This window comes from Streptomyces albipurpureus, from assembly GCF_023701525.1.
GTDB classification, from domain to species: domain Bacteria; phylum Actinomycetota; class Actinomycetes; order Streptomycetales; family Streptomycetaceae; genus Streptomyces; species Streptomyces albipurpureus.
The window spans coordinates 366,102-421,164 of the sequence record NZ_JAMQAW010000036.1 but is presented as its reverse complement, the minus strand read 5'-3'; the positions used below and the strand labels follow the sequence as shown (position 1 = coordinate 421,164).

The 55,063-nt window shown below is 68.5% G+C and carries 57 protein-coding genes, 1 tRNA gene, 1 pseudogene and 1 riboswitch (1 of these 60 running past the window's edge); of the genes and pseudogenes, 40 read left to right on the top strand and 19 right to left on the bottom strand.

The genetic code is table 11. The features are described 5' to 3' along the window. A protein-coding gene (locus tag NBG84_RS28910) for an ArsR/SmtB family transcription factor (protein ID WP_250922561.1) crosses the window boundary here: on the bottom strand, positions 1-422 show its 5' portion. Its footprint begins 262 nt before the window's first position; 422 of the gene's 684 nt are visible here — the first part of the coding sequence; it begins with the start codon at positions 420-422; its stop codon lies off the left edge, out of view. Positions 423-844: 422 nt separating this feature from the next. Continuing rightward, positions 845-1,336: an Lrp/AsnC family transcriptional regulator gene (locus NBG84_RS28905; protein WP_250922560.1), complete on the bottom strand. Its 492-nt coding sequence runs from the start codon at positions 1,334-1,336 to the stop codon at positions 845-847. Positions 1,337-1,469: 133 nt separating this feature from the next. Here NBG84_RS28905 and hppD point away from each other — a divergent pair, with 133 nt between their 5' ends. The 5 genes from hppD (at position 1,470) to NBG84_RS28880 (ending at position 6,783) form a co-directional block, all read left to right on the top strand. Further along, positions 1,470-2,615 (top strand): 4-hydroxyphenylpyruvate dioxygenase, encoded by a 1,146-nt coding sequence (gene hppD, locus NBG84_RS28900; protein ID WP_250922559.1) that lies wholly within the window; start codon positions 1,470-1,472, stop codon positions 2,613-2,615. 202 nt (positions 2,616-2,817) lie between these two features. Then, entirely contained in the window at positions 2,818-3,564 is a 747-nt protein-coding gene (locus tag NBG84_RS28895; RefSeq protein WP_250922653.1) for a response regulator transcription factor, read from the top strand. Next, entirely contained in the window at positions 3,551-5,551 is a 2,001-nt protein-coding gene (locus NBG84_RS28890; protein WP_250922558.1) for a sensor histidine kinase, read from the top strand. The genes NBG84_RS28895 and NBG84_RS28890 overlap by 14 nt, the downstream gene beginning before the upstream one ends. Before the next feature lie 139 nt (positions 5,552-5,690). Continuing rightward, the gene (locus tag NBG84_RS28885; protein WP_250922557.1) at positions 5,691-6,083 is read left to right on the top strand and encodes a hypothetical protein; all 393 of its coding nucleotides are present in this window, start codon (positions 5,691-5,693) and stop codon (positions 6,081-6,083) included. A 79-nt stretch (positions 6,084-6,162) separates the two neighbouring features. Then, positions 6,163-6,783 carry a class F sortase gene (locus NBG84_RS28880; protein WP_250922556.1) on the top strand — a complete coding sequence of 207 codons (621 nt, stop codon included), beginning with the start codon at positions 6,163-6,165 and terminating at the stop codon, positions 6,781-6,783. Positions 6,784-6,846: 63 nt separating this feature from the next. Here NBG84_RS28880 and NBG84_RS28875 read toward each other — a convergent pair whose 3' ends face one another. Beyond that, positions 6,847-8,376 (bottom strand): tetratricopeptide repeat protein, encoded by a 1,530-nt coding sequence (locus NBG84_RS28875; protein ID WP_250922555.1) that lies wholly within the window; start codon positions 8,374-8,376, stop codon positions 6,847-6,849. Positions 8,377-8,484: 108 nt separating this feature from the next. On the opposite strand from NBG84_RS28875, the gene NBG84_RS28870 reads away from it, so the two are divergent. Together NBG84_RS28870 and NBG84_RS28865 are read left to right on the top strand one after the other, a co-directional pair. Next, positions 8,485-9,852 (top strand): FAD-binding oxidoreductase, encoded by a 1,368-nt coding sequence (locus NBG84_RS28870; protein WP_250922554.1) that lies wholly within the window; start codon positions 8,485-8,487, stop codon positions 9,850-9,852. A gap of 180 nt (positions 9,853-10,032) precedes the next feature. Next, positions 10,033-10,410 carry a VOC family protein gene (locus tag NBG84_RS28865; RefSeq protein ID WP_250922553.1) on the top strand — a complete coding sequence of 126 codons (378 nt, stop codon included), beginning with the start codon at positions 10,033-10,035 and terminating at the stop codon, positions 10,408-10,410. 14 nt (positions 10,411-10,424) lie between these two features. Here the strand turns inward: NBG84_RS28865 and NBG84_RS28860 are convergent, their stop codons facing one another. The 3 genes from NBG84_RS28860 to NBG84_RS28850 form a co-directional block, all read right to left on the bottom strand. Next, positions 10,425-10,928: an SsgA family sporulation/cell division regulator gene (locus NBG84_RS28860; protein WP_250922552.1), complete on the bottom strand. Its 504-nt coding sequence runs from the start codon at positions 10,926-10,928 to the stop codon at positions 10,425-10,427. A gap of 177 nt (positions 10,929-11,105) precedes the next feature. Beyond that, positions 11,106-11,471, bottom strand: a complete 366-nt coding sequence (locus NBG84_RS41640) for a YunG family protein (RefSeq protein WP_425608722.1) — start codon at positions 11,469-11,471, stop codon at positions 11,106-11,108. A 66-nt stretch (positions 11,472-11,537) separates the two neighbouring features. After that, positions 11,538-12,719, bottom strand: coding sequence for a helix-turn-helix domain-containing protein (locus NBG84_RS28850; protein WP_250922551.1), 1,182 nt, complete (start codon positions 12,717-12,719; stop codon positions 11,538-11,540). A gap of 283 nt (positions 12,720-13,002) precedes the next feature. Here NBG84_RS28850 and NBG84_RS28845 point away from each other — a divergent pair, with 283 nt between their 5' ends. From NBG84_RS28845 to NBG84_RS28830, 5 genes and pseudogenes are all read left to right on the top strand, one after another. Next, positions 13,003-13,413: an ATP-binding protein gene (locus NBG84_RS28845; RefSeq protein ID WP_250922550.1), complete on the top strand. Its 411-nt coding sequence runs from the start codon at positions 13,003-13,005 to the stop codon at positions 13,411-13,413. A 65-nt stretch (positions 13,414-13,478) separates the two neighbouring features. Then, positions 13,479-13,931, top strand: coding sequence for an NUDIX hydrolase (locus NBG84_RS28840; protein ID WP_250922549.1), 453 nt, complete (start codon positions 13,479-13,481; stop codon positions 13,929-13,931). 250 nt (positions 13,932-14,181) lie between these two features. Continuing rightward, positions 14,182-14,307, top strand: a pseudogene (locus NBG84_RS41225) (DUF2510 domain-containing protein); the annotation flags it as partial. 726 nt (positions 14,308-15,033) lie between these two features. Further along, positions 15,034-15,717: an RDD family protein gene (locus NBG84_RS41220; RefSeq protein ID WP_308312126.1), complete on the top strand. Its 684-nt coding sequence runs from the start codon at positions 15,034-15,036 to the stop codon at positions 15,715-15,717. A 96-nt stretch (positions 15,718-15,813) separates the two neighbouring features. Further along, on the top strand, positions 15,814-16,626 hold the full coding sequence (locus NBG84_RS28830) for an RDD family protein (protein ID WP_250922547.1): 813 nt from the start codon (positions 15,814-15,816) through the stop codon (positions 16,624-16,626). Positions 16,627-16,660: 34 nt separating this feature from the next. On the opposite strand, the gene NBG84_RS28825 is transcribed toward NBG84_RS28830, so the two are convergent. Next, complete coding sequence (locus NBG84_RS28825; protein WP_250922546.1) at positions 16,661-16,978, bottom strand: hypothetical protein; 318 nt, start codon at positions 16,976-16,978, stop codon at positions 16,661-16,663. Positions 16,979-17,383: 405 nt separating this feature from the next. On the opposite strand from NBG84_RS28825, the gene NBG84_RS28820 reads away from it, so the two are divergent. Further along, positions 17,384-19,810 (top strand): immune inhibitor A domain-containing protein, encoded by a 2,427-nt coding sequence (locus NBG84_RS28820; protein ID WP_250922545.1) that lies wholly within the window; start codon positions 17,384-17,386, stop codon positions 19,808-19,810. A 123-nt stretch (positions 19,811-19,933) separates the two neighbouring features. Then, positions 19,934-20,296, top strand: coding sequence for a hypothetical protein (locus tag NBG84_RS28815; RefSeq protein ID WP_250922544.1), 363 nt, complete (start codon positions 19,934-19,936; stop codon positions 20,294-20,296). Between the two features lie 138 nt (positions 20,297-20,434). Here NBG84_RS28815 and NBG84_RS28810 read toward each other — a convergent pair whose 3' ends face one another. Together NBG84_RS28810 and NBG84_RS28805 are read right to left on the bottom strand one after the other, a co-directional pair. Further along, entirely contained in the window at positions 20,435-21,022 is a 588-nt protein-coding gene (locus NBG84_RS28810) for an isochorismatase family protein (RefSeq protein WP_250922543.1), read from the bottom strand. A gap of 100 nt (positions 21,023-21,122) precedes the next feature. Next, positions 21,123-22,451 carry a nicotinate phosphoribosyltransferase gene (locus NBG84_RS28805; RefSeq protein WP_250922542.1) on the bottom strand — a complete coding sequence of 443 codons (1,329 nt, stop codon included), beginning with the start codon at positions 22,449-22,451 and terminating at the stop codon, positions 21,123-21,125. Positions 22,452-22,690: 239 nt separating this feature from the next. On the opposite strand from NBG84_RS28805, the gene clpS reads away from it, so the two are divergent. The 8 genes from clpS (at position 22,691) to NBG84_RS28770 (ending at position 29,150) form a co-directional block, all read left to right on the top strand. Further along, positions 22,691-23,005 carry an ATP-dependent Clp protease adapter ClpS gene (clpS, locus tag NBG84_RS28800; RefSeq protein ID WP_250922541.1) on the top strand — a complete coding sequence of 105 codons (315 nt, stop codon included), beginning with the start codon at positions 22,691-22,693 and terminating at the stop codon, positions 23,003-23,005. Beyond that, positions 23,005-23,604, top strand: coding sequence for a DUF2017 domain-containing protein (locus NBG84_RS28795; RefSeq protein WP_250922540.1), 600 nt, complete (start codon positions 23,005-23,007; stop codon positions 23,602-23,604). Before clpS ends, NBG84_RS28795 begins: the two co-directional genes overlap by 1 nt. Positions 23,605-24,162: 558 nt before the next feature. Then, on the top strand, positions 24,163-25,641 hold the full coding sequence (locus tag NBG84_RS28790) for an amino acid permease (RefSeq protein WP_250922539.1): 1,479 nt from the start codon (positions 24,163-24,165) through the stop codon (positions 25,639-25,641). Positions 25,642-25,906: 265 nt separating this feature from the next. Then, positions 25,907-26,329 carry a M67 family metallopeptidase gene (locus NBG84_RS28785; protein WP_250922538.1) on the top strand — a complete coding sequence of 141 codons (423 nt, stop codon included), beginning with the start codon at positions 25,907-25,909 and terminating at the stop codon, positions 26,327-26,329. Positions 26,330-26,464: 135 nt separating this feature from the next. Continuing rightward, positions 26,465-26,581, top strand: a complete 117-nt coding sequence (locus NBG84_RS41385) for a putative leader peptide (protein WP_345780619.1) — start codon at positions 26,465-26,467, stop codon at positions 26,579-26,581. Positions 26,582-26,693: 112 nt separating this feature from the next. Further along, on the top strand, positions 26,694-27,014 hold the full coding sequence (locus NBG84_RS28780; protein ID WP_250922537.1) for a MoaD/ThiS family protein: 321 nt from the start codon (positions 26,694-26,696) through the stop codon (positions 27,012-27,014). Further along, the gene (locus NBG84_RS28775; protein ID WP_250922536.1) at positions 27,014-27,964 is read left to right on the top strand and encodes a PLP-dependent cysteine synthase family protein; all 951 of its coding nucleotides are present in this window, start codon (positions 27,014-27,016) and stop codon (positions 27,962-27,964) included. Before NBG84_RS28780 ends, NBG84_RS28775 begins: the two co-directional genes overlap by 1 nt. A 433-nt stretch (positions 27,965-28,397) precedes the next feature. Next, entirely contained in the window at positions 28,398-29,150 is a 753-nt protein-coding gene (locus NBG84_RS28770; RefSeq protein WP_250922535.1) for an MBL fold metallo-hydrolase, read from the top strand. Between the two features lie 208 nt (positions 29,151-29,358). Here the strand turns inward: NBG84_RS28770 and NBG84_RS28765 are convergent, their stop codons facing one another. Together NBG84_RS28765 and NBG84_RS28760 are read right to left on the bottom strand one after the other, a co-directional pair. Continuing rightward, on the bottom strand, positions 29,359-30,624 hold the full coding sequence (locus tag NBG84_RS28765; RefSeq protein WP_250922534.1) for a PTS transporter subunit EIIC: 1,266 nt from the start codon (positions 30,622-30,624) through the stop codon (positions 29,359-29,361). Between the two features lie 629 nt (positions 30,625-31,253). Continuing rightward, complete coding sequence (locus tag NBG84_RS28760; RefSeq protein ID WP_250922533.1) at positions 31,254-32,552, bottom strand: PTS transporter subunit EIIC; 1,299 nt, start codon at positions 32,550-32,552, stop codon at positions 31,254-31,256. Positions 32,553-32,837: 285 nt separating this feature from the next. Between NBG84_RS28760 and NBG84_RS28755 the strand changes: the two genes are divergently transcribed. The 4 genes from NBG84_RS28755 (at position 32,838) to rdgB (ending at position 35,126) form a co-directional block, all read left to right on the top strand. Then, positions 32,838-33,071: a PTS sugar transporter subunit IIB gene (locus NBG84_RS28755; RefSeq protein WP_250922532.1), complete on the top strand. Its 234-nt coding sequence runs from the start codon at positions 32,838-32,840 to the stop codon at positions 33,069-33,071. A 98-nt stretch (positions 33,072-33,169) separates the two neighbouring features. Next, positions 33,170-33,910 carry a ribonuclease PH gene (gene rph / locus NBG84_RS28750; RefSeq protein WP_250922531.1) on the top strand — a complete coding sequence of 247 codons (741 nt, stop codon included), beginning with the start codon at positions 33,170-33,172 and terminating at the stop codon, positions 33,908-33,910. 186 nt (positions 33,911-34,096) lie between these two features. Further along, positions 34,097-34,480, top strand: a complete 384-nt coding sequence (locus NBG84_RS28745; protein ID WP_250922530.1) for a hypothetical protein — start codon at positions 34,097-34,099, stop codon at positions 34,478-34,480. Between the two features lie 43 nt (positions 34,481-34,523). Then, on the top strand, positions 34,524-35,126 hold the full coding sequence (rdgB, locus tag NBG84_RS28740; RefSeq protein WP_250922529.1) for an RdgB/HAM1 family non-canonical purine NTP pyrophosphatase: 603 nt from the start codon (positions 34,524-34,526) through the stop codon (positions 35,124-35,126). A gap of 45 nt (positions 35,127-35,171) precedes the next feature. Here the strand turns inward: rdgB and NBG84_RS28735 are convergent. From NBG84_RS28735 to bcp, 4 genes are all read right to left on the bottom strand, one after another. Continuing rightward, positions 35,172-35,255: transfer RNA gene (locus tag NBG84_RS28735), tRNA-Leu, on the bottom strand. Between the two features lie 55 nt (positions 35,256-35,310). Continuing rightward, entirely contained in the window at positions 35,311-35,970 is a 660-nt protein-coding gene (locus NBG84_RS28730) for an HNH endonuclease signature motif containing protein (RefSeq protein ID WP_250922528.1), read from the bottom strand. Beyond that, positions 35,967-36,635 carry an HNH endonuclease signature motif containing protein gene (locus NBG84_RS28725; RefSeq protein WP_250922527.1) on the bottom strand — a complete coding sequence of 223 codons (669 nt, stop codon included), beginning with the start codon at positions 36,633-36,635 and terminating at the stop codon, positions 35,967-35,969. Before NBG84_RS28725 ends, NBG84_RS28730 begins: the two co-directional genes overlap by 4 nt. 312 nt (positions 36,636-36,947) lie before the next feature. Further along, the gene (gene bcp / locus NBG84_RS28720) at positions 36,948-37,415 is read right to left on the bottom strand and encodes a thioredoxin-dependent thiol peroxidase (RefSeq protein WP_250922526.1); all 468 of its coding nucleotides are present in this window, start codon (positions 37,413-37,415) and stop codon (positions 36,948-36,950) included. Between the two features lie 126 nt (positions 37,416-37,541). On the opposite strand from bcp, the gene NBG84_RS28715 reads away from it, so the two are divergent. From NBG84_RS28715 to NBG84_RS28705, 3 genes are all read left to right on the top strand, one after another. Further along, positions 37,542-37,865 carry a DUF3618 domain-containing protein gene (locus tag NBG84_RS28715; RefSeq protein ID WP_250922525.1) on the top strand — a complete coding sequence of 108 codons (324 nt, stop codon included), beginning with the start codon at positions 37,542-37,544 and terminating at the stop codon, positions 37,863-37,865. Positions 37,866-37,908: 43 nt separating this feature from the next. Then, a complete protein-coding gene (locus tag NBG84_RS28710) occupies positions 37,909-38,265 on the top strand; it encodes a GroES family chaperonin (protein WP_250922524.1) in 357 nt (118 codons plus the stop codon). A gap of 97 nt (positions 38,266-38,362) precedes the next feature. Beyond that, positions 38,363-38,421: riboswitch (guanidine-III (ykkC-III) riboswitch) on the top strand. 32 nt (positions 38,422-38,453) lie between these two features. After that, positions 38,454-38,774, top strand: coding sequence for a DMT family transporter (locus NBG84_RS28705; RefSeq protein WP_250922523.1), 321 nt, complete (start codon positions 38,454-38,456; stop codon positions 38,772-38,774). A 166-nt stretch (positions 38,775-38,940) separates the two neighbouring features. On the opposite strand, the gene NBG84_RS28700 is transcribed toward NBG84_RS28705, so the two are convergent. Continuing rightward, positions 38,941-41,340 (bottom strand): transglycosylase domain-containing protein, encoded by a 2,400-nt coding sequence (locus tag NBG84_RS28700; protein WP_250922522.1) that lies wholly within the window; start codon positions 41,338-41,340, stop codon positions 38,941-38,943. 135 nt (positions 41,341-41,475) lie between these two features. Here NBG84_RS28700 and NBG84_RS28695 point away from each other — a divergent pair, with 135 nt between their 5' ends. The 5 genes from NBG84_RS28695 (at position 41,476) to NBG84_RS28675 (ending at position 46,579) form a co-directional block, all read left to right on the top strand. Beyond that, positions 41,476-42,276, top strand: coding sequence for an ABC transporter permease (locus tag NBG84_RS28695; protein WP_250922521.1), 801 nt, complete (start codon positions 41,476-41,478; stop codon positions 42,274-42,276). Further along, positions 42,269-43,219: an ABC transporter permease gene (locus tag NBG84_RS28690; RefSeq protein ID WP_425608716.1), complete on the top strand. Its 951-nt coding sequence runs from the start codon at positions 42,269-42,271 to the stop codon at positions 43,217-43,219. Before NBG84_RS28695 ends, NBG84_RS28690 begins: the two co-directional genes overlap by 8 nt. An 8-nt stretch (positions 43,220-43,227) precedes the next feature. Continuing rightward, a complete protein-coding gene (locus NBG84_RS28685; RefSeq protein ID WP_250922520.1) occupies positions 43,228-44,190 on the top strand; it encodes an ABC transporter ATP-binding protein in 963 nt (320 codons plus the stop codon). A 96-nt stretch (positions 44,191-44,286) separates the two neighbouring features. Continuing rightward, positions 44,287-44,976, top strand: coding sequence for a DUF1707 SHOCT-like domain-containing protein (locus tag NBG84_RS28680; protein WP_250922519.1), 690 nt, complete (start codon positions 44,287-44,289; stop codon positions 44,974-44,976). Between the two features lie 130 nt (positions 44,977-45,106). Then, positions 45,107-46,579 (top strand): DUF445 domain-containing protein, encoded by a 1,473-nt coding sequence (locus tag NBG84_RS28675; RefSeq protein ID WP_425608715.1) that lies wholly within the window; start codon positions 45,107-45,109, stop codon positions 46,577-46,579. A 151-nt stretch (positions 46,580-46,730) separates the two neighbouring features. Here the strand turns inward: NBG84_RS28675 and NBG84_RS28670 are convergent, their stop codons facing one another. Further along, a complete protein-coding gene (locus NBG84_RS28670; protein WP_250922517.1) occupies positions 46,731-46,916 on the bottom strand; it encodes an excalibur calcium-binding domain-containing protein in 186 nt (61 codons plus the stop codon). A 133-nt stretch (positions 46,917-47,049) separates the two neighbouring features. After that, positions 47,050-48,084, bottom strand: a complete 1,035-nt coding sequence (locus NBG84_RS28665) for an SEC-C metal-binding domain-containing protein (protein ID WP_250922516.1) — start codon at positions 48,082-48,084, stop codon at positions 47,050-47,052. 599 nt (positions 48,085-48,683) lie between these two features. Here NBG84_RS28665 and NBG84_RS28660 point away from each other — a divergent pair. Continuing rightward, positions 48,684-49,010 carry a DUF6412 domain-containing protein gene (locus NBG84_RS28660; protein ID WP_250922515.1) on the top strand — a complete coding sequence of 109 codons (327 nt, stop codon included), beginning with the start codon at positions 48,684-48,686 and terminating at the stop codon, positions 49,008-49,010. A 77-nt stretch (positions 49,011-49,087) separates the two neighbouring features. After that, entirely contained in the window at positions 49,088-49,825 is a 738-nt protein-coding gene (locus NBG84_RS28655) for a YidC/Oxa1 family membrane protein insertase (RefSeq protein WP_250922514.1), read from the top strand. Between the two features lie 105 nt (positions 49,826-49,930). Here the strand turns inward: NBG84_RS28655 and NBG84_RS28650 are convergent, their stop codons facing one another. Further along, positions 49,931-51,016: a Gfo/Idh/MocA family oxidoreductase gene (locus tag NBG84_RS28650; protein ID WP_250922513.1), complete on the bottom strand. Its 1,086-nt coding sequence runs from the start codon at positions 51,014-51,016 to the stop codon at positions 49,931-49,933. Between the two features lie 487 nt (positions 51,017-51,503). Here NBG84_RS28650 and NBG84_RS28645 point away from each other — a divergent pair, with 487 nt between their 5' ends. From NBG84_RS28645 to NBG84_RS28630, 4 genes are all read left to right on the top strand, one after another. Further along, entirely contained in the window at positions 51,504-52,250 is a 747-nt protein-coding gene (locus NBG84_RS28645; protein ID WP_250922512.1) for a hypothetical protein, read from the top strand. 285 nt (positions 52,251-52,535) lie between these two features. Next, positions 52,536-53,315, top strand: a complete 780-nt coding sequence (locus tag NBG84_RS28640; protein WP_250922511.1) for an HAD-IIA family hydrolase — start codon at positions 52,536-52,538, stop codon at positions 53,313-53,315. A gap of 158 nt (positions 53,316-53,473) precedes the next feature. Then, positions 53,474-54,250, top strand: a complete 777-nt coding sequence (locus tag NBG84_RS28635) for a hypothetical protein (protein WP_250922510.1) — start codon at positions 53,474-53,476, stop codon at positions 54,248-54,250. Between the two features lies 1 nt (position 54,251). Continuing rightward, complete coding sequence (locus tag NBG84_RS28630) at positions 54,252-54,944, top strand: class F sortase (protein ID WP_250922509.1); 693 nt, start codon at positions 54,252-54,254, stop codon at positions 54,942-54,944. The last annotated feature ends 119 nt before the right edge of the window (positions 54,945-55,063 follow it).

The following is a 55,063-nucleotide window of genomic DNA, read 5'->3' as shown; positions in this document are numbered from 1 at the left end:
TCCGAGCTCTGCCGCCACCGCGTGGGCCACTGGTGCTCGGTGCTCAGCCAGGTGGAGACCTCTTCCGCGTGCTGGGCCGCGACCTCCTGGATAAAGAGGCTCGCTGCCCCTCGTACGGCCACATCGGGGCTGTTCAGCAGGGAGTGATCGATGCTGGTGCCCTCCGTCGACGCCTTCCACCACCGCTCGCGGCCTGTGCCTCGGCCGGGGTCGTCCTGGACGAAGCCATGGGCCGCCAGTTGACGCAGGTGGTAGCTGGTGGCACCGCTTGACTCGCCCAACCGCTCGGCCAGTTGGGACGCGGTCGCGGGTCCGTCGTGGCGCAGCACCGTCAGGAGCCGCATCCGCAGGGGATGGGCGATGCCCCGCAGGGAGCGGGGGTCCAGCGGGCGGTAACGGGGCTCGGGCGATGGCTCTGACATAATACAAAGGTATCTTTGCATAGAGAGCTTTGCAATGATCTCTTTGTGTCAGTTACGGGTCGGCACGGGTTGATTCGACCAGCTGCGGACCCGTGCGGGTTGACTCGATGCGGGCGCGCGAGGACGCGGCCACCCGTTGGATGGGCGCCCGCTCCCGCCGCCCTGACGGACGGTGGAGGTGGCGGGTGGCAGATGCCGGGTGGCGGACCGCGACGGGCCTTATGGCGACGCGCCAACCCGCCAACCCGCGCCGATGCGCCGATGCGCCACTGCGCGCCCACGCCGAGCGGGCCGTACCCCTGGCGCGCGGTGCGGGCGACATCAGCCCGGCAGGCCCTGGCCCAGCCCGGCCAGCCAGCCGGCCCCGGCCCAGGCGCGGAATGCGGCCCGCCCGCCCGCGCCACTTCGGTCCGTTGGGCGGCTCAGCCCACCGGGCCCGGGCGGTGGCCCTCCCGTGCCGCCTGCTCCACCAGGGGGATGATCCGCAAGGGCACCGGGTTCTCCATCACGATGGCCGTGGAGGCGCGCACGATGCCGTCAAAGCCGACCACCCGATCGATCACCCGCTGGAGGTCGGCGTTGGAGCGCGCCACCAGCCGGCACAGCATGTCCCCGTGCCCGGTGGTGGTGTGCAGTTCAAGTACCTCGGGGACGGTGGTGAGGTGCGCCCGTACATCCGCGCCCTGACCCTGCTTGATCTCCAGGGTGGCGAAGGCGGTGACGGGGTAGCCGAGCGCTGCCGGATCGACGTCGGGGCCGAAACCGCGCAGAGCGCCGGTGGACCGGAGCCGGTCGAGCCGGGCCTGCACCGTGCCGCGCGCCACGCCCAGTCGGCGGGACGCCTCCAGCACTCCGATCCTCGGCTCACGCGCCAGCAACACGATGAGTCGGCCATCCAGTTGATCGATCGCCATGTCGCGCTCCCCTGGGGCCTTCGAGTGGTCATCCTGTACAGAAAGCGGAACCATCGTGGACCCTGGTAGTACAGATTGCCTAGCGTTGTGACGAACTATTGCGCACCTTGTTGACCGAGAGGAGTCTGTGGCTATGACTGAGACCATCGATCACCACCCGGAAACCGCGCGCGAGGTCGACCCCTTCCCGGTGAAGGGCATGGACGCGGTCGTCTTCGCCGTCGGCAATGCCAAGCAGGCCGCGCACTACTACTCCACGGCCTTCGGCATGAAGCTCGTGGCTTACTCCGGACCGGAGAACGGCAGCCGTGAGACCGCCAGTTATGTGCTGGAGAACGGCGCGGCCCGGTTCGTGCTGACCTCCGTCATCAAGGAGGCGAGTGAGTGGGGCGGCTTCCTCACCCGCCATGTCGCCGAGCACGGCGACGGTGTCATCGACCTCGCCATCGAGGTGCCGGACGCCCGGGCCGCCTTTGCGTACGCCACCGAGCACGGCGCCCGTGGGATCACCGAGCCGCACGAGGTGAAGGACGAGCACGGCACGGTGGTGCTCGCCACCATCGCCACCTACGGCGAGACCCGGCACACCCTGGTCGAACGCTACGGCTACGACGGTCCCTACCTGCCCGGTTTCGTCGCCACCGCACCGATCGTCGAGCCCCCCGCCAGGCGTACCTTCCAGGCCATCGACCACTGCGTCGGCAATGTCGAACTCGGCCGGATGAACGAGTGGGTCGGCTTCTACAACAAGGTCATGGGCTTCACCAACATGAAGGAGTTCGTGGGCGATGACATCGCCACCGAGTACTCCGCGCTGATGTCGAAGGTCGTCGCCGACGGCACGCTGAAGGTGAAGTTCCCGATCAACGAACCCGCGATCGCGAAGAAGAAGTCGCAGATCGACGAGTATCTGGAGTTCTACGGCGGCGCCGGCGTCCAGCACATCGCGCTCGCCACCAATGACATCGTCGCGACCGTACGCGCCATGCGTGCGGCCGGAGTCGCGTTCCTGGACACCCCCGACTCGTACTACGACACCCTGGGCGAGTGGGCCGGTGAGACCCGGGTGCCGGTCGAGACCCTGCGCGAGTTGAAGATCCTCGTCGACCGCGACGAGGACGGCTATCTGCTCCAGATCTTCACCAAGCCGGTGCAGGACCGGCCGACGGTCTTCTTCGAGATGATCGAACGCCATGGCTCCATGGGCTTCGGCAAGGGCAACTTCAAGGCCCTCTTCCAAGCCATCGAGCGGGAGCAGGAGAAGCGCGGCAACCTCTGACGCCTGGGTTTCCCGCCCGCCGCGCACCTGGTTCCACCACCGCGGTACGGCTGCTCCTCCTCATGGCCGTACCGCCCGTCCGCCACCTCTCCATGACCGGTGGCACAGGCCGGGCAGGACCCTGGCGGTGTCCTGCCCGGCCTCACCGTGAGCCCCACCGTTTGCGGGGCTGCTTACGATCGGTGGTGTGTGCGCACATGTGATGATCGCCGAGGATGACGAAAAGCAGGCCGAACTGGTCCGCCGCTATCTCGAACGAGAGGGGCATACCGCCACCGTCGTATGGGACGGGCGCGCGGCCATCGAAGCGGTCCGCCAGCGACCACCCCAGCTGCTCATCCTCGATGTGATGATGCCCAAGTGCGACGGTCTCGATGTGCTGCGCATCCTCCGGGCCGAAGGCCTTGAGCTGCCGGTGTTGATGCTCACCGCCCGTTCCACCGAGGACGATCTGCTGCTCGGCCTCGACCTCGGGGCCGATGACTACATGACCAAGCCGTACAGCCCACGGGAACTGATGGCCCGGGTCCGTACGCTGCTGCGCCGCACCCGGGGGGCGAGTGCCCCCGAGCCTGCGGCCGAACCCGTACTCGCCGTGGGCAGCCTCGTCATCGACCCCCAGCGGCATGAGGTCACCGTCGACGGCGCGCCGGTGGAGTGCACTCCTGGGGAGTTCCGCATCCTGGTGGCGATGGCCGCCGAGCCCGGCCGGGTCTTCAGCCGACAGCAGCTGCTGGAGGAACTGCATGGCTTCGCCCGCTACATAGGCGACCGGACGGTGGACGTCCACATCATGAACCTGCGGAAGAAGATCGAGCCGGTACCCCGCCGGCCCCAACGGCTGGTGACCGTCTTCGGGGTCGGCTACAAACTCTCCGCCGCGGAGCCGACGGGCCCTACCCCCCAAGCCGCGCACCACCCCCGGGGCCCCCGCGATGTTCGGCCGTAGCCCCCGAGAGCGGGCCCCCCGCGCCCGCCCGGTCCGCCGAAGGCTCCCCCTGCACAAGAGCCTCCTCGGACGGCTGCTCGCCGTCGCCACCCTGGTCGCCGCCTGCTCGGTGGCGGCCACCGCCTGGCTCGCCGTGCAGACCACCTCCGGTGCCATCAAGGAGCAGCAGGGCCAGAGCCTCACCGACGACGCCGAGATCTACGACGCCCTGCTCGGACATGCCGCGGCCAACCCGAAGTGGAGCGGCGTACAGCGGACCGTGCAGGTCCTCGCGAAGAAGTACCAACGCCGCATCGCGCTGACCACCGCCGACCGCCGACTGATCGCGGACTCGGCCGAGCACTTGGCCGAGCCCCTCGAACTGCCCTCCCGAGCCGCTGCCATCGTCGATCCGCTCGCCATCAGCAAAACCCTCGCCCCCCTCCACCAGCGCACGGTGGGGGACACGACCGACAGCATCGATCCCCGCGCGGTCGGAGCCTTCCAGCTGACGGCGGCCGAAAGCACCCGACTGGCGAAGACCGCTCAGCAGGTCGTCAACTGCCTGAGCGACAACGGGGTCGCGGCGAACGTGGTCAACGCCCCCAGCGGACGGCCGAAGATCCAGGTGGTGGGGCAGGAAAGCGATCGTGTCGAACAAATCCGCTGTGCCATCGGCCTGCTCGACTCACTGGACACCCCCACCACGACCGAGCGGGCGGCCCTGGCCGCACTCAACAAGCTGTCCGACGACTGCCTGGCCCGCAAGGGCCATGACCCGGTACGGCTGAGCCTGGACCTGTCCTGGCAGCGCGACCCGCGAGCCGGGGTGGTCAGCACGCCACCGCGCCAGACCAAACCCACCGTGGTGACGCTGACACCGGCACCGGCACCGGCACCCAGGGAACCTGGTCCCGAAGAGAGCGCGGCCGCCCGCGATACCGCGTCCTGTGTGGACACCGCCCGCAGGGAGCAGCTCAGCGCCCATGTCTCGCTGCCCGCGTTCCTCTTCATCGGAGACCCCGGTAGCGCCGAGGTGCCCGGGTTCGAGCTCTCACCGGCGAACACCGCCCGGATCGCCGGTGTCGCGGCCCTGGTACTCGCCCTGACGGTCGGCGCTTCGGTGCTGGCCGCCACCCGTCTGGTCCGTCCGCTTCTCGCGCTCACCGGGGCCGCCCAGCGGATGAAGGACGGGGAGCGGACCAGGCCGGTCCCCGTCACCACCGACAACGAGATCGGACGGCTGGCCGTCGCCTTCAACGAGATGGCGGCCCACCGCGCCCTCCTCGAAACCCAGCGCCGGGCGATGGTCAGCGATGTGGCCCATGAACTGCGCACCCCGCTGAGCAATATCCGCGGCTGGTTGGAGGGGGCTCAGGACGGTGTCGCCGACCTCGACCCGGCCTTTGTCTCCTCACTCCTCGAAGAGGCCGTTCAGCTCCAACACATCATCGACGACCTCCAGGACCTGGCGGAGGCCGACGCCGGAGCCCTGCGCCTGCACCGTGAACCTCTTCGGATGGCGGACCTGCTCGGCCAGGTCGCCTCAGCCCACCAGGCTCGGGCGGAGTCCGAAGGCGTCAGCCTGGACGTCATCGTCCCCGGACACGTTCCGTTGGTGCTGGCCGACCCGGTCCGGCTGCGCCAGGCCATCGGCAATCTGGTCTCCAACGCCATCCGGCACTCCCCTCGGGGCGGCACGGTCACGCTCCAGGCCTACTGCGGCGGCGACCGGCTGGATGTGTCGGTGACCGATACCGGGCCCGGTATCCCGGCCGAGAACCTCCCCTATCTCTTCGACCGCTTCTGGCGGGCCGAGAAGTCACGCAACCGCCGCACCGGAGGCAGCGGGCTGGGGCTGGCGATCGTACGCAAGTTGGCCGAGGCCCACGGCGGCTCGGTGGACGTGGAGAGCCGACTGGGCGCGGGGGCGACCTTCACCCTGCGGCTCCCGACCGCCGCCGCCCAGCCGGCGAGCAGCCCTGATCATCAGACCACAGCGATCTGACAGGTTCTTCATATCTCCAGTCCAACCTTGCGGACATACCGACGCCGTCGCACGGCGGAACCACCTAGGTCACGTCGCGAGGTGCTGCCCTGCGGCCGGCCCTCGGTACCCCGCACTGAACTGGAACGGAGCCACCCGTATGTCTTCCCACCGTCTCTCCCTGCGTGCTCTCGCCGTCACCGTCGTGGCGGCCGGCGCGCTGTTGGTCCCTGCCACCGCCGCCGTCGCCGACTCCTCGCCCGGTGTGAAGTCTCCCGCGCCCGCCCCGACCAGGACGGTCGACCTCGCCGATGGCGACACGAAGCGCGACGGAGCCACCGTCGAGAGGCCCGGCACCCGCGACGGCAAGCCCTCCGCCGTCACCCCCGAGGTCCGCACCGTCCCCAAGGGCGGTGTGGCCGCCGGTGAGCAGCCCGCCAGCAGCGACAGCGCTGTGAGTACGCCCCTGCTGGCCGCCTCCGCCGTGGTGCTCTTCGCCGGTGCGGGCGCGCTGGTGATCCGCCGCCGCAACACCGCGGGCGCCCAGGACTAACCCCGCCGGTCACCCTCCTCCCGCAGTGGCACCGGCCGGCCGGTGCCACTGCGGACCCACGTCCTGTACGGGAGCCACCATGATCGCCGCCCCACTTCGCCGCCCCGCCGCGACCCCGGCACTCACCGCCCTGATCTGCCTCACCCTGGCCGCCGTCACCGGCTGCTCGGAGCAGTCCGCTCCCGCCCCCAAGGCCGCCTCAACCGCGCTCTCCCCCAACCCCGCTCAGCCCACCGCGCCGCCAACCGAGCGCAAGGCCGCGGAGCCGGTGCATATGAAGATCGCCTCGATCGGCGTTGACAGCACCCTGATGGGACTGGGCCTCAACCAGGACGGCACGGTGGAAGTCCCGCCCTCGGACCAGGGGATGACAGCGGGTTGGTACAAGGGTGCGTCCATCCCGGGGGAGCCCGGGGCATCCGTGATCATCGGCCATAACGAGACCAAGTCCGGCAAGGGGGTCTTCTACGACCTCAAGAAGCTGCGCAAGGGAGCGGAGATATCCGTGCGCAACGCCACCGGAACCACGGCCACCTTCACCGTCACCCGGATGGAAGCGGTGAAGAAGAAGGCGTTCCCGACCCAGAAGGTCTACGGCCCCACCAACAGCCGGGAGCTGCGCCTGGTCACCTGCGACGGCGCCTATGACGCGGCCGGCCACACGGTGGACAACCTCATCGTCTACGCGACCCTGAGCTGATCCCTACCGCCCCGGCGGTTCCAGGCGGGAGCTGGTACGCCCCGCCCCGCCGCGGCGGAGCGACTACCCCGCCGGCGGCCGTACCGGCTGTGCCTGCCCCGCCCCTGACGGGGCCCCGCTCCCACTTCCGTTCAGGGCTGGCTTCGCCTGGCCCTGCTTCGGCTTGACGATCATCCCCTCCCGCCCCGTCACCTTCCGTGGCCCACCCGGCGGCGGCTGCCCCAGCGCGGCCAGCGCATCCCGCGCCACCGGAGCCAGCAGGGGCGAGAAGTGCGGATTGATCCTCAGCGCCTGACCGATGTACAGACGAGCCGCTCCATACCGGTTCAGCGCCCGCTCGATCTCCCCCCGGTGATACGAGAACAACGGGCTGCGCAGCCCCTCGGTCGCCTTCCTCGCGTACGGCAGCGCGTCCTTCGCCCGCCCCGCCCGAAACAGCGCCCACCCCAGCGCGTCCGCCAGTTGGACACTGCGTCGCCCGTCGGCCCACTCGGACCGCAACAGCTGCACGGCCTCCTCCGGGTCCCCGTGGTCGGACTCGTAGCGACCGAGGACCAGCTCCTCGTTCCTGCCGTTCGCCGCGGCCTTCCGGGCCAACTCCCGTACCCGCTCGTACTGGCTGTCCGCGTCCCCGTCGAGACCCAGCGCCTGGTTCAACTCGCCCGCCTCCAGCGCGTACTCGGCCAGCGGCCGCCTGGCCAACGCCAACTGGTAGTCGCGCAACGCCTGCTCCCTACGGCCCAGAGCCGCCGACGCCCGCGCCCGGGCCGCCAGCGTCGCATGGTGGTCAGGAGCGAGCCGTAGCGCCAGGTCGTACTGGCGGACCGCCTCCTGCGGCTCTCCCCGCTCCCAGGCCAACTCCCCGAGCGCATGGAGCGCGGCCGCCTTCTCCGTCGGACCGTCCGCGCTGCCCACGGTGTCATCGGCGGTGGCCGTCGCGTCCTCACGCCAGCCGCGATCCCGATAGACCCGCGCGGTGACCGCCCGCACCCGGCTCCCCGAGGACAGCTTCTGGAGCGAATCCAGCGCCTTGCCGACGGCCTTGTACTCTCCCAACCCGCTGTACGCCTCGATCAGTACCGGATACACCGTCCACCGGCGTGGCTTCTGTCGCTGGGCCTGCCGCGCCCAGTCCCGCGCCGTCGGATAGTCCTGCCGGGCATTGGCCAGGATCGCCAGCCCCAGCAGCGCATCCGTATTGCCCGCGTCCGCCGCGAAGATCTCAAGCGAGCGCTTCAGCGCGCCTTCCGCCCTGGGCAAGGCGCCCCAGTCCCCGAGCCTGGCACCCCGCTCCGCATAGGCGGTCCCCAGCACCGCCCAGGACTCGTCGTCCTCCGGGTGGTCGCGCAACCACTGCTCCCGGTCGGCGATCAACGCGTCCAGATCCGACAGCGCCGCCGGTGCACCCACGGCCGACGCGGCCCCCGCCCGGGCGGCCGGCCCCGGGGCCGGCGGTGGGCTTTCGCGATACCCGACGGTGACCACCAGGGTCCCGGTGACCAGGGTCGCAGCGACAAGCCCGGCAACCAGCGCGTTCTTGGTGCGCTCGCCGCCAGAGCTTCCCCTACCGCTCGTACCAGTCATACCGCTCATGGCGCTCACTGTGCGCCATTAGTCAGTCCATACGAAGAAAGCGCCCGGCGGTGTGGGCCCAAACGCCTACGGGTTCACACCGATGGCCCCGAGTGCGACGCTGGGATCATGGACGATCTCCTTGAACGGCTGCGCGCCGGCCTCCCCGCCGAGGCCCTGATCAGCGACCCGGACGTGATGGTCTCCTACGGACGGGACATGGCGAGCTTCTGCGACGCGGGCCTACCGGCCGTCGTCGCCCTGCCCCGAACCGTCGAACAGGTCCAGCATGTGATGCGAACGGCCACCGCACTGCGCGTCCCCGTCGTCCCCCAGGGCGCGCGCACCGGTCTGTCCGGGGCCGCCAACGCCTCCGAAGGCTGCATCGTCCTCTCGCTCATCAAGATGGACCGGATTCTGGAGATCAGCCAGGTCGACCGGATCGCCGTCGTCGAACCCGGAGTGATCAACGCCGTGCTCTCCCGCGCGGTCCATGAACACGGCCTCCACTACCCCCCGGACCCCTCCAGCTGGGAGACCTGCACCATCGGCGGGAACATCGGCACCGCGTCCGGTGGGCTGTGCTGCGTCAAGTACGGAGTGACCGCGGAGTACGTCCTGGGCCTCGATGTCGTCCTCGCCGACGGGCGACTCCTCACCACCGGCCGACGCACGGCCAAGGGGGTCGCCGGCTATGACCTCACCCGACTCTTCGTCGGCTCCGAAGGCAGCCTCGGCATCATCGTCAAGGCCGTACTGGCCCTCAAGCCCAAACCCCCCACCCAGCTGGTGCTGGCCGCCGAGTTCAACTCGACGTCCGCGGCCTGTGACGCGGTCTGCGCCATCATGGAACGCGGCCACACCCCATCCATGCTGGAACTGATGGACGGCACCACCGTACGAGCGGTCAACGCCATGGCCAACATGGGGCTGCCGGAGACCACCGAGGCCCTGCTGCTCGCCGCCTTCGACACCCCGGAGCCGGCAGCCGACCTCGCCGCCGTCGGCGAACTGTGCCGGGCCGCGGGCGCCACCGAGGTCGTCCCCGCCGATACGGCCGCCGAGTCCGAACTGCTCCTCCAGGCCCGCAGGATCTCGCTCAACGCCCTGGAGACCATCAAGACGGCCACCATGATCGACGATGTCTGTGTCCCGCGCTCGCAACTCGGGGCGATGCTCGACGGGACGGCCGCCATCGCCCAGAAGTACGGTCTGACGATCGGGGTCTGCGCCCACGCGGGCGACGGCAACACCCATCCCGTGGTCTGCTTCGACCATGCCGACCCGGATGAATCCCGGCGGGCCCGGGAGTCCTTCGACGAGATCATGGCACTCGGCCTCGCCCTCGGCGGGACCATCACCGGAGAACACGGCGTCGGGGTGCTGAAGAAGGAGTGGCTGGCCCGCGAACTGGGGCCGGTAGGAGTGGAGTTGCAGCAAGGCATCAAGCGGACCTTCGATCCGCTGAACATCCTCAACCCCGGCAAGGTCTTCTAGCCACTGGCCTGATGTCGACTCAGTCATAGGACCGGTACCGGAGTTGGCCACGGGCCTACGACGGATGACCCGCGTCTTGCGGCCAATGCCCGATGCCCAGGACCGACCCCTCTTCCTACGGTGAACAGGTGCCGTCTTCCGACGCACTCCCGCACTCCCGCGCTTCCGCAAGGAGGAGCCATGCCGGCCCGTCTCGACCACACCATCGTGCATGTCAACGACCGCTTCGCCGGAGCCCGCTTCCTCGCCGATCTACTCGGCGGACCCCAACCCAAGGAGAACGGACCCTTCGCCGCCCTGACTCTGGACGGCGGCGTCACGCTCGACTACCTGGACCAACGCCAGGGCCCGCACCCCTCCCAGCATCTGGCCTTCCTGGTCTCCGAAGACGAGTTCGACGACATCTACGCCAAGATCGTGGCGCGGCAGATACCCCACTGGGCCGATCCGACCCAGCAGACAGCGGGGGAGACCTACCGACTCTTCGGCGGCCGTGGGGTCTATGTCGAAGACCCCGACGGACACCTGCTGGAGTTTCTGACCTACGTCGTCGAGTAGCCGGGAAGCGGCCCTCAGCCATCGCCGTCCTGGGAATCGTCCGAGGGCCCGGGGACGTCCTTGCCGCCAGCCGGATGGTGGCCCCGGGCCCACAGCCCATCGGCCCGCCGGGGCGACAGCAGTTCGGCGAGCGCGTCATCGAGACCGAGCTGCGCCGCCTCGGTACCCGGCGGCACCACCCGTAGCGTCCGCTCGATCCAGGCCGTCACCACGGCCGCCGACGCCTCCAGCAGCGCATCCCCATCGGGCGAGCTCAGCGCGATCAGGATGACGCTGCGATCCTCGACCTTGGTCGGCCAGATCCGTACATCTCCCTGCCCACAGGGCCGGAACACCCCCTCCACCAGCAACTCACGGGAGAAGGTCCACTTCACCGGATTCTCCGAACCGATGTGGAAGGTGACATGGACGGCAAAGGGGTCATCCGTGCGATAGGTCAGCCGGGCGGGCACCAGAATGCTCCGCTCGGCCGACAGGACCAGTTTCAACTCCAGCTCGCGTTCCACCATCGAGTGCATAGCAGCGGCCTCTTCCTTGTCTGTCCCGTCCGTACGGCTCCGTGTGTGCACGTATACGTACGGGCGACCCTGTTTTGAGGCCCTTGGGTGAGCCCTGTGAGAAGAGAGCGCGACGTCACACGACTATGACGCGACTTTCGGCAAAAACTTTCTGCATTTTTTGACTACGTAGAGTCATTATTGTGCTTGCGGGGCAACTGGTACTCGGCTGCCCGGCCCAGCCGATCTGGCGACAACCGTCCTGGTCACCACCGTCTGCCCGCACCGAAACTGCTCACGCGTCAGATCGATCCCGATCCCACCGGGCAGCCGGTTCCCGTGGTGGAAGCCCTGCCACTCGCCATCGAGGAAAACTTCCCCCAGCACCGGATCCCCACCAAAAAGAACGTTCACGACGAGGGCGGTGATGTCGTATCGCTCCCGAGCGGGGTTGTCCGGGCGCCAGCTCTCCCGAGCGGCATCATCGGGCGAACGGGGATCGGCGGCCCGACTCGCCCAGAGAGCGTTCTCGATGCCGGTCAGGGGGAGGGGGCATCCGGGCATCATGGCGTGAGCCACTGACAGCGCAGGGTGCGAGCCCGCTGTGGGGCCTGCGCCACTGGCAGCTCGCTAGAGCGCGATCCCCGAGAGCTTGGAGAGCTTGAGGATCTCCGAGTTGCTGCGCCGATGAAGCGAGGAGACGACGCGGAAGACCTCGCGTCCCATCGGGTGGATACGTGCCATCTGGGGGGCAACGCCCCAGGCCCTGCTCAGGTTCTCCAGAGCGCCATCGCGATCCCCGATGTCGAGCTGGGCCCTCGCCGCGTTGATATACGTCGGTGCCGTTCGGGTGGGAGGAAGCCCGGCCAGGGCAGCCGTCAGATCATCGGTCAGCGCCAGGGCGTCGCGGGGGCGTCCGAGGTCTACATAGGTAGCGAGCTGATGGGCGAAGGCGTTCTGTGGGCCGACCGTGAGGCCGTGCACATCTCTGTCCTTCCCCACTCCCACCGATGCGGCCAGGGCGGATCGGATATGCCGGGCAGCCTCCTTCTTGGCTTCGCCCTTGTCCCCGAGCCTGCCGGCCAGAGTCATTCCGCGCAGATTGAGGATGCAGACGGCGATATCGCGATCGGTCCCACTCAATTCTCGCTCGGCATCGGAGATCGCACGATCGACGATATTGAGCCCACGTTCGATATCGCCGAAGTTCAGATAGGTGCCCGCCCTGTCTCTCGCTGCTACGGCCCGTCCCAAAGGGTTGGGCCGTTGTTCGACCGCCCAGCGCTGCCGAGCCACTGCCAACTCCGCCATGTCCATCCAACGGTGCCTAGCGGCCAACCAATAGACATGGCTGTAGACATCCGCGAGGAGCATCCAGCCCTCGGGTGTGTTCTCGGTGTGCGCTTCCGTGGTCGCGTCCCGCAGAAGAGCTGGAAGTAGCTTGAGGAGTTTGTCTACTTCGACGTGCTTCCGATGCCTACTCGCGGTGGCCAGGGTCGTCTTGAGCTTCTGGCCGCTGGCCGTCTGGGGTTGCGGAAGGTCGTAGTCGCGAAGGGCTGCCCTCAACTCGGCGAGAGGCCGTTTGCCGCCTCGTGCGACGGTGGTCCGTCCCAGTACCTCGGCCATGGAGAGCCCCATCGGCTTTCCCAAGGCGGACGCGACAGCAGGGGTCAGTGCTCGGTCGCCCACTTCGATCTTGGAGAGAAGTGAGAGGGAGACACTCGCCTTTCTGGCGAGCTGTGCCTGAGAGAGACCGTGCGCCTTTCGGAGCGCGGCCAGATTGGCGCCGGGCGGAAGTTCGGTAGTGCTCATGGTCTCTGCCCTCCTTGCGGAGTCGTCATCAGTCCATGGTCACAGTTTTCGCGACTACCCGCACAGCCTCCGTATAAAACGAGTGACAGCCTGTGCAAGAGGTGTGCAAGTTCGCTGACGTCAAGGCTGCGTTGATAGAGAGGAATACCCCCGCGACCGCAGTAACGGTCCGGGGGCGCGGCCAACGCTGACAAAGGAGCGTCGACGTGTCTCACGTTATCGTCCATCTCTTCGAATCACCGGTACGGGCCTTAACTCCGCGGCGAATGACGGGAATGGCGCGGTGAGCGAGAACTGTGCCAGCGGGCCCATCGTGTACCGGTGGACCTACAGTCCCCGCTGTGTGGGCCTGGCCCGGGCCGAGTTGCGGAAGGCGCTCGCCGGCTGGGGGCTCGCTCCCATCGAAGCCTTCGCCTGCGTGGTGCTGTCGGAGTTGCTGACCAATGCCCTACGACATGCCAAAGTGCCCGGCCGTGAGATCGAGACCCGATACGCCCCGCTGTGGCGCGGGGTGCGCATCGAGGTGCATGACGCCTCCAACGCGCTGCCCCGGTTCACCCCCTGCGGCCCCGAGGCCACCGGTGGACGTGGACTGCCCCTCGTAGCGGCACTGTCCGACGCCTGGGGCGTGAGCCCACGGTACGGAGCCGGGAAGTCCGTCTGGGCCGAACTGACCCTCCCCCCAGCTCCTTAGCCCCTGCACCCCACACCTCGTCCCGGCCGCCGACGTGGCGGCCGGGACGTATTACGTTGTCCTTCATGAAGCGGAACGGGGATGAGAACGGCATACACGTACGAACGCGGATATCGGCGTATGCGATCGCCAGCCGCCGGGAGCGCATGCTGTTCACCCGGCTCGGGGCGTCCTCCCCGGTGTTCGAGCCCGGGCTGTGGCACCTTCCCGGCGGTGGGGTCGACCCCGGGGAGCAGCCGCGCGAGGCGTTGGAGCGGGAGTTGTACGAAGAGACCGGGCTCAAGGTGCGCGGCGCGCGGTTGGTGGAGGCGCGGAGCTATCGGGCGGACCGCCTCGGCATCGCGTGGCAGTTGGTCGCCCTCTTCTACGCCGTCGACATCCACGAGGGGGAGTTGGGGGTGACCGAGATCGACGGGACGACCAGTGAGGTCGCCTGGCTGGAGCCGACCGCGCTCGATGGGGCGGCGCTCTCCCCGGCCGCCGTCGATGGGGTGCGCCTGCTGGGAGCCGGGCGGTAGGAGTTCGATCCGGGAGTACGGACCGGTCCGGTAGCGGAGGCCGCTGATGCCGCTCAACTGCTCCACTCCTTCGCTCGAACGCGCTCTTTCTCGCGCTCTCCTTCTTCAGCGGCGCCCGTTCTTCGTTACTGTCCTCCTTGGACAGCCGGGGGACGGTCGGAGGGACACTCCGATGCCGGGTATACAGGCCGCACGGCCCGCGCATGTGTCCGGCCTTGCGGCGGCCCACAGAGGTAGTGAGTGAACGGAGTTGGGGGCATTGGCTACTCCTCCAGGTGATGGCAGCCCGGCGCAAGGGTTCTACCCGGACCCCTCCATCCCCGGCTATGTCCGGTACTGGAACGGTTCTGCCTGGGTGCCCGGGACGAGTCGGCCCGCGCCCAAACAGGGTGAGGCCATGCCCTCGACGCCTGGTCAGGCTGGGCCTGGCGCGGCCTCGGTGCCGGCGCAGAGCCCTCCCAGACATGAGCGGCCCGAGCGGTCCGCCCCCGAGCCACCGCCCACCCGGGTGGAAGAGACCGGGCCGGTCTTCTTCGATGAGGACCCGCTTGATGAGCCCGCCAGGCAGGAGCCCGCCAGTGTCTGGCAGGCCGATACCTCTCGGCAGACCGGATTCGGCGGTGAACGCGACAACCGGGTTTCGTGGGGTGGCGAGCAGGCCCCTCGACCGCCGGACCCGTCATCACCCACGCCTCCCGCTCCCGCATCGGGTGACCCGTCCGGAGGCGCCCTCCCGGGGGTGCGGTCCACTCCTCCGGGGCAGGACGCGTCATCCGCGACGGGTCTGCCGGTACGGCCCCGCAGAAACACCGATGGACCCGACCCCACGCCCTCGGCTGAGAGCACCATGGCCATTCGCGCCCTACGGGCCCGGGTCGCTCAGAAGCAGGCCGGGCCGGGGCAGCAGGCACTCCAGGGACAGCAGGGACAGCAGGGACAGCAGGCTCCGGCGCCGCAGCCAGGGCCTCCGACACCCCAGGGCCCACAGTCCCAGCCCAGCCCGCCCAGTCATGCAAGCCAGCAGAGTGCGGCGAGGACACCACCCGCGGTGCAGCCGCCTCCACCCGCCGTGCACTCAGAGCCGCCCCTCACCTCGCGGTCCATGAACCCGCCCACCCACTCCCGTGGACCCGAACTCCCGCGGCAGTCCTCCGGTACTCCTGGTCCCGGTGGAGGTTCCGCGTCCTGGCCGCAGCAGGTCCAGCAACTCGCCCAGGGGGGCGAAGCCGGCGAGCCGCCGGTCGTGCCCTGGAAGCCCCCGGTCAACGACCCCTTCCTCCAGGCGGCCCAAGCCCAGGCCGCCGCCCGGCCCGCACCCCTCGCCAAGCGGCTCGTCGCCCGGCTGATTGACAGCGTGGTGCTCGGCGCACTGGTGGGTGCTGTCGCCGTGCCGGTCGGCACCCAGGCCCTCGCTCATATCGACGACAAGATCGATGCGGCCAAGCAGTCCGGGCAGACGGTCACCGTCTGGCTGCTCGACGGTACGACCGGGGTGCATCTGGCCATCGTCCTCGGAGCGCTCCTCGTTCTCGGGGTGCTGTACGAGGCGCTCCCCACGGCTCGGTGGGGTCGTACGCTCGGCAAGAAGCTCTGCGGACTGGCCGTGGTCGACATCGAGTCCCACAGCCCGCCGACCTTCGGGGGCGCGCTGCGCCGCTGGCTGGTCTACAGCGTGCTCGGGCTGCTGGCGATCGGTGTGCTCAATGTGCTCTGGTGCCTGTTCGACCGTCCGTGGCGGCAGTGCTGGCACGACAAGGCGGCACACACCTTCGTCACCCGGGGCTGACACCCGGGGCTGCGGGCTGACCCGGCATCAGCAACGGGTCCCCCGAACGGCGTGCCAGCTTTTGCGGTGTCCCCGGAGGCGGGGTGCACTGCCTTCATGAGTAATGATCAGCCCCCGCCGTCCGGCCCGGGAGGCCCCGACGACGACCCCTTCCTGAAGAAGCCGCAGGAACCCCCGCAAGGGGGACAGGGTGGTGGCGGCCAGCAGCCCCCGCCCCCGCCGCCACCGGGCGGTTCCCCCTATGGAGGGGAGGGCGGCGCCTGGCAGGGCGGCCCTGGGCAGGGATCGGGACAGGGGCCGGGGCAAGGTTCCCCGTATGGCGGACAGGGCCCCGGGCAGGGTGGTCCCTATGGCGGCGGTGGCGGTGGGATGCCCCCCTATGATCCCAACGCCTACGGCGGGCCCTATGGCGGTGGGCCCGACCCGCTCTCCGGAATGCCGCCGCTCGCGGAGTTCAGCAAGAGGTTCAGCGCCCGGGTGATCGACGCGCTGATCATCTTCATTCCGCTCTTCCTGCTCTCGCTCATCTTCGGTGGCTGGAACGTCAATGGTGACAGCGGAGACGGTTGGGATGACATCGCCAATGACGTGAACACCGGCCGGCAGTGGATCTGGTCCCTGATCTCCCTCATCGCCTATGTCGGCTATGACACCTTGATGGTGAGGAAGAACGGCCAGACCATCGGCAAGCGGCTCCTGAAGATCCGGGTCGCCATGCTGAACGACGGCAGTGTGCCGGACACCCGTTCGGCCCTGTTGCGTGCGGCGGTGCTCTGGGTGCCGGCACTGGTCTGCTGCTTCTGTATCTGGTGGATCGTCATCATCGCCACGATCCTGGCCGACAAGCCCTACAAACAGGGCCTCCACGACAAGGCCGGCAAGACCGTCGTGGTGGCGGTGCCGCAGTGACCCGCGAAGGCCCCTGCGATGGGGGAGCCGGGGTTCAGCGGCGCAACGAGTGCTCGCGCGAGGTGCGGACCCGGGTGGTGAGGCCGTCCGCTGAGGCCCCGGAGGTGGTACGCCCGGCCGCGGCACGGTGGCTGGCGGAGAGCGAACGAGCCGCCCCTGCCGTCTTGGCCGCCCGCGCTGCCCGGCCGATCGGAACGGCTACCGCCACGGTCAACCCCAGCACCATCGAGCCGACGCCGATGGCGGCGACCGCGACGATGTGGGTGGCGCCGGTAAGCAGAAGGAGAGCCAGTGCGGAGAGCACAACAGTGGCCGAACCATAGGCGAGCTGTGCGGCAGTCGGACGAGGCATGACGGTATCCGTCCTGGGGCAATGCCGGGGGGCATGTGGGGTCGGGAAACGGTCGAGGGTCTGACTCAACGCGATCGCACGAAAATAACTCTACGATGCTCGATGCCCCGAGGGAACCGGGGGTAAGCGTGACCTCACCCGGTGGCGGTTAGCTGCCGGTGCATAGGGGGCGCACAGATTCATACAGGGCAAGAAGTGGCGCGTTCCATGCGCCGGTTTCCCGTAGTCGGCATGTCCGAAAATCGGAACCGGGCTTCTGCATAGTGCAATTGGAATGTCCGTGTCAAGGTCTGTCTTTTCTTCTCTGACTACGGTCGAATGCCGTCACTTGTGACGCGACGCCTCGCCCGGACAACCCCACATCGGTCCGAAACGGCGAAGGAACGCGGGGGAGGACACCACCAAGTGACCACCAATCGACGGACGATCAGAGCGTCCGCGGTGATTGTCGCGCTTGCCGCGACCACCGCAGCGGCCTCGGCGTTCAGCACCGCCCAAGCAGGGGATCAGGGGTCCCCGGCCAAGGCGGCGACAACGGCCATCGAGCGCCAGGACCCGGCTCCGCAGAAGGACCACGTCGAGCACGACCTCGACGGTCCCTTCAGCAAGCAGCAGGAGCAAGAGCGCCAAGCGGCGCTGGAGCAGGTCATAGCCGGGGACGCGACCGTGCAGCAGCGCGGAGCGTCCAAGGTCGTCAAGCTCGACGACAGGAAGTACGTCGAGCTGGGCCGCGAGAAGACCGACAAGATCTTCACCATCCTGGTCGAGTTCGGCGACAAGGTCGACGACACCACGATGTACGACCCGGACGGCCCCGGCGGCCCCCAGCCGCCGGTCAAGAAGTACGGCGGCACCCCGGGTCCGCTCCACAACAAGATCGCCAAGCCGGATCGGGCGGTCGACAACTCCACGGCCTGGCAGGCGGACTACAACCGCCAGCACTTCCAGGACCTCTACTTCGGCACCGGCAAGGACAAGGCCGGTAAGCCCAAGGAGTCGCTGAAGACCTACTACGAGAAGACCTCGTCCGGCCGCTACTCGGTCGACGGCGGAGTCTCCGACTGGGTCAAGGTCGACTACAACGAGGCCCGCTACGGCTCCAACTACTGCGGCGACTCCAACTGCGACAACGTCTGGGACACCGTCCGCGACGGAGTCACCGCCTGGGTCGCCGACCAGCGGGCCCAGGGCCGTACCGACGCCCAGATCAAGGCCGACATCGGCCAGTACGACGTCTGGGACCGCTACGACTTCGACGGCGACGGCAACTTCAACGAGTCCGACGGCTACATCGATCACTTCCAGATCGTCCACGCCGGTGAGGACGAGTCAGCGGGCGGCGGCGCCGAAGGCACCAACGCCCTGTGGGCCCACCGCTGGTACGCGTACGGAACCGACGCGGGAAGCACCGGACCGGCGAACAACCGGGCCGGCGGCACCCAGATCGGTGACACCGGGATCTGGGTCGGCGACTACACCATGCAGCCCGAGAACGGCGGCCTCGGTGTCTTCGCCCATGAGTACGGACACGACCTCGGACTGCCGGACCACTACGACACCTCGGGCCGCGGCGAGAACTCGACCGGCTTCTGGACGCTGATGTCGTCCGGCTCCTGGCTCGGCAACGGCAAGGACTCCATCGGCGACCTCCCCGGCGATATGACCGCCTGGGACAAGCTCCAGCTGGGTTGGCTGAACTACACCAAGGCCAAGGCGGCGACCAAGTCCACCCACACCCTGGGCGTAGCCGCGTACAACACCGCGCTTCCGCAGGCACTCGTCGTCGAACTGCCGAAGAAGCCGGTCACCCGGACCATAGTCAAGCCCGCCCAGGGCGTCGGACAGTGGTGGAGCAACCAGGGCGACAACCTGAAGAACACGCTCTCCCGCCAGGTCGACCTCACCGGCAAGGCCGCCGCCTCCCTCGAACTCACCGGCTGGTGGGACATCGAGAAGGGGTACGACTACCTCTACGCCGAGGCGTCGACCGACGGCGGGGCCAACTGGACCGCGCTCGACGGCACCGCCGACGGCGTGGCGATCGGCCGTGACGCCAGCAACAGCCCCGGGCTGACCGATCTTTCGGGCGCGCACAAGAAGCTCGCCTACTCGCTCGACGCCTACACGGGCAAGAAGGTCGACGTCCGGTTCCGCTACCAGACCGACGGCGGCGCGGGCGGCAAGGGCTTCGTGGCCGATGAGATCACCGTCAGGGCGGACGGCGCCGCGCTCTTCCTCGACAACGCCGAGGCGGCCGACGCGGCCTGGACCGCGAAGGGCTTCTCGCGCGTCGGTGAGTCCTTCACCCAGGAGTACGAGCAGTACTACCTCGCCGAGAACCGTCAGTACGTGTCGTACGACAAGACCCTCAAGGTCGGTCCGTACAACTTCGGGTTCAAGGCGCCGAAGGACTCATGGGTCGAGCACTACCCCTACCAGAACGGTCTGCTGGTCTGGCTCTGGGACACCTCGCAGCGCGACAACAACACCAGCGTCCACCCGGGCACGGGTCGGGTGCTGCCGATCGACGCCAACGCCGCTCCGCTGAAGTGGGCGGACGGGACGCTGATGCGCAACCGGATCCAGGCGTTCGACTCGACCTTCAGCCAGTGGCGCACCGACGCCCTCACGCTGCACCGGGCGGACGTTGCGACGACGATCAAGTCCAGGGCCGGCAACCCGGTCTTCGATGATCGCAAGGGCGTCTACTGGTACCCGGAGAACCCGACCGCTGGGGTGAAGGTAACTGACACCAATACCAAGATCTCCATCGTGAAGGAGCCGCGAAGCGGCCAGACGATCACCGTAAAGGTTGGTCCGTCGACCAAGTAAAACGCGTTATTGCAGGTCAGAACATGATCGGCCGTTGCCCCCTGGCGGGCAGCGGCCGATCGTGTTTAGGTGCGTGGTGCCAGACCGTTATTGACACGCCATCTCACGGGGGAGTGGTTCACCATGCCAGGCGGAGGTTTCAGCAGGCTGCCGAGCGGCAGCGTGGTCGTCGCGCTCAGCCTGCCCAGCCCACTGGGCGACGGACGGCCGGCCCGCTATCTGGTGCACGCCGCCAACCGGGCGCGCGCACTGACCCGGCTGCGCAATCTGGGCCTGCGGGCGGTCTATCTGCGGGGGAACGCGGAGCCGCCCACCCCGGACGAGATCACGGCGGTACTCCACCATCCGGACGGACTGCTCTGGCGCACCCAGCCGGAGACGGGAGCGGAGCTCTGGCATCCGATACGGGCGATGCTGCGGGAGCAGCGGGTCCATCGAGGCCTGACGGGCGACGGCGAGGGAATCCCGGCACCATCGCCGTCCTAGCGCCGTAACCGCCTCAGACCGCAGGAGCGCGCAGGGCCTGTGGGCCCTGCGCGGAAGTACCCTCGGCCCTCGGGCCAGGAGCTACGGGGATGCCCCGGCGGCCCGCCCGCAGGAGGGCGGTGGGGAGGGCCGTGGGGCTTACTCCACCGGCTTGCCCGACACCTGGACGCCGGCCGTCCGTAGATCCCGCAGTGCGCGCTCCGTCGTCTCCTGGGAGACCGCCGCGGTGAGATCCAGCAGCACCTGGGTGGTGAAGCCCTCCCGGGCGGCGTCGAGCGCGGTGGCCTTGACGCAGTGGTCGGTGGCGATGCCCACCACATCCACCTCGGTGACCTCGTGGTCCCGCAGCCACTGCGCCAGGGTCATGCCGTTCTCGTCGGCGCCTTCGAAACCGCTGTACGCCGCTTCGTAGGCGCCCTTGTCGAAGACCGCGTCGACCGCGCCGGACGCGACGGCCGGCGCGAAGTTGGGGTGGAAGCCCACCCCCTCCGTGCCGGCGACACAGTGGCGCGGCCAGCTGTTCACATAGTCCGGCGTCTCGGAGAAGTGGTCACCCGGGTCGATGTGATGGTCGCGGGTGGCGACGACATGGCGGTAGCCGGCGGGCACGGTCTGGCCGATCAGGTCGGTGATGGCTGCGGCGACCTCGGCACCTCCCGTCACCGCGAGGCTGCCGCCTTCGCAGAAGTCGTTCTGAACGTCGACGACGATCAAGGCGCGGTGCATGGCGGCTGTCCTTACGGAGTGCTGGGCGTGCTGCTGGGCTTCACGACGGCAGGAGGGGTCAAGGAAAAGGCTCCCCACCGATGCTCAGTTCATACGTAGGTCATACATACTCCGTCGGGAGTACAGGTTCACCCCGAGAGAGCTGGATGGCCGACATCGGCAGTCCCGCCCTGGCTGAGATATGGCGCTGGCGAGCCGTCTCCAGTGACTCACGACCGAGGATCTCGCCGTTCTTGACCAGCTCCACCAGGAGCTGTCGCTCCACGAGATCCGCCGGCACCGGCCCCAGACCGACCACCTCGGCCTCGGCGATCCCCTCGGCGTCCACCCGGCGCGCCGCCCACTTGCGTCCGCCGATCGAGGACTTGGCCCCCAGCGACTTCTTCGCCACCGCCTCCAGCGGGGCGGCCGGGTCGGCGGACCTGGCGCGGGCGACCAGTTTGTAGACCATGGAACAGGTCGGATGGCCACTGCCGGTGACCAACTGGGTACCGACTCCGTACGCGTCCACCGGCGCGGCGGCCAGCGAGGCGATGGCGTACTCGTCCAGATCGGATGTGACCACGATCCTGGTCTGCTGCGCGCCGAGCTCATCGAGCTGCTGGCGCACCCGGTGGGCGACGAGCAGCAGATCACCGGAGTCGATCCGTACCGCTCCGAGCTCGGGGCCGGCGATCTCGACGGCGGTACGGACCGCTTCGGCCACGTCATAGGTGTCGATCAGCAGGGTGGTGCCCCGGCCGAGGGATTCGACCTGTGCCTGGAAGGCGTCGCGCTCGCTGTCGTGCAGCAGGGTGAAGGCGTGGGCGCTGGTGCCGACGGTGGGGATGGCGTAGCGGAAGCCGGCCGCCAGATCGGATGTGGAGTCAAAGCCGCCGACGTACGCGGCCCGGGCGGAGGCCACCGCGGAGAGCTCATGGGTGCGGCGGGCGCCCATCTCGATCAGCCGGCGGCCACCTGCGGCGGCGGACATCCGGGAGGCCGCGGCGGCGATGGCCGAATCGTGGTTGAGGATGGAGAGGATCACCGTCTCCAGCAGCACGCACTCGGCGAAGGAGCCTTCGACGCGCAGGATGGGCGAGCCGGGGAAGTACACCTCGCCCTCCGGGTAGCCCCAGATGTCACCGCTGAAGCGGTAGGTGGAGAGCCATTCCAGGGTCGGCTCGTCGACGATCTTCTGCGCCTGGAGGAAGCCGAGCACATCCGCGTCGAAGCGGAAGTTCTCCACCGCGTCCAGTACCCGTCCGGTGCCGGCGATCACGCCGTAGCGCCGTCCGCCGGGAAGTCTGCGGGTGAAGACCTCGAAGACCGAGCGGCGGTCGGCGGTGCCCGCCTTCAGGGCCGCCTGGACCATCGTGAACTCGTACTGGTCGGTGAAGAGGGCCGTCGACGGGACGTCCACCGGGAGACCTAGGTCCGCAGTGTTCACGACACTCAACCTCACGCTTTCGTTGTGGGAGCCCGGAAGACCCCGGGCGATCCAGCCATGGCCAGGATGCTACCCCACATTTCGTCAAAGTGACGAGATGGCCTGATGCGGAGGTCCGGCACCCCTTCCAGGGCGGCCGGAACTCAGGGGTGCGGGGTTGTTACGGAGGGTCAACGGTGGGGTCTGGATGGCTGGGACGCGGGGGGCCGTTTGTGCGTTGGGGCCCGGTGAGTGGCAGCATGGACCAGGTGAGTGTTGCTCCCACTGAGATCGAACGCACCGAGTCGGCGGAGAAACCGTTCGCTGTTCCCGAGCCGGACGTGCCGTGGGTGACGCTCGTCCACAACGACCCGGTCAATCTGATGAGCTATGTCACCTATGTGTTCCAGGCGTACTTCGGTTACTCCAAGGACAAGGCGCGCAAACTGATGCTCGACGTCCACCACAAGGGCCGTGCCGTGGTCTCCAGCGGTAGTCGCGAGGAGATGGAACGCGATGTGCAGGCCATGCACGGTTACGGGCTGTGGGCGACCCTCTCCCAGGACCGCAACTGATGGCGGGACAGTTCGAGGCGATTCCCGGCGGCGGGTCGGCCGTCGCGCTCGACGAGGTCGAGATCGCCATCATCCGGTCCCTGGCCGTACAGCTACTGGAGCTGCTCGGGCCGGGTGAGGAGCCGGTCGAGGGCGAGGACCCACTGGCCGCCCTGTTCACGGAGGGGCCCACCGAGCCTCCCAGCGACCCGGCACTGGCCCGCCTCTTCCCCGAGGCGTACCTCGGTCCGGACGCCAAGGACCAGACCGATGAGCTCCAGGCCGCCTCCGCCGAGTTCAGACGGTTCACCGAGAACGATCTGCGCTCCCGCAAGCGCGCGGACGTGCTCTGTGTCGTCAGGACCCTGGACCAGCTGACCGCGAACGGCGATGGCGGGGCCGTACTCAAGCTGACGGCCGATGACGCCCTGCACTGGCTCGGGGCGCTCAACGACCTGCGGATCACCATCGGAACCCGGCTCGACGTCTCCGACGACGACGAGAACGGCGACCTCTACCAGCTGCCGGACTCCGACCCGCGGAAGCCGATGGTGATGGCCTACCTCTGGCTCGGCGCGCTCCAGGAGACGCTCGTTGAGACGCTGACGCCTGATGCCTGATGCCTGATGCCTGATGCCTGATGCCTGATGCCTGACGCCTGACGCCTGACGCCTGATGTCGTGAGGCAGCGGTGGTCGGCGGTCCCCGCGCCCGGCTAGCCGCTCCCCTGACCTCCTCAGATTGCCGAAGGGCCCTTCTCCGATACGGGACACACATCGGAGAAGGGCCCTTTCCGTGTTGCCCAGAGTCATCGGTTCGCGGTCCGCGCGGTGGGGTACCCGAGCGTCGACCATGGCCGCTTCACTCACACTCACAACGCTCAGCGGACGCTCAAATCCGGATAACGATCACGTCACCTGTTCGGCGCTGTTTGCCGTGCCAGGGGACGTTTATCCGTTTATGTCTGTGGTGTGCCCCACATCCACTGCCATCGATCTTTCGAACGAGCGTGATAGATCTGCACGACCGCCAGGGGCGCCACCCACTGTCCCGGCGGTGCTTGACCCGGCTGACCGCCGGTAGCACTCCATCCATATCCGGGGGGATCAGGACCTGGTCCGCGCCCGCGCGCCAGCCGCGGCGGGGGCGGACCAGCATGGAGAAAGGGCGCAATCACTATGACTTCAGTGCAGGTCGGCGACGAGAACAGGCCACCCGGACCGGGTGATGTCGCAGCCCCGCCGGCTTCGCCCGCCACTGGCCCGGCAGGCGGGCCGGATCACCAGTCGGATCAGGGATACCACCGCGCACTCGGTGCCCGACAGATCCAGATGATCGCCATCGGCGGGGCGATCGGCACCGGACTCTTCCTGGGCGCGGGCAAAGCCATCTCCAAGGCCGGCCCCAGCCTCATCCTGGCCTACGCCATCGCGGGCCTGGTCATCTTCTTCATCATGCGGGCGCTGGGCGAACTGCTGATGTACCGCCCGGTCGCGGGCTCGTTCTCGGAGTACGCCCGCGAGTTCATCGGCCCCTTCGCCGGATTCGCCACCGGTTGGACGTACTGGCTGTTCTGGGTCGTCACCGGAATGACCGAGGTGACAGCCGCGGCCCAGTACATGACCTACTGGTTCGACATCCCCCAATGGATCTCCGCACTGATCTTCACCCTGGTGCTCTACGGCGCGAACCTGATCTCCGTGAAGCTCTTCGGTGAACTGGAGTTCTGGTTCTCCATGGTGAAGGTCACCGCCATCGTCGGGATGATCCTCATCTGTCTGGGCATTCTGACCCTCGGCTTCTCCGACGCCGGTGACACCGCGTCAGTCTCCCTGCTGTGGAGCGACGGCGGCTTCTTCCCCAAGGGCATCGGCGGCACGCTGATGACGCTTCAGATCGTGATGTTCGCCTTCCTCGCCGTGGAACTGGTCGGAGTCACCGCGGGCGAGTCCAAGGACCCCGAGAAGACCCTGCCCAAGGCCATCAACACCGTCCCATGGCGGATCGCCGTCTTCTACATCGGCGCCCTGACCATGATCCTCTCCGTGGTGTCCTGGACGAACTTCCAGCCCGGGATCTCGCCGTTCGTCGCCGCCTTCGACAAGATGGGCCTCGCCGTGGGCGCGGGCATCGTCAACTTCGTCGTTCTGACCGCGGCCCTGTCGTCCTGCAACTCGGGCATGTACTCGACCGGTCGGATGCTGCGCGACCTCGCCCTCAACAGCCAGGGCCCCAGGCTCTTCACCCGGCTCACCAGGAACGGCACCCCGCTCATCGGCACCACCTTCTCCGCCGGGCTGATGATGATCGGCGTCTGGATCAACTACCAGTGGCCCGGGGAAGCCTTCAACAAGGTGGTCTCCTTCGCCACCATCTCCGGTATGTGGGCCTGGGTCATGATCCTGATCAGCCAGATCCGCTACCGGGCCAAGGCCGACCGGGGAGAGTTGCCGCAGTCGTCCTTCAAGGCTCCCGGTGCCCCCTGGACCAGTTGGTTCGCACTCGCCTTCATCGGCATGGTGGTGGTGATGATGGGCATCGACAAGGAAGCCCGGATCTCGCTCTACTTCGCCCCGCTCTGGGCCCTGGGCCTGGCCGTCGCCTTTCTGACGCTCAAGAAGCGCAACCCGCAGGGCGCGGCGTTCATCAAGCGCTGACCGCGGGGTTCTGACACTGAGAAACCCGCTCCGAGAACAGCCCGCTCCGGCCTGACCACGGGCAGCCCGCTCCGGCCGGCGCCAGGAAACCCGGAACCCCCAGGCCAGAGGAGTGCGGCTGCGGCCGAAGAGCCGTGGCGGGCAATGCGGCACGGGGGCGGTCGCGTACCGGGGGACGGTACGCGACCGCCCAGCGTGCCGCTCGTGCCAAACGCCGCACCGGCACCCGGCTCGGCGGCTGGGCGGCCTGCTTATCCTGATCGGCATGTTGACTCTCACCCAGGCCCTCTACGACCAGATCGTGGCGCACTCCCGCGCCGACCACCCCGACGAGGCGTGCGGCGTCGTCGCCGGGCCCGCGGGCCAGGGCCGCCCCGAACGCTTCATCCCCATGCTGAACGCGGCCCGGTCGCCCACCTTCTACGAGTTCGACTCCGCGGATCTCCTCAAGCTCTACCGGGAGATGGACGACAACGACGAAGAGCCGGTGATCATCTACCACTCGCACACCGCGACCGAGGCGTACCCCTCCCGTACGGACATCACCTACGCCAACGAGCCGGGCGCGCACTACGTCCTGGTCTCCACCGCGGACATCGATGACGTGGGAGCGTTCCAGTTCCGCTCGTACCGCATCGTGGACGGCGTGATCACGGAGGAGGAGATCAAGGTCGTCGAGACCTACTGACCCACCCCGTGAACCACCCCAAACCCCGGCCCTGGAACCGCCTCGCTCGCCGGGCTGACCGCACTATGAGCAGAATGCGTCCATCATCCGAGATCACACTCCAGAATCCGGACCGGGAATCGATACGATGACCGCATGGTTCCCCATGACGTGAGCGAGAAGACGCCGAGCAGGCTGCTGCTCGTGGCGCGGCTGCACGTCGACCTGTGCCGCCTCGCGAGCGCGATGTGTACGGCCCGGAACGCGACCTGACCGAGGCCACACCCGCACCGCCCGGCTGAGCGCGACTGACCGTACGAGCACCACCCCTCGCGCGGGGTCCCGACGCGCGCCCCAAGCCACCGTCCCGACAGGAGCCCACACCATGGCCATCGAGGTCCGCATTCCGACCATCCTCCGCACGTACACCGACGGAGCGAAGGCCGTCGAAGGCAGCGGAGGCACCATCGCCGAACTCTTCGCCGACCTCGACTCCCGCCACACCGGCATCAAGGAGCGCATTGTCGAGGGCGGTGAACTACGCCGCTTCGTCAACGTCTACCTCAATGACGAAGACGTCCGCTTCCTCGCCGGCATCGCCACCGAACTCAGCGACGGCGACAGCGTCACGATCCTCCCGGCCGTCGCCGGCGGATCCACCACGGCGCACCCCCGTTCCGCCCGGTGGCGCGCGGGAACGCGCTGATGCGCTACGACTCTCCCCTCGCCGCGGTCGGCAACACCCCTCTGGTACGCCTACCGCGGCTGTCGCCGTCCGACGACGTCCGCATCTGGGCCAAGCTCGAAGACCGCAACCCCACCGGTTCGATCAAGGACCGTCCAGCGCTCTTCATGATCGAGCAGGCGGAGAAGGACGGCAGGCTCACCCCCGGCTGCACCATCTTGGAACCCACCTCGGGCAACACCGGTATCTCGCTGGCCATGGCCGCCCGGCTCAAGGGCTACCGCATCGTCTGCGTCATGCCCGAGAACACCAGTACCGAGCGCCGCCAGCTGCTCACCATGTGGGGCGCGGAGATCATCTCCTCACCCGCCGCGGGCGGCTCCAACACCGCCGTTCGCGTCGCCAAGGAGATCTCCGCCGAGAACCCCTCCTGGGTGATGCTCTACCAGTACGGAAACCCGGCGAACGCCGGAGCGCACTACGCCACCACCGGACCCGAGATCCTCACCGACCTGCCGTCCATCACCCACTTCGTGGCGGGCCTCGGCACGACCGGCACCCTGATGGGCGTCGGCCGCTATCTCCGCGAGCGTGTGCCGGACGTCCGTATCGTGGCCGCCGAGCCACGGTACGACGACCTGGTCTACGGACTGCGGAATCTGGACGAGGGTTTCGTACCCGAGCTCTATGACGCCTCCGTGCTCACCACCCGCTTCTCGGTCGGTTCGGCGGACGCGGTGACCCGCACCAGGGAGCTGCTCCAGCAGGAGGGCATCTTCGCCGGGGTGTCCACCGGCGCCGCACTCCACGCGGCCATAGGCGTCGGAAAGAAGGCCGTCAAGGCCGGCGAGTCCGCTGACATCGTGTTCGTCGTCGCCGACGGCGGCTGGAAGTACCTCTCCACGGGGGTGTACACGGCCGAGACCACGGAAGCGGCCATCGAACTCCTCCAAGGGCAGCTCTGGGCCTGACCCCGGCTCCCTGCCGGCTCCTTTCGGACGGCGAGCGCCAGCCGCCCTCATCCCGGGACTGACGCACCAGGTCCCGAGAGGCCCGGCCCGGGTGGGGGGTTTCCCGGACCCCGTGGTGGTCACCTGGGCCCGCCCGAGGAAGCCCGACCCATGCGGCCCGGCCCCGGAGCCGGGCCGGAGCGCTCATGGGATATCCCTAAAAGACGATCAAGAGCCCCACTCCCGCACCGAGGGAGTGGGGCTCTTGACTACCCTCGCGCCCCGCGCGCTCCTGCCCGCACCCCCCGTACGCCCTCCGAATCGGTGACAGCGCAGGTGAGTTCCCCCACACCCCCCCTCCCCGAAGGAGCGGCACCCCCTTTCGCGCTTTACGCTCAACCCACCGCACACACACCACCCACAGCCCTCCCCCGTCCACGGAGGTTCAGGCTCCATGAAGCTCACCGTCGTCGGCTGCTCGGGGTCGTTCCCGTCCGCGGAATCGGCCTGTTCGAGCTACCTCGTAGAGGCCGACGGCTTCCGGTTGCTCCTCGACATGGGCAATGGCGCCCTCGGAGAGCTGCAGCGCCACATCGGCCTCTACGACCTCGACGCCATCTTCCTCAGCCATCTGCATGCCGATCACTGCATCGATATGTGCGCGTACTTCGTCGCCCGCTACTACCGCCACGAGGGCGGCCGCTGCGATGCCCTTCCGGTCTACGGACCCGAGGGCACCGAGCACCGGCTGACCACGGCGTATGCGGACACCCCTTCCCCCTCCTCGATGAGCGAGGTCTTCGACTTCCACACCCTCAAGCCCGGCAGCTTCGACATCGGCCCGTTCTCCGTCCGCACGGAACGAGTCGCCCACCCCGTCGAGGCCTACGGCGTCCGGCTGGAGCACTCCGGGCGGACGCTGACGTACTCGGGTGACACCGGAGTCTGCGACGCGCTGGACGAGCTGGCCGAGGGGGCGGACCTCTTCCTCTGCGAGGCCTCCTTCACCTACGGCAAGGAAGACGTCCCCGGTCTCCACCTCAACGGCCGTGAGGCCGGCGCCCATGCGCAGCGGGCGGGGGTGGGACGGCTGGTGCTGACCCATGTGCCGCCGTGGACCGATGGGGAGCGCAATCTCGCGGATGCCCGGTCGCAGTACCGAGGGCCGGCGGAGATCGCCGCGGCCGGTGCGGTGTACGAGGTCTGAGCGCGGGGTGACGCTGCTCTCAGCCCGTGGACACCTTCTGGGACGTGATCCGGGGGTGTCCGATCTGTTTCTGGTCCGCTGAGGCCGGGGCCGGCGCCCGCTTCGCCGCGCGGGCTACCCCTCGACCGACCGCGGTGGCTCGCCATAGGCCAAAGCCCCCGGTTCCATGGCGCGGAACGGGGGGCCTCGGGCGGAGGGTGTGAGCGGCCTAGGTGGCCTCCGCCTTCTGTAGGTCGGCTAGTTCGTCGTCCGACTCCCGTCCCGGTGTCGGCAGATCGAACTTGGTGATCGCGAATCGGAACACCGCGTAATACACGGCTGCGAAGCAGAGCCCCACGAGCGCGAGCCCCCAGGGATTGGATGCGATCCCCAGGTTCAGTAGGAAATCGATCGCCCCGGCCGAGAAGCCGAATCCGTCTTTCATTCCGAGTCCCCAGGTGAGTGCCAGAGAGACACCGGTGAGGACCGCGTGGACGGCGTACAGCACGGGGGCGATGAACATAAAGGTGAACTCGATCGGCTCCGTCACCCCGGTCACGAATGACGTCAGCGCCAGCGAGAACATCATGCCGCCGACGACCTTGCGCCGCTCCGGCCGGGCGCAGTGCACAATCGCCAGACAGGCGGCGGGCAAGGCGAACATCATGATCGGGAAGAAGCCGGTCATAAACTGCCCGGCCGTGGGGTCACCGGCGAGGAAGCGGGCGATGTCGCCGCTCTTGCCGTCGTAGGAACCGGCCTGGAACCAGGGGAACGAGTTCAGTAGGTGATGCATACCGATCGGGATCAGCGCCCGGTTGGTCACACCGAAGATTCCCGCGCCCACGGCCCCCGAGTCGACCAGCCACCCGCCGGCGTTGTGCAGACCGGTGCCGAGCACCGGCCAGACAAAACCGAAGGCGATACCGATGACAAGTCCCGCGAACGCGGAGAGAATCGGGACCAGCCGACGTCCACCGAAGAATCCCGCCCAGTCCGGCAATGTGGTGCGGTAGAAGCGCTGGTAGAGCAGGGCGACCACCAGGCCCATCACCACACCGCCGAGGACTTTCGCGTCCACGGGGGCTTCCCGCATCACTATCCGACCGTCGATGACCTCGGCGACCTTCGGCAGATTCTCATCGGTGAACGTCCCAAGGACGCTCTTGAACACCAGATAGCCGGTGACCGCCGCCAGCGCGGTCGAGCCATCCGCTTTCCTCGCGAAGCCGATGGCGATACCGACCGCGAACAGGAGCGCCATGTTGTCGAGGATCGCGTTGCCGCCGGCATGCATATAGCCGGCTGTCTCGGTGAAGAAGGACGGGAATGACGCACGGCCCAGCATGTCGTCATTGCCGAGCCGGACGAGAAGCGCGGCAGCGGGTAGTACGGCCACCGGGAGCATCAAACTGCGACCGATGCGCTGCATGACGGCCATCGCACCCGTGCCCGACTTCTTCCGAGTCGCCGGGGCGGGGCTGGTGGTGGACATCAACTTCCTCCAGGAGAGCAAGGCGCCGCAAGGGGACAGGGGGACGGGAGGCGGCGTCTACCAGGGGGACACGACGGGCTCGTGGTCTAAACCAGTTACTGGTGTAGACCTTTTTAGCATGCGGGGGAGGGATAAGGAACAGATGAATAGCGCCGAATTGGCCCCGCGGTAGGTGATGTAGGTGAATTCCCCCACCGCGGGGCGGAGTGCTTCCCGGATGGAAATACTCTTCCGATCTTGATCGGAGAGGCTGCCCGGTCTCCAATAACCGGCGCGGGCGCGCCGTCGAAGCGGTGACCGCCAAGGAGGCGAAGGCCGCAGGAAAAACCCATGCCGCCGTTTCTCATCCGCACGTCTGACGCATCCATCGCGCCGAACCCTGACGGAGCCTCAACATACCGACGGGGCCGAGAGGCCAGCCATGAATCCCCGAACCCGCCACCCGGGCTCACCCGGAAACCCGCTACCGCCACACGGCTCTCGGCGCTCCGGCCCTTCCGCCGCCATCACCTCAACAGCCCACGCCCTGCGCCCATCTGCCGCGACCCTCGCCCCTGGCCTGGATCCGCGACACCTTTCCCCTGGCGGGACCCGCTGTCCATCGATCCATGGGCCCTCCCGCGGTACGTCTACTTCACGTTCTCACGTTCCATCTCCTCGCCCACTTCCTCCGGTTCCCGGCCCGGCGTGGGGATGTTGAATTTGATGATCGCGAACCGGAAGACCACGTAATACACGAGGGCGAAACCAAGACCGATGGGAATGATCAACCAGGGTTTTGTCGCAAGCGACCAGTTGATGACGTAGTCGATGAGACCGGCCGAGAAACTGAAGCCGTCCTTTACCCCCAATGCCCAGGTCAGGGCCATAGAAGCACCGGTGAGGACCGCATGAACCGCATACAGCGCCGGTGCGACGAAGAGGAATGAGTACTCCAGCGGTTCGGTGATACCCGTGACGAATGAGGTCAGCGCCACCGACAGCATCAGACCACCGATCTCCTTGCGCCGATGCGGTCGCGCACAGTGCGTGATGGCCAGTGCGGCCGCCGGTAGGGCGAACATCATGATGGGGAAGAAGCCCGTGGTGAACTGACCCGCATCAGGATCGCCCGCGAGGAACATCGAGATATCGCCGTGCACCACCGTGCCGTCCGGCTTGGTGTAGCTGCCCAGCTGAAACCAGATCGGCACATTCAGGAACTGGTGCAATCCGATGACGAGCAACGCCCGGTTGGTGACACCGAAGATGCCCGAACCCCACGGCCCGAGATCCACCAGCCAGTCACTGAAACTCTCCAGACCGCGGCCGACCGGCGGCCAGACCCACAAGGAGAGCACCGCGACGCCGATGGCCACGAAGGACATGATGATCGGGACGAGCCGGCGGCCATTGAAGAAGCCCAGCCAGTCCACCAACTTGGTGCGGTGGTAGCGCTGCCAGAAATACGCGGCCAGCAGACCCATCACAATGCCGCCGAAGACCCCCGGGTTCTGATAAGTGAAGGCCGCGACCGAGTTGTCCGGCGCCTGGCAGCCCGTCGCCACCGCCTGCGCCTGGTCGGGACAGTCCGCGGGAAACTGACGCAGCACGTTGTAGTAGACGAGGAAACCCGCCACCGCGGCCAGCGCCGTGGAGCCATCCGACTTCTTCGCCATGCCGATCGCGACACCGACACAGAACAGCAGCGGCAGACCGATGTTGGAATCCAGCAGCGCGCCACCCGCACCCGCCATCACCTTGGCGACATCGTTCCAGCCCAGCCCGTCCGAGCCGAAGACATCCGGCTGCCCCAGCCGATTGAGAATGCCCGCCGCGGGCAGCACCGCAATGGGGAGCTGGAGGCTGCGCCCCATCTTCTGGAGTCCCTGGAACAGCTTGCTGCCCCAAGAGGGCTGTGGTCTGACGGCAGCGCTCTCGGAGCTCATCGGCGTCCTCCCGGAACTGGCCTGTTTGGCAGCGGTCGCGGTCTGGTGTAGACCAGTCGCGGTATGCCCCCGGGCCGCCCATGGCTGAGGTCAGGTTCCTCGGCCTCAGGAAATCTCGGTCTCGGCCAGGTACGGAACACCGGTGATCGTCATCATGAGCGATGGGGTAGTCACTCGCCCGTGAAGATGGGCCAACCGTGCGTTACCGTGACGAAGCGGACCAGTGGTGGGCCGACGCAGCACTGGGCACCCCCTCAAGGTGCCCTTGGAACGCAGGGAGAAGACATGGCCAGCAAGGCTGAAAAGATCGTCGCCGGGCTCGGTGGAATCGAGAACATCGAGGAGATCGAGGGCTGCATCACCCGCCTCCGCACCGAGGTCATCGACCCGGCCAAGGTCGACGAAGCCGCCCTCAAGGCCGCAGGCGCCCACGGAGTCGTCAAGATGGGCACCGCGATCCAGGTCGTGATCGGCACCGACGCCGACCCGATCGCCGCCGACATCGAAGACATGATGTGAGCTGAGCCCCACCCGGCCAGAACCCCCCCACACCGGCTTCCGGAAGGCCTCATTCCGATGGGATGGGGCCCTTCCGCGCAGCCGATAGGCTCAACGCCATGTCTCGTATCGACGGCCGTACGCCCGAACAGCTCCGCCCGGTCACCATCCAGCGCGGCTGGAGCAAGCACGCCGAGGGCTCCGTCCTCATCTCCTTCGGCGACACCAAGGTCTTCTGCACCGCCTCCGTCACCGAGGGCGTACCGCGCTGGCGCAAGGGCAGCGGCGAAGGCTGGGTCACCGCCGAATACTCGATGCTCCCGCGCGCCACCAACACCCGCGGCGACCGAGAATCAGTACGCGGCAAGATCGGCGGCCGCACCCATGAGATCAGCCGCCTCATCGGCCGATCCCTGAGAGCCGTCATCGACTACAAAGCCCTCGGCGAGAACACGATCGTCCTCGACTGCGACGTCCTCCAAGCCGACGGCGGCACCCGAACCGCCGCCATCACCGGAGCCTACGTAGCACTCGCCGACGCCGTCGCCTGGGCCCAGCAGAAGAAGCTCGTACGAGCCGGACGCAAACCCCTCACCGGCACCGTCGCAGCCGTATCCGTGGGCATCGTCGACGGCGTCCCCCTCCTCGACCTCTGCTACGAAGAAGACGTCCGCGCCGACACCGACATGAACGTCGTCTGCACCGGCGACGGCCGCTTCGTCGAAGTCCAGGGCACCGCCGAAGCCGAGCCCTTCGACCGCAAGGAACTCAACGCCCTCCTCGACCTGGCCACCGTCGGCTGCACCGACCTCGGAACCCTCCAGCTCGAAGCACTCGGCCGCACCGAGCCGACCAACTGACCCACCCGCAAACCCGGCGAACACACGGGCGACACCACGCCCACAAGTGTCAGAGGCAGCCGACGGAAAGCTGACCGACCACCGGGCTGGGTAAAGAAGCAACCAAGAACGCCCCAGCGGGCGTCGTTACCGACACGGGCGCACGGGCCAAACCGTGCGCCCGGCCGTATCCGGGAGGGACCGTCCATGTCTGCGCGCCGCCGTATCGCACTCACGCTCGCCACCGCCGCACTCATAGTGCCGATCACCGTCGGCTGTAGCGCCATCGACAAGGCACTCGACTGCGTGGAGACCGCCGAGGCCATCGCGACCAGCGTCGACAAGCTGACCCAGGCCGCCTCCAACGCGACCGAAGACCCCACCCAGGCCCGCCAGGCCCTCGACGACATCGACAAAGAACTCGACAGCCTGAGCGACAAGACCGACAACGCCGACCTGACCAAGGCCGTCGACGACCTCAACGCCGGCGTCGACAACGTCCGCAAGTCGATCGAAGGCGGAGACGCCACCCCCGACCTCACACCGGTCACCGACGCCGCATCCGAAATCGGCAAGGTCTGCACCCCCTGACCCACACCACCACCACGGCTGGACGCACCCGGATAATCGGGGCATGACCCGTCTCATCCTCGCCACCCGCAACACCGGGAAGATCACCGAACTCAGGGCCATCCTCGCCGACGCGGGACTACCGCATGAACTCGTCGGCGCGGATGCCTACCCCCAGATCCCCGACGTCAAGGAAACCGGCACCACCTTCGCCGAGAACGCCCTGCTGAAGGCGCACGCCCTCGCCCAGGCAACCGGCCTACCCGCCGTCGCCGACGACTCCGGCCTCTGTGTCGACGTCCTCGGCGGCGCGCCCGGCATCTTCTCCGCCCGCTGGGCCGGCACCCACGGCGACGACACCGCCAACCTCAACCTGCTGCTCGCCCAGCTCTCCGACATCGCCCCGGAACACCGGGGCGCTCACTTCTTCTGCGCGGCCGCACTCGCACTGCCCGACGGCACCGAACGCGTCGTGGAGGGCCGCATGCCCGGCACCCTGCGCCATATCCCCACCGGGACGCATGGCTTCGGCTACGACCCGATCCTCCAGCCGGCGGGCGAGACCCGCACGGCCGCGGAGCTGAGCCCGGCGGAGAAGAACGCGATCAGCCACCGGGGGAAGGCCTTCCGGGCACTGGTTCCCGCGGTCCGCGAACTGCTGAACTGAACCCGCAAAGCGAAGGGCGCCCCGGTGGGGGCGCCCTTCATGGTGTGCGGCCGGAGGGACTCGAACCCTCAAGGGATTTCTCCCACGACATCCTAAATGTCGCGCGTAGGCCAATTCCGCCACGGCCGCTGGTCACCTGTCATGGTAGCGGCTGGTCGGGCGTTTTCGCGTCCCGGTTCCGCTGTCAGCTACGGGATCTACCGCCTCTGCACCATGTGCTGGTGATCGCATGACAGTTGGGGCAGAGCAGACGCAGATTCTGCGCGCGATCATCCAGCCGGTCGCCGTTGATGTGGTCGATCTCCAGGGTCATGCGCTTGCCCTGCCACTCGGCTCCGCTGCCGCACTCAGCGCATCGCTCGGGCAGCCCGAGCTCATGGAGCGCCCGGCGCAGCCGGGCCGTCTTCGTGCGGCGGCCGCCGTCCCGCTTGGTGAGGATGCGGTCCGCGGTCTTCCTCGGTGTGGTGGCCGCCCTGTCTCGCTGGTGTGCCTGCCCCAGGAAGTGAGAGGTGGAAAGGGACTCCTGCGTTATCCATCTCCGCAGAGCGGCTCGCTGGGACCCGTTGTCCAGTCGATCGAGTCGTCTCAGTGTCTCGGCCAAGGACACCGAAGCCGCTACCGCCGTGCGCAGTTCGGCGCTGGAAGGAGGTGGACCGCTACGCCGTCGCCGGGGCCGGAAATGCGAGATGTCTATGCCGTGCTGCTGGAAGCAGCGGTGAAGATGTCTCCGCAGACCCTCATAGGGCGGGGTGCCGAAGAATGCGATGACTTCGTCGATGTCCGCGCAGGTCTTCGCCGCGATCCTCAACCGCGCGGGCGGGTATCGCAGGGCTGCTGGACTCATCGACTCGCCTCGGTCCCGCGGCCGGCTCCGGCCCGCCGGTGCTTGCCGCGACCGCGGTAGTTATCCGTGGCCGAGTGACAGTTGGGACAGAGAATGCGTAAGTTCTCCATCCGGTTGTTCCGCCAGTTCCCATCGATGTGATCGACCTCCAGGGGCAGCGGCCGCCCGCGCCACAGGGGACCGGTGCCGCACAAGGCGCAGCGCTGGGGGATGCCCCTTGCGGTGAGTGCGCGCTTCAGCCGCTTGCTGGGAATGCGCCGCGCCGTCTCAGCCGGCTGCTCCTCCAGCACCGCTCTCGGGGCGCGGCGTTCGCCTTTCCCCTTGTGCTGTTGAGGTCGAAAGTGCGAGGTGTCGATTCCCAATGCCTTGATCCGGCGACTGATGTGGGTGTGGTGACCGCCCACCACCTCGATCCCGAGACGTCGTAACACCTCGCAGACGCTCGTCGACGCCGCCACCGCCGGCTCAAGGACCTCTCTCGTCCAGCGCGCCCCTTCGCGTTCGAAGTGGCCGGTGGGTATCCCCAGCCTGCGCATCCGCTCGCTGAGGTACTTCCGGGTCGGGCTCCTGGGGTCGACGCCGAGTCTGATCAATGCCTCGGTCAGGGTCTGGCTCGATGCGGCGGCCTCGGTGAGGCGCTCCCGTGTGTACGGGCTGGCGCTCATGGTCTTCTCCGTCCCGGTCGCGCTTTCGCGACCCGAATGGAGTAACGAACCGACATTCGGACAGTTACGTCCGAAATTCGGAATGGCCTGTCCCGCTTCCACTGGAAGTGGGACAGGCCATTCCGAAGAGTCGGTCAAGCCCGTTATCCCCACAGGCACTGGAACCGCTCGCCGGGGACTGGAGGCTTGCTCCGCTCAGGGCTGCTGAGGGGCTCGTCCCGCCCAGGCGCGACGGCCCGAGCGGAGCGCCACTTCAGCCCCCGGGCGCTCGCGGTCGACGTACCTGGGAGCGGGCCGAGGGGGAGCGGCGGTTTAGATCCCCAGATCCTTGATGATCTTCGCGACATGCCCGGTCGCCTTCACGTTGTAGAACGCGTGCTCCACCTTGCCCTCCTCGTCCACCACGACCGTGGACCGGATGACACCCGTGACGACCTTTCCGTACAGCTTCTTCTCGCCGTACGCCCCGTAGGCCTCAAGGACTGATTTCTCCGGGTCTCCGACCAGGGTGACCTTCAGGTTCTCCTTCTCCCGGAACTTCGCCAGCTTCTCCGGCTTGTCCGGCGACACGCCGATCACGTCATAGCCGGCGTCGGCCAGCAGCTCCAGGTTGTCCGTGAAGTCACAGGCCTGCTTGGTGCAGCCGGGGGTGAGCGCCGCCGGGTAGAAGTACACGATCACCTTGCGGCCCTTGTGGGACGCGAGCGATACCTCGTTGCCGTCCGCGTCGGGGAGGGTGAAGTCGGGGGCCGGATCGCCGGGCTGGAGTCGCTCGCTCATGGTTCTCCTCGTCAAGCCGTGCGGGTGTACGCCGTCGAGCGTAATAGGGGTGCCGGGGGGTACGTGCGCGGTAGAGCTGACAGACTGTCGACGGAACCAATCGGACACGACCACGGAGGCAGCGCGGTGTCGGACGCGAGGACCCCTGCGCAGATCGAGGCGGACATTGTCCGCAGGCGCGACCAGCTTGCCGAGACCCTCGACGAGATCGGGGTGCGGGTGCACCCGAAGACCATTGTCGGCGATGCGAAGGCGAAGGTGGCTTCGACGGTCGACCGGACCGCGGGACGCGCCTTCGCCGCGGTCAACAGCAAGGTGGCGGATGTCAGGTCGGTCTTCGTCTCGGCCGATGGCGCGCCCAGGCTGGAGCGCTTGGTGCCGGTGGCGGTGGCCGTCGTGGGGCTGGTGGGCTTGCTGGCGGTCTCAGTCGGGCGCAAGCGCCGTCTGTGAACCGAGGGCGTGGGAATCACCCCGGGGCAGGTAGGTTCATGGCGTGAGCGCCAACAGTCATCAGCACAGCCCCCAGCACGACAAGCTGCCCATCCGCATGCTGCACGATCGTGTGCTGGTGCGGACCGACATCCCGGAGGGTGAGCGGCGTTCCACCGGCGGCATCGTGATTCCGGCCACCGCTGCGGTGGGCCGGCGTCTTTCGTGGGCCGAGGTGGTCGCGGTGGGGCAGAACGTGCGGACGGTGGAGCCCGGTGACCGGGTGTTGTACGACCCCGAGGACCGGGCCGAGGTGGAGGTTCGGGGCGTGGCGTACGTACTGATGCGGGAGCGTGATCTGCACGCCGTGGCGGCTGACCGTTTCCAGGGGTCCGAGGATTCCACCGGGCTCTATCTGTAGGCCGTCGTAAGTCGGCGTTGACGGTTCTGCAGGGCTGGCGACGGGGGCTGTCGGCTGGGCTGGTGACTCACTTCACCAGCCCTTTCGCCGTTTTTTGCTAGGGTTGGGCCAACCCCGACGAGACGCGCCGTACCGGGCTGGTAAAGACGACGCACCCCGTTGAAGTCACGTCTCTCGGAGGTGCTGTCATGGCCTGGGTTCTGTTGATCATTGCCGGTTTGCTGGAAATCGGCTGGTCGATCGGGATGAAGTTCACCGAGGGTTTCACCAAGCTCTGGCCCAGTGTGTTCACTGGTGCGGGCATCGTGGCCAGCATGGTTCTGCTGGCCCAGGCGGCGAAGACGCTGCCGATCGGTACCGCGTACGGCGTATGGGTCGGTATTGGTGCGGCCGGCGCCGCGATCGTGGGGATGGTGGCGCTCAACGAGCCGGTGACCGCCGCCCGTATCTTCTTTGTCTCGCTGCTGCTGGTGGCGGTGGTGGGTCTGAAGACGACGTCCGGGCACTGAGTCTGAAGGCCACTGAGTCTGAGGGCACTGAGTCTGAGGTCACTGAGTCTGAGGTCACTGAGTCTGAGGTCACTGAACCCGGGTCTCACCCGCTTGGGTCTCATGGGCCTGGAATCCATCGCGAGGTCGGCAACCGAATGACGGCTGCCGACCTCGTTGGGTTGGGTCAGCGCTGGTGGATGACTTCGGGCGGTGGCCCGGGTGGTGGCTGTCCTGGCTGGCCGTGGTCATGGTGTCCCCCGGGGCCTGAGCCGTGTTCCCCGAATCTGCCGAAGCCATCGGGTCCGTCGCGGGGACCGGGTCGGGTGTCGGGGGCCGGGCCGCCGGGTCCGGTGGAGGCGGAGCCGTCGCCCTGGCCCGTATCGACGTCTCCGTCTCCGCTGCTGGGAGGGCCGGTCTCGGACGGGCCTTCGGACTGCCCCGGGCTCTGGTCGGGTGTTTCGCCCGGTGGCTCGGACGATGGGCCGCTGGGTGTGGGTGACTGGGGCGGGGGTTCTTCCTCGCTCGGTGACCCAGGCAGTGGTTCCGGTTCCGCGCCGGGTTCCAGTTCCAGGTCGAACTCGTTGATCTCGGTGCCTTCCAGGGCCATACCGGTGAACTGTCCCCAGATCCGTGCCGGTGCCCCGCCGCCGTTGATGCGCGGCAGGCCGAGCGCTCCGTAGAGCGGTTTCTGTGCTCCGGTGTCGGGGTCCTGCCCCATCACCGCGACGACGGTCGCCAACTCCGGTGTGTAGCCGGCGAACCAGGCCGCCTTGTCCTCCTCCGCGGTTCCGGTTTTGCCTGCGGCGGGGCGGCCCGCGGACTGGGCCGCGGTGCCGGTGCCGCTGTCGACGACGCTCTGGAGGATGGAGGTGGTGGTGTCCGCGGCCTCTCGGCTGACGACCTGTCGGCTGTCGTCCTTCGGTAGCCGTACGGTGGCGCCGTCCTTGGTGACCTTGGTGACGAGCGTGTAGGTGCCGTGCCGGCCGTGGTTGGCGAGGGTGGCGTACGCCTCTGCCATGTCGAGCACGCTCGCCGTCGCCGGGCCGAGCGCGATGGAGGGGCTCGCGGTCAGGTCCGGGGTGCTGGCCGGGATGCCGAGGTCGATCGCGGTCTGGCGGACCCTGTGGGGGCCCACGTCCACCGCCATCTGGGCGTAGACCGCGTTCACGGATCGGTCGGTGGCCTCCCGGACGGTGATGGGGCCGTAGGAGATGCCGTCCTCGTTCTCGGGGGCGTACCGGCCGCCGCTCCAGCCTCGGACGGGTCGCCGGTCGGTGCCGTCGTACACGGTTTCGGGGGTGATGCGTCGGCCGTCCTGGGTGCGTGAGTCGTTCTGGACGGCGGCGGTGAAGACGAAGGGCTTGAAGGTCGAGCCGACCTGGTAGTCGCGGCGGGTCGCGTTGTTGACGTACTGCTGGGTGTAGTCGACTCCGCCGTAGAGGGCGACCACCCTCCCGGACTCCGGGTCGATGGACGCGCCGCCGACGCGTACGTTGCGGTCGGCCTTGCGGTCCTCGCTGACCTGTGACATCACCTGGTCGTCGACGGCTTCGACGAACGCGTCCTGCTTGGCGCGCTCCACCGTGGTGGTGATGCGGTAGCCACCGGCGGCCAGGGTGCTCTCATCCATCACGTCATGGCCGGTCAGGTACTCTTCGACGGCTTGGACGACATAGCCGCGTTGACCGGAGAGCCCGTTCGCCGGCTTTGCCTTCTGCGGTACGGGGAAGGTCATGGCGGCCCGTTCGCTCTCGCTGAGCCAGTCCTCCTTGACCATGCCGTTGAGCGTGTAGTTCCAGCGGCCGAGGGCGGCGGCCTGGTTCTCGGGGTGGGTGGTGACGTCATAGGCGCTGGGGGCGTTCAGGAGTGAGGCGAGGTAGGCACCTTCGGCGGTGTCGATGTCCTCGATGTCCTTGCTGTAGTACGCCTGTGCCGCCGCCTGGATGCCGTAGGCGTTGCGGCCGAAGTAGCTGGTGTTGAGATAGCCCTGCAGGATCTCGCTCTTGCTCTGCTCGCGGCTGAGCTTGATGGAGATGAAGAATTCCTTCCACTTCCTGGAGAGGGTCTGCTCCTGGCCGAGGTAGTAGTTCTTGACGTACTGCTGGGTGATGGTGGAGCCGGATTGCTTGCCCTTGCCGGTGAGGGTGTTCCAGGCCGCCCGGACCATGGCTTTGGGGTCGACGGCGCGTTCGGAGTAGAAGTTGCGGTCCTCGGCGGCGAGGACGGCGTGTTGCACCGTGAGGGGTACCTGGGCCAGTTGGACGTTCTCCCGGTTGATCTCGCCGTCCCGGGCGATCAGGGTGCCGTCCTCGTAGAGGTAGACATTGGACTGGGCGGTCGCGGTGGCATTGGCCGGGGGGATGTCGACGAGGAGGTATCCGGCCGCGAAGCCGCCGATCAGGAGTAACGCGATCAGCAGGATCGCGCCGAGGACCATGCGCCAGGTGGGCACGAGCCGCCGCCAGCCGGTGCGCCGGGGCTTGTTCCCCCTGGTCCCCGGCTGCCCGGGTACGGCCCCTGGCCCGGGCGCTGAGACGGTTTCGTCCCGGGGCGTCCAGCCCTGCTGCGGTGGCTCCTGACTCATATGCCCATAGTGCACTTTAAGCGGGATATCTCCCGGACCGCCGTCGTTATTGCGTCGCGGCGGTCTGCCCGATTGGGCTAGGGTCGTGCGCTTTGGTATCGGCTGTTGTGATCATGCGGAGGAGGGGTGGGGGACGTGCGACTCTATGGAGTCGTCATGGTCGGCTGGTTCCGGCGATATGCGACATACCGAATGGCGACGGCCGCGGGGGTTTTCACCAACACCGCCTTCGGTTTCATCATGGCGTACACCTATACCGCGCTCTGGGACGAACGTCCCCAGCTCGGTGGATACGACGTCTCGCAGGCGGTGACCTATGTCTGGCTGGGCCAGGCGCTGCTGATGGCCTGTGCCCTGATGGGCGGGGGCTTCGAAGACGAGCTGATCGAACGCATCCGTACGGGTGACATCGCCACCGACCTCTATCGGCCCGCCGACCTCCAGCTGTGGTGGTTGGCCTGCGATCTGGGCCGGGCGTTCTTCCATCTGGTCGGCAGGGGCGTCATCCCCATGGCGATCGGGGCGTTCGCCTTTGATCTGACGCTGCCCGGTTCGGCGTTGACCTGGATCGCCTTCCTCGTCTGTGTGGTGCTCGGTCTGCTGGTCAGCTTCGCCATCCGCTTTCTGGTGGCGCTCTCCGCGTTCTGGCTGATGGACGGCTCGGGCATGGCGCAGATCAGTTGGCTCGCTGGCATGTTCTTCTCCGGGATGCTGCTGCCGCTCACCGTCTTCCCCGGGACCCTGGGCGAGGTGGCGCGAGCGCTGCCCTGGTCGTCGGTGCTGCAGATCCCGGCCGATGTCTTCCTCGGCAAGCGCACGGGCTGGGCACTGGCCGAGGCCTACGCCTTCCAGGCCGGTTGGGCTCTCGCGCTCCTTGGCGCCGGGCGGCTGCTCCAGACCGCGGCGACCCGCAGGGTGGTGCTCCAAGGTGGCTGAGACATCCGAGGCGGCCGAGCGACCGGAGGCGCTTTCGGTGCCGTCCCCCGAGCCGCTCGCCGTTGAGCCGGCGGGACGCTCGACCGCGACGCGGTCCGTGGAGCTCGACGCCTTTCCCACCCGTACGCGGCTCAGCACGCTCACCGATGGTCTACGCGCCTACGGAATGATCGCGGCGATGTGGATTCGCTCCACGATGACCTACCGGGCCTCGTTCGTGATGACCACGGTGACCAGCTTTGTGGTCACCGCCTTTGACTTCATCGCGATCCTGCTGATGTTCACCCATGTCGACGCGCTCGGCGGCTACCAGCTGGGTGAGATCGCCTTCCTCTACGGGGCCGCCGCCACCTCCTTCGGTCTTGCCGACCTGCTGGTGGGGTCCACGGAGCGGCTCGGTCGGCGGGTGCGCGACGGCACCCTCGACACCCTGCTGGTCCGTCCCGCCCCGGTCCTCGCCCAGGTGGCGGCCGACCGGTTCGCCCTGCGCCGACTGGGCCGGATCACCCAGGGCCTGCTCGTTCTCGGCTACGGGCTGGGGACGGTGCACGTCGAATGGACCCTGCTGAACCTGCTGATGGTGCCGATGATGCTGGTCAGCGGGGCATTGATCTTCGCCGCGGTGTTTGTCGCGGGTGGCTCGTTCCAGTTCTGGGCACAGGACGCGGCCGAGGTGCAGAACGCCATCACCTACGGGGGGAACACCCTCCTCCAGTACCCGCCGACGGTCTTCGCGAAGGATCTGGTGCGCGGGGTGACCTTCGTCGTCCCGCTGGCCTTCGTCAACTGGCTTCCCGCGCTGGCCGTGCTGGACCGGCCCTATCCGCTCGATCTGCCGCACTGGTTCGCCTATCTACCGCCCGTCGTCGCCGTGCTGTGCTGCTGGCTCGCCCTGCTGGCCTGGCGCGCCGGCCTTCGTTCCTACCGCAGCACCGGGAGCTGACGCTGACCATGGAAGCCTTCATCGAACTCGACGGTGTGGAGAAGGTCTTCGACGTACGGCGTCGAGCCGGTCTACTGCGCCGGGAGAAGAGCCAGGTGCGGGCCGTGGACGGGCTCAGCTTCACCGTGGCCCGCGGGGAGATGGTCGGTTACATCGGCCCGAACGGCGCGGGCAAGTCCACCACGATCAAGATGCTGACCGGCATCCTCACCCCGAGCGGTGGGCGGCTGCGGGTCGCAGGCATCGACCCCGCCAGGGAACGCACCCGGCTGGCGCGCCGGATCGGGGTGGTCTTCGGGCAGCGCACGACCCTGTGGTGGGACCTTCCGCTGAAGGACTCCTACCGGCTGATGCACCGGATGTACCGCATTCCCGACCAGCGGTTCAGGGAGAACCTGGAGCGCTGTGTCGAACTGCTCGACCTGGGGGAACTGCTGGAGGTTCCGGTACGCCAGCTCTCGCTCGGCCAGCGGATGCGCGGCGACATCGCGGCGGCGCTGTTGCATGACCCCGAGGTGCTCTATCTCGATGAGCCGACGATCGGCCTCGATGTGATCTCCAAGGCGAAGGTCCGTGACTTCCTGCGGGATCTCAACGCCGACCGCGGTACGACCGTGCTGCTGACCACCCATGACCTCACCGATATCGAGCAGCTCTGCCGTCGGGTGATGGTCATCGACCACGGGCGGCTGATGTACGACGGTGCCCTCGCCGGGCTGCATGAGGTGGGGGAGAGCGAACGGACGCTGATCGTGGACCTGGAGCGGGAACTTCCGCCGGTGGTGATCGACTTGGCCCGTACGGTGCGGGTGGAGGGGCCCCGTCAGTGGTTGGCCTTCCCCGCCTCCCAGTCGGCGGCACCGCTGGTGTCCGCGCTCGCTGCCAGGTATCCGGTGATGGATCTCTCCCTGCGGGAGCCGGACATCGAGGCGGTGATCGCGAAGATGTACGCGGGCCGGTCCGGGCAGTGAGCAGCGGGGCGGAGTGCCGCCGGGCCGGCGATGGGATGGGCGGCCGGGTCAACTCGCCCGGTGGGTGTCGGGAACCCGACTACTAAGCTGATGCTTATGAGTGAACTCCCTGAGATGCGGGCCTCGGACAGTGAGCGTGAGCAGGTCGCCGAGCTGCTGCGTGATGCGGTGGCCGAGGGACGGCTCACGATGGAGGAGTTCGAGGAGCGTCTCGACGCCGCCTATCAGGCCCGTACCCGTGGCGAGTTGGAGCCTCTGGTCAGCGATCTCCCGGTGACGGGCGGTACGCCTGTGGCGCCGGTGGCCGTCTCCGGGGTGGGGCGCTGGTCCGAGCGGATCGGGGGCATCCCTCCCAGGTCAAAGCTGGCCTTCGCCTTCTGGGGCGGGTTCGGGCGCAAGGGGACTTGGACCGTGCCGCGGCGGTTCACCACCTTCACGTTGATGGGCGGTGGGGAACTCGATCTGCGGGAGGCGCACTTCGAGGATCGTGACGTGGTGATCCGCTGCATCACGATCATGGGTGGGGTGAGCATCGTCGTACCGAACGATCTGAATGTCGAGGTCAGCGGCATCGGCTTCATGGGCGGCTTCGGTGAGCACGGCGGCGACGCGAGGCCCGACCCCTCGGCGCCGCGCGTACGGATCACGGGCTTTGCGCTGATGGGCGGGGTAGGGGTCGAGCGCAAGCGTACGAAGGCGGAGAAGCTGCGACTGAAGGCGGAGCGCGCCGCGGAGCGAGAGCGGCTGGAAAAGGGCAGGGGCGCCGATCGCAAGGAGCTCGACTGAGACTCGGTGGCGGTGCCGCGACGCTTCTGTCGTCCCAGGTCCGCAGGGCGTCCCGGGAACTTTAGGATGCGCCCCGGGAGTACCTGAGGTAGGGACAATGCGTACGGGTGCGCGCGAACGGGTGGAGCGGATGAACAGCACAGAGCGGGAAGAACCGGAACCAGAGCCGAGGCCTGAGCCGGCTCCGGACCCAACCCCGCGACCGAGGCTGGGCGCGCGGAGCGGACCTGGCCGCGGTCCTGCCCAGGGGGCCGCTGGTGGGCCCGGGGCGGACGCGGGTCCCCAGGGCGGTGCTGCCGCTTCCTCGGCGGGCGCCTCCACCCGCCGTGGCGGGCTGCCCTCGTTCGCCTATACGGAAGCGGATGAGGAGAAGCAGCGCGGCGTACGGCGGATGAAGCTGACCGCGACCGGTCTGCTGGTCTTCGTCGCCGTAGTCTTCGCACTCGCCACCTGGGCGAAGAACGCGGGCGCGGGCCCCTGGGCCGGCTATCTCGCCGCCGCGGCCGAGGCCGGGATGGTGGGTGCGCTCGCCGACTGGTTCGCCGTCACGGCCCTCTTCCGCCACCCCCTGGGCATCCCCATCCCCCACACGGCGATCATCCCGAACAAGAAGGACCAGCTGGGAGCCTCACTGGGGTCCTTCGTCGGCGAGAACTTCCTCTCGGAGGACGTGGTGCGCGCCCGGCTGCGCGCCGTGGGGATCGGCGGCCGGCTGGGCACCTGGCTTGCCGAACCCGAGCACGCCGACCGGGTGACGGCCGAGCTGTCGACGGCCCTGCGCGGTGCGCTGACGGTGCTTCGGGACTCCGATGTCCAGGCCGTGGTCGGTGAAGCCATCACCCGGCGGGCGGACAGCGCCGAGATCGCACCCGGTGTGGGCAAGACGCTGGAGAAGGTGGTGGCCGACGGTGCCCACCACCGCGCGGTGGATCTGATCTGCGCCCGGGCCCATGACTGGTTGGTCACCCACGCGGACTCGGTGATGGACGCGGTGGAGGGCGGTGCGCCGGGTTGGACCCCGAGGTTCGTGGACCGGAAGGTGGGGGAGCGGGTCTATCGAGAGCTGCTCCGCTTCGTGGTCGAGATGCGGGACATGCCGGGCCATCCGGCCCGTGGGGCGATCGACCGCTTTCTGACCGACTTCGCGTCGGACCTCCAGTCGGACACCGACACCCGGGCACGGGTGGAGCGGATGAAGTCGGACCTGCTGGCGCGCGCGGAGGTGCAGGATGTGATCGCTTCGGCGTGGGCATCCGTACGCACCATGATAATTTCCGCGGCGGAGGACGACCGCAGCGAGTTGCGGCTGCGGGCCAGGGCGTCCCTGCTCTCCCTCGGCGCCCGTCTGGCGACCGATGAGCGGCTTCAGGGCAAGATCGATGGCTGGGTCGAGGACGCCGCGGTGTATGTGGTGACGACGTACCGCGGTGAGATCACCTCGCTGATCTCGGAGACCGTGGCGAGTTGGGACGCCGAGCACACCTCCCGCAAGATCGAGGCCCATATCGGCAGGGACCTCCAGTTCATCCGCATCAACGGCACCGTGGTGGGCGCGCTGGCCGGTCTGGTGATCTATTCGGTGGTGCACGCGGTCGGTGGCTGAGGGCTGACCCGCCCCGGATCGCGGGCCGGTTCCGGCGAGCTGTGTCGGGTGCGTGACCGCGTTCAGCCCATCGGCCACGCACCCGACTACCAGGGGAGGTGCCCTCACATACGGAGGGCGCCCCGAAGGTGTTCAGGTCCCGCGCCGGGGACTATCCGCAGGCGACGCAGTCTCCGTCTCGGTCGGGGTGCGCGCCATGGCCGGGGTCTCCCCTGTGCTGCCCCCGCATGGCAGCGCGATCGGCGCCCTCCCCCGGGGCGTCCCTTTTCCGGATACTCAGCCGGCTGTGCGTCCAGGTGACATTGATCATGGCGATGGCGACCGCAGTGTCCGTCATGGTGTCGGTTGTGTTGTTTTCGTCGGCCCTGGTGACGGACGGGCGATAGGTGAACTCATCCTCGCCGGCAGCCCCCGTTGCCGGTCGTCCCGCACCAGCCCGCAGCACGCTCGGCATCACCGAGCGCCCACACTCAGCCGGTCGGTGCGGCCGCCAGCCCGCCATGGCACTCCCGGTACGCCACCCCCGAACCGCACCAGCACGCCGCCCCTTTCGCCGGCGGCCAGGACACCGCGCGTCCCCGTGCTGCCAGGGTCGTTGCGTACTGGGGGAGGAGATCCTGATGGGACGGGGAGGACTGTTCCGAGGCGGCGAACGCCTCGTAGGAGGGGACCGTGGCCGTCACGATGCCCAGGTTGCCGGTGCCCGTGGAGGCCAGGTCCCGTAGCGAGGATTCGATGTCCGTGAGGTGCGCCGAGTGCGTGGGGTACTCCGACTCCAGCGCCGGGTACGCCGTCAGCAACTCCCGCAACTCCGCCTGTGGCCAGTGGAGCACCGCCACCGGGAAGGGGCGGGAGAGAGCCGAGCGGTAGGAGCCCAGTTCGGAGCGGAGACGGGCGATCTCAGCGCGCAGTTCGGCCGGGTTGTCCGAGCCCAACGACCAGAGGCGCTTGGGGTCATGGAGTTCATCGAGGCGGATCGTCGAAGGCGCTGTCTGCGCGCTGTGCACCCGATCCGCGAGGGTGTCCCAGGAGTCATGGGCGCGACCGAGCAGCCGACGGACCCGGTGGCGGCCGGTGAGGAGGGACTGCATCTCGTACGGCACTTCGTCGTCACCCGGTGTGATGAGCAGGGTCACCGCGGTGGTGAAGCAGTCGTGCGACGCCTCTAGTTCATCGTGGGCTTCCAGTGTCTCGGCCACGATCTCCCAGGGTGCCGGATCCGCGGGAGCTGCCGTGCGGATGCCGGCGATCAGGGCGCGGGCCTCCGCCTCGTGCCCGTACTCCCAGAGGTTCGCCGCCTGGAACGCCTTCACCAGAGTGGGGTTCTCGGGGTCGGACGCGAGGAGGCTGTCATAGAGGGTGGAGGCCCGTTCGCGGTCCCCCGCCAGTTCAAGGTGGGCTGCGGCCTGGAGAAGTAGCGGTTCGCTGTCTTGTGGGTACTGCGTCGCGGTACGCAGCAGACGCTCGGCTTCGGCAGTGTGATCGGCAGCAGTGTCGGGGCGCATAGTGGACACCGTACTGCCGTCAGCGGGCCGGTAGGGGTGGCGTTGGGCACTCGCCAGCAGGCGTATGTGTCCGGTGACTTAGCGGTCACCCAGAGCTGCACCCCCCACCGTGCGCTCGGGCGGGAGCGGACAGGGGACAGTGGTCCTCATCCCTGAACACGGCTGTCGGTGGCGGGCGCGGAGTGCCGCCGAGGCAGGGGCGATCGTCGAACTCGGCTCCTTCAGGAGTGCGTTGTCCTGCCCAGGTTCCGCTCTTGTCCGTTCATCAGGGGGTGGCGTCGATGTCGCGCATGTGGTGCGTCGGCCCGGTGGGCCGACCGGCAGGCCCGGCAGGGTGCTGAGCAGTGGGTGCGGGGCCGTGGACTCGGCCGTCACTCACCGCGTGCGGAGGGCGGACGCAGACTTGTGCGGGGAGCGCCGTACTCCGGGGGACCGAGCGGGGAGAGGCCCCAGGGGCGTCGGCCGGAGCGGGCCGAAGCCGAGGGTCCGGGCCGACCGGAGGTGCGGTCCTGGCTGCCCCGCACGCTTTTGGAGTCCCCTACCCATCCTGTATAACGGCGATAGGCCAGCCATCGGACGATCGGGAGAGGGGGCACGGCATGGAGAGGGTCATTCGGCGCCTCGCGCGGGCACTCCCACCCGCCGCTCTCGCCCTGTTCCTCGTCCTGGAGTTTCTGATCGCCGACGGCAGCAGTCTCTCCGCCGCCCTCGCCCTGGCCGCGACGGCCACCGCCGCGGCCAGTTCGGCGCTGGTGGTCTGCGCCGTCATCAGCGCGCGCTGTGCGCCCGCGGTGCCTCGCACCCGGGTCCGTACCGCCATCCGCGACCGTGAGAAGCGCACCGCGTTTCTTCCCCAGCGTGATCCCGACGCCAGGGGCCGCACCAGGCCGCGTGCACCCGGACATGCCCTCCTGACGGCCGCGTAAGAAGCTCCTTCTCCGCGCGGACCGTCCTGCCGAGCTCCCTTTCCCCGGCACGACGAGACCCCTCGGAGGGCTCACCCATGTCCGTATTCGCCAGCTTGGTCGAGCGTCTGGCCGAACTGCTCCAGCCGCTGTTCCACGCCTCGGCCACCGCCGCCGCGATCGTTCTCTTCACCGCGTTGGTACGGCTCGCCGTCCATCCGCTCTCCCGCGCGGCTGCCCGCGGGCAGAAGGCCCGGCTTCGACTGACCCCGCACATCAACGAACTGCGCACCAAGTACGGCAAGGACCCGGAGCGGCTGCGGGAGGCTCTGACCAAGCTCTACGCGAAGGAGAAGACCTCACCGCTCTCCGGTTGCCTGCCCAGCCTGCTTCAGCTGCCCGCGTTCTTCCTGATGTACTACCTGTTCTCCAGCCCGAGCATCGGCGGTGCACCCAACGGACTGCTGGGCCACACCCTGCTGGGCGCGCCGCTCGCCGATCGTTGGACCGACGCGCTCGACCACGGTGGTCTCCTCGGCGCTGCCGGTCTGGTCTACCTCGCGCTCTTCGCGCTGGTCACCGCCGTCGCCGTGGTCAACTACCGGCGCACCAGGCAGCAGTTGGCCGCAGGTCCGCTGCCGCAGGACGCCCCGCCCGGGATGGGAGCCATGAACTCGATGCTTCCGCTGCTGTCCTTCGCCACCCTGATCACCGTCGCCGTGGTGCCGTTGGCCGCCGCGCTGTACGTCGTCACCAGCACCACCTGGTCGGCCGTCGAGCGGATCGTTCTCTATCGGGACATGCCGACCGCGGGGGCGATGAGTCCGGCGCTCTGAGCCGCCCGACCGCGGCTTCGGGGAGCTCGGGCATCCGCTGCCGTCCGAGCCCCCGGAGCCAGGGGCCGGTGTCGTTGCCGGCCGACGGGGATCGCGCGGCGGTGCTCAACGCGACAGTTCGACGGTGATCCCCTCGCGGGCGGAGAGCGCCGCCGCCTCCAGTACGTCCAGTGCGGCCGCGGCTTCCTCGGCGGTGACCGGGGGAGGCGTGCCGTCCCGCAGCGCCCGCGCGATCGCCGGGTAATACGCCGGATAGTCACCGGGGGCCGATTCCACCGGGCTTCCGCCGCCGGTCAACGGTGACTCACCCGCACCCAACCGGCCCCAGTGGGCGGTGTCCTCCACCCCCCATGGCTCGCTCGGCGAGGGCCGCCTGCCGGCCCGCAGCTCTGCTTCCTGCGGGTCGAGTCCGTACTTCACAAAACCGGCGCTACTGCCCAGCACCCGAAAACGCGGTCCGAGCTGGGCGGTGGTGGCGCTCATCGACAGCTGGGAACGGACACCGTTGGCATGGGTGAGGGCCATGAAGGTGTCGTCGTCCGCCTCGGCTCCGGGGCGGCGCACATCCGACTCCGCGTACACCCGCACCACCGGGCCGAAGAGGGTCAGCACCTGGTCGACGAGATGACTGCCGAGGTCGTAGAGGAGCCCGCCGATCTCCTCGGGGTCCCCGGACTCCCGCCAGCCGCCCTTGGGCTGCGGGCGCCAGCGTTCGAAGCGGGACTCACAGCGCTGTACGTCGCCGAGAGCGCCTTCCCCGAGGAGTCGGCTGAGGGTGAGGAAGTCGGCGTCCCAGCGGCGGTTCTGGAAGACCGAGAGCAGCAGCCCCCGCCCTGCCGCCAGCGCGGCGAGCTCCCTGGCCTCGGCGGCCGTACCGGCGATGGGCTTGTCCACCACGACCGGGATGCCCAGGGTGAGGGCCGCGGTGGCGATGGGGACATGGGTCTTGTTGGGGGAGGCCACCACGATCAGATCGAGTTCGTCGGGACGTTCCCACAACTCGTCGGCCGTGCTGGCGAACCGTACGCCGGGGAACTCGCTACCCGCCCGTGCCCGCCGCTGCGGGTCCGATGTGACGATGGTGTCGAGGACCAGGTCCTTCGCGGCGGCGATGAGCGGAGCGTGGAAGAACGAGCCCGCGACGCCATAGCCGATGAGCGCGACCCGCAGGGGGCTGGCGGTGCCTGTCATGGGGTCCACTTAAGCAGGGGCGCGCCACCGGTGCCGCGGCGGTCATGGCCGCGGAACGATCACGGGGTGTGCCGGGTGGCCGGCGCCGACCTGGTCTCGCTGGCCCGCTCCACCTGAGCGGCGCCCATCGGTGGAGGACGGCGTCGGCCCAAGCCGGCTCGCGGCTGCCGAGTACCGTTGCGGCGGCCGGGCCGACGGCCCATGACGGTCTCCGGCGATCGCCCTGGGCATGCGCAAAGCGCCATTCGGCGGGAAAATACCCTGATAGGGCGGAGTTCTGCCGCCGTTCGGGCCCGAACCGGACGTGGCACCCCCCAGCGGGCCGCCCCGATGTGCCAGCGTCCCGCCCACCGATCCGTTCGCCCCTGCCCCCAGCCCCCAGCTCCTGCCGTCCCCTCCCCGCACCGACCCGCCCGATCCTGGCGTCGACCCCAGCCCCTGCCATCACCTGCCCCGCAAGCGGTACGAGCAGCAAAGGCACCCACCCATGCGATCGCGCACCGTCCGAGTCATCGGCGTCATCGGCCTCACCGCCGCCTTTCTGCTGCCCGCTGAGGCGGCGGCGGCCACGGGCGAAGCGGCTCCCAGCGCCCGGCAGCCGCGCTGTGGCAGCGCGTCCGCCAAGGACTTCCCGATCGGCACCCGGATTCATGGCGGCCCCTCGGCCCAGCGCGCCGGTGGCGGCTTCGCCCAGTGGTCCGTGGACCTGGCCAACACCACCGCCCGGGCCTGCCGCAACATCCATCCGGTGCTGGTCTTCGCCGGTCAGGACCGCGGGCTGACCCCGGCCCGGTTGATGCTGGAGTTCTACGACGACAGGAGCGCGCGGTGGCGGCCCGCTCCGCTGGAGACGACTTCGGAGGACGAGCTCATCGCCGTACTCGACAGCGACGGCGCCCACCACGACCGAGGGGGCTTCACCGTCCCGAAGCGGGCGACGCTGACCGTGCGGGTGCGGCTCGCGGTGACCTCCGACACCCCGCCCAACCAGGTCACCGTCAATGCCGCGGTCGTGCAGCGCCGAGGGGACGACGGCGACTGGGTCGGCGAATCCGGGGACTACCGCTTCGCCGTCCTCGACGACAACGGCACCGGCATCACGGTCACCCGCGATGAACTCGCCACCACCGGTAGTACGTCACTGCCGCGGCTCGGGGCCGCGCTGGGGACCGTCCTCGTCGGGGGCGCCGCACTGGCGCTGGTCTCCCGACGGCTCCGCTCGGGCGATCGCTGACCGCAGCCGTGGGCCGCTTTCCATCCGCCCTGTCAGCTGCGCCGGAGCCAGCCCGGTCACCCGCGCGGCAGAGCACTCCAACCGGCCTCCCACCTGCGCCGGAGCCACCCGGTCAGCTGTCCCGGAGCACTCACCGTCCGCGGCCGCCGGCCCCCCAGCCGATAGTCAAGAGTCAGGATCAGGCCATCGTGACTAGGCTATTGGTGTCGGGGTGACACAGAGCCGTGCCTCCGGCCCCCAGCACCTCGCGTATCCCGTACGCCCAGCACGGCAGGAGTCCCGTTGATGGCAGAGCGCAAGCCGATTGAATCCTGGCTGACCGACATGGACGGTGTCCTGATCCATGAGGGTGTGCCGATCCCCGGCGCGGACGCCTTCATCACCAAGCTCAGGGACACCGGGAAGCCCTTCCTGGTCCTGACCAACAACTCCATCTACACCGCGCGCGACCTCCATGCCCGACTGGCTCGGATGGGCCTGGACGTCCCCGTCCAGAACATCTGGACCTCCGCGCTGGCCACGGCCCGGTTCCTGGACGACCAGCGGCCCGGCGGTACGGCGTATGTCATCGGCGAGGCCGGTCTCACCACGGCCCTCCATGACATCGGCTACGTACTCACCGACCACGACCCCGACTACGTGGTGCTCGGCGAGACCCGTACCTACAGCTTCGAGGCCCTCACCAAGGCGATCCGGCTGATCAACGCCGGCGCGCGTTTCATCTGCACCAACCCGGACGAGACCGGGCCCTCCACGGAAGGGCCGCTGCCCGCGGCGGGATCGGTCGCCGCGTTGATCACCAAGGCCACGGGTAAGGCCCCCTACTTCGCCGGCAAGCCCAACCCCCTGATGATGCGCACCGGGCTGAACGCCATCGGCGCCCACTCCGAGACCAGCGCCATGATCGGCGACCGGATGGACACGGATGTGCTCGCCGGTCTTGAGGCGGGCATGGAGACCTTCCTGGTGCTGACCGGGGTCACCACGCCCGCGGACATCGACCGCTATCCGTTCCGGCCGTCCAGCGTCGTCGATTCGATCGCTGATCTCGTCGACCGGATCTAACCCCCCGCCCGACCACCCCGGGCTCGGGGGCATCACTCCTTCGGGCCGTCCCTTCGGCCGGTCGGGGCAGCTCAGCGGGGGTCCTGTCACCCGATGTCACCGCCCCGGATGCGTAATCGCGAACCACGCGTGAACCTTGCGGTACCAGGAGGTTCACCATGCGTACCAGGTTGATTGCTTTCCGTGCCGCAGGGACGGTAGGGGCCGCGGGGGTGGCCGCCGCACTGCTGCTCGCACCCGCGGCCGGCTCGGCGTACGCCTACGACCCGGTGACCGCGACGGTCTCACCGGCCGGCGCGGGCCCCGGGGACCACGTGGAGATCCAGGTACGCGGATGCCAGGGCGATACGGGAACCGCCAGGTCACCGTCGTTCAGCGACCCCGCCGAACTCCGCGGGAAAAGCTCCCACGACTCCCAGCGGTCCCAGTACGGGGACGACTCCTCGCGAAGCGGCGAGGAGTCGTCGTCGGATCGTGAGGACGCCCGGTCCAACGATGACGGAGCCACCTCCGACAGCCGGGAAGGGGCATCCGACGGCGGCGGGGGGCGATCGAGCGGTCAGGGCGGCTCGGCATCCAACCAGTCCCCTCTCACCAGCGGCCACACCCTCCATGGACGTGCCACCATCAAGGCCTGGCTGAGCCCCGGCACTTATGACGTCACCGTCCGCTGCGGGGGCCGCGAACACCATGCGGCCGGCACGATCCACATCACCGGTGACCACGGCCGGCCCGTTCATCCCTCTCCAGTGGCGCCCGTGCGGGCGGGCGGCGGCGGTACCGCCGCGCTGGCCGCCGAGCAGCGGCCGCACAACGACACCGACGGCGCGGGTCCGGGCACTCCCCACACCGTCGTCGGCCTTGTACTCGCCGGGGCCGCCGCGGTCGCCGTCGCCGTCCGCAGCTCGCGCCGCCGTCGCCAGGGCTCCGACTGAGATGCCCGCATCCGACCCGCCGCCGACGCCCCCAGCATCCGATACACCCACGGGTTCCGGTCGGCTGCTCACCGGAGTGGTCTGGGTGGTGCTGCTGCTCGGACTCTGGCTCTGGGGGCGGGGAGAGGGTGGTGGTCTCGGCGGCAGTTCCGGGCCGACCACCGGCGATGTCGCCGCGGTCGGCCGACCGGCCGGAGTACCGCTGCCGCCCGCCCATGACCCGCTAGAACCGGCCAGGCCCCAGCGGGTGGACATCCCCTCGATCGGCGTGGCGGCCCCCGTCGTACCGCGCGGGCTGGACTCCGCGGGCGCCATCGACCCACCGCCGTACGCGACCGCGCAGACCGTGGGCTGGTACGGCGCCGGTACGCAGCCGGGCGCGCCGGGGGCTTCGCTGCTGGTGGGCCATGTCGACACCAAGACCGAGCCGGCCGCCTTCTACGGTCTGAGTACGGCTCGTCCGGGGCAGCAGGTCCGGGTCACCCGGGCCGACGGTTCGGTGGCCGAGTTCACCATCGACGATGTGCAGGTGTTCGAGCGGGACGGGTTCGACGCCCAGAAGGCGTACGGGCCGCGCCAGGGCGGCCGGGCGGAGCTGCGGCTGATCACCTGCGGTGGCACCTTCGACAAGACGACGGACAGCTATACGGCCAATGTCGTGGTCTCCGCCTACCTCACGGGTGTGCGCCGCTAGCACGGCTCCCCGACGGCAGTGCACCCGCTTCGGCCGGTGCGACCACGAGCGGTGCGACCTGGCTCGGCCGACGGCTGGTTTCCCGCGGAGCCGTCAGCCGAGCCGGTCCTCAGCCGTCG

Coding starts and splice junctions, on each gene's coding strand:
- NBG84_RS28830 (WP_250922547.1), top strand. CDS start 15,814: ATGAGTAATGATCAGCCCCCGCCGTCCGGCCCGGGAGGCCCCGACGAC.
- NBG84_RS28700 (WP_250922522.1), bottom strand. CDS start 41,340: ATGAGTCAGGAGCCACCGCAGCAGGGCTGGACGCCCCGGGACGAAACC.
- NBG84_RS41640 (WP_425608722.1), bottom strand. CDS start 11,471: ATGCCCGGATGCCCCCTCCCCCTGACCGGCATCGAGAACGCTCTCTGG.
- NBG84_RS28860 (WP_250922552.1), bottom strand. CDS start 10,928: ATGCACTCGATGGTGGAACGCGAGCTGGAGTTGAAACTGGTCCTGTCG.
- NBG84_RS28870 (WP_250922554.1), top strand. CDS start 8,485: ATGGACGATCTCCTTGAACGGCTGCGCGCCGGCCTCCCCGCCGAGGCC.
- NBG84_RS28680 (WP_250922519.1), top strand. CDS start 44,287: ATGAGTGAACTCCCTGAGATGCGGGCCTCGGACAGTGAGCGTGAGCAG.
- NBG84_RS28840 (WP_250922549.1), top strand. CDS start 13,479: ATGAAGCGGAACGGGGATGAGAACGGCATACACGTACGAACGCGGATA.
- NBG84_RS28880 (WP_250922556.1), top strand. CDS start 6,163: ATGATCGCCGCCCCACTTCGCCGCCCCGCCGCGACCCCGGCACTCACC.
- NBG84_RS28770 (WP_250922535.1), top strand. CDS start 28,398: ATGAAGCTCACCGTCGTCGGCTGCTCGGGGTCGTTCCCGTCCGCGGAA.
- rdgB (WP_250922529.1), top strand. CDS start 34,524: ATGACCCGTCTCATCCTCGCCACCCGCAACACCGGGAAGATCACCGAA.
- NBG84_RS41220 (WP_308312126.1), top strand. CDS start 15,034: ATGAACCCGCCCACCCACTCCCGTGGACCCGAACTCCCGCGGCAGTCC.
- NBG84_RS28895 (WP_250922653.1), top strand. CDS start 2,818: ATGATCGCCGAGGATGACGAAAAGCAGGCCGAACTGGTCCGCCGCTAT.
- NBG84_RS28825 (WP_250922546.1), bottom strand. CDS start 16,978: ATGCCTCGTCCGACTGCCGCACAGCTCGCCTATGGTTCGGCCACTGTT.
- NBG84_RS28665 (WP_250922516.1), bottom strand. CDS start 48,084: ATGCGCCCCGACACTGCTGCCGATCACACTGCCGAAGCCGAGCGTCTG.
- NBG84_RS28875 (WP_250922555.1), bottom strand. CDS start 8,376: ATGAGCGGTATGACTGGTACGAGCGGTAGGGGAAGCTCTGGCGGCGAG.
- NBG84_RS28630 (WP_250922509.1), top strand. CDS start 54,252: ATGCCCGCATCCGACCCGCCGCCGACGCCCCCAGCATCCGATACACCC.
- NBG84_RS28780 (WP_250922537.1), top strand. CDS start 26,694: ATGGCCATCGAGGTCCGCATTCCGACCATCCTCCGCACGTACACCGAC.
- hppD (WP_250922559.1), top strand. CDS start 1,470: ATGACTGAGACCATCGATCACCACCCGGAAACCGCGCGCGAGGTCGAC.
- NBG84_RS28745 (WP_250922530.1), top strand. CDS start 34,097: ATGTCTGCGCGCCGCCGTATCGCACTCACGCTCGCCACCGCCGCACTC.
- NBG84_RS28810 (WP_250922543.1), bottom strand. CDS start 21,022: ATGCACCGCGCCTTGATCGTCGTCGACGTTCAGAACGACTTCTGCGAA.
- NBG84_RS28685 (WP_250922520.1), top strand. CDS start 43,228: ATGGAAGCCTTCATCGAACTCGACGGTGTGGAGAAGGTCTTCGACGTA.
- bcp (WP_250922526.1), bottom strand. CDS start 37,415: ATGAGCGAGCGACTCCAGCCCGGCGATCCGGCCCCCGACTTCACCCTC.
- NBG84_RS28815 (WP_250922544.1), top strand. CDS start 19,934: ATGCCAGGCGGAGGTTTCAGCAGGCTGCCGAGCGGCAGCGTGGTCGTC.
- rph (WP_250922531.1), top strand. CDS start 33,170: ATGTCTCGTATCGACGGCCGTACGCCCGAACAGCTCCGCCCGGTCACC.
- NBG84_RS28725 (WP_250922527.1), bottom strand. CDS start 36,635: ATGAGCGCCAGCCCGTACACACGGGAGCGCCTCACCGAGGCCGCCGCA.
- NBG84_RS28850 (WP_250922551.1), bottom strand. CDS start 12,719: ATGAGCACTACCGAACTTCCGCCCGGCGCCAATCTGGCCGCGCTCCGA.
- NBG84_RS28730 (WP_250922528.1), bottom strand. CDS start 35,970: ATGAGTCCAGCAGCCCTGCGATACCCGCCCGCGCGGTTGAGGATCGCG.
- NBG84_RS28760 (WP_250922533.1), bottom strand. CDS start 32,552: ATGAGCTCCGAGAGCGCTGCCGTCAGACCACAGCCCTCTTGGGGCAGC.
- NBG84_RS28905 (WP_250922560.1), bottom strand. CDS start 1,336: ATGGCGATCGATCAACTGGATGGCCGACTCATCGTGTTGCTGGCGCGT.
- NBG84_RS28650 (WP_250922513.1), bottom strand. CDS start 51,016: ATGACAGGCACCGCCAGCCCCCTGCGGGTCGCGCTCATCGGCTATGGC.
- clpS (WP_250922541.1), top strand. CDS start 22,691: ATGGACCAGGTGAGTGTTGCTCCCACTGAGATCGAACGCACCGAGTCG.
- NBG84_RS28755 (WP_250922532.1), top strand. CDS start 32,838: ATGGCCAGCAAGGCTGAAAAGATCGTCGCCGGGCTCGGTGGAATCGAG.
- NBG84_RS28675 (WP_425608715.1), top strand. CDS start 45,107: ATGAACAGCACAGAGCGGGAAGAACCGGAACCAGAGCCGAGGCCTGAG.
- NBG84_RS41385 (WP_345780619.1), top strand. CDS start 26,465: ATGGTTCCCCATGACGTGAGCGAGAAGACGCCGAGCAGGCTGCTGCTC.
- NBG84_RS28765 (WP_250922534.1), bottom strand. CDS start 30,624: ATGTCCACCACCAGCCCCGCCCCGGCGACTCGGAAGAAGTCGGGCACG.
- NBG84_RS28635 (WP_250922510.1), top strand. CDS start 53,474: ATGCGTACCAGGTTGATTGCTTTCCGTGCCGCAGGGACGGTAGGGGCC.
- NBG84_RS28785 (WP_250922538.1), top strand. CDS start 25,907: ATGTTGACTCTCACCCAGGCCCTCTACGACCAGATCGTGGCGCACTCC.
- NBG84_RS28775 (WP_250922536.1), top strand. CDS start 27,014: ATGCGCTACGACTCTCCCCTCGCCGCGGTCGGCAACACCCCTCTGGTA.
- NBG84_RS28865 (WP_250922553.1), top strand. CDS start 10,033: ATGCCGGCCCGTCTCGACCACACCATCGTGCATGTCAACGACCGCTTC.
- NBG84_RS28790 (WP_250922539.1), top strand. CDS start 24,163: ATGACTTCAGTGCAGGTCGGCGACGAGAACAGGCCACCCGGACCGGGT.
- NBG84_RS28885 (WP_250922557.1), top strand. CDS start 5,691: ATGTCTTCCCACCGTCTCTCCCTGCGTGCTCTCGCCGTCACCGTCGTG.
- NBG84_RS28890 (WP_250922558.1), top strand. CDS start 3,551: ATGTTCGGCCGTAGCCCCCGAGAGCGGGCCCCCCGCGCCCGCCCGGTC.
- NBG84_RS28645 (WP_250922512.1), top strand. CDS start 51,504: ATGCGATCGCGCACCGTCCGAGTCATCGGCGTCATCGGCCTCACCGCC.
- NBG84_RS28795 (WP_250922540.1), top strand. CDS start 23,005: ATGGCGGGACAGTTCGAGGCGATTCCCGGCGGCGGGTCGGCCGTCGCG.
- NBG84_RS28670 (WP_250922517.1), bottom strand. CDS start 46,916: ATGACGGACACTGCGGTCGCCATCGCCATGATCAATGTCACCTGGACG.
- NBG84_RS28655 (WP_250922514.1), top strand. CDS start 49,088: ATGTCCGTATTCGCCAGCTTGGTCGAGCGTCTGGCCGAACTGCTCCAG.
- NBG84_RS28705 (WP_250922523.1), top strand. CDS start 38,454: ATGGCCTGGGTTCTGTTGATCATTGCCGGTTTGCTGGAAATCGGCTGG.
- NBG84_RS28640 (WP_250922511.1), top strand. CDS start 52,536: ATGGCAGAGCGCAAGCCGATTGAATCCTGGCTGACCGACATGGACGGT.
- NBG84_RS28660 (WP_250922515.1), top strand. CDS start 48,684: ATGGAGAGGGTCATTCGGCGCCTCGCGCGGGCACTCCCACCCGCCGCT.